We start from the raw sequence: 56,019 nt of genomic DNA on the forward strand, positions 1-56,019 counted from the left end.
GCAGCCTTTCCGTCACCGCCGCCTTGTCGGTTTTCTGGCCTATGCGGGCGTCCGATATGATGGCTACAGGCCGGGGGATAAGCGGCTCCAAGCCAAACTCGCCGCTAAGGCTGTGCATGGTCGGCCCCGCGACGGAATCACGCCCCACCAGTTCGCGGATCACACGTCCTATGGTGCCTTTGCCCGAGCGGGGAGGGCCGACCATGAGCAGGATTTTCTGTTGCGATGTGTCGGACAGAAGGCAGTAGCCGATGAACTCCTGTGTGGCGTTTCTGGCCTCGACATCATCGCCATAAATTGAGTCGAGGAAGGCAAGCCACTTTGTTGGTTCCGCCGCATCCGGGTCGAATGACACATCGGATGCACTGGTGTTGAAGTAGGTAGGAGTCGGACTCCATAGCTCCCCGGTCGGCAGATGCAGCAAGCCGTTTTTAACCGCCATAAACTCGACCGGCGGCGGATGACGGTCTGCATCCGCCAACCAAGCTGGCACCTCTATCTTCGAGCTAAGCTGCGCTCGCGCTCGCAGCGCGTGGATGATGCCCTGAACTTTATCGTTAGTCGGCTTGAAGGGGACTGATCCCATCTTGCCGGGGGCCTTGGCGCGTTCAGTGAAAGCCCAGACGATGGCCTCCATGATTTCTTTTTCGACTATCTCATAACACGCCCCGTTCCAGAGCCAGAACGTCTCGCGCTGCCGGTGCAAAGATCGGATATTGTTCGCGTCGGTGTATTTGGTGTCGAGCAGCTTGACGGCAGACCGCATAGGGTCAGCCGGGTCCAAGATGTCGTGCGGGGACCAAGGAGCTGCCTTGCCAGCCCGAAACCCCGACGCGATTGTTATCATCGCTTCCTTTCGAGGAAGCTCCAGTTCGTCCGCTGCTTCGATCAGTCGTTCCTTGGCAAGGACTTCGGACAACAGGCCTTTTGCGACCATTCCGCTTACCGTGTAGGCCGCCTTGTTAAGCGCGATGTTGCGGTTGCCCTTAGCTGCCTCGTTGAGCCTCGCGATTTCACGCGACAGCACGGCAAGGGCTTCGGCATCATCCCCACTGTTCAACACGGGTGGAAGGTCGCGAGCGTCATCTAGCCTCGGGCCCCGGTAGAAATCGCGTCCGGGATATGGGGCGGCTTCAAGCGTCTCTAGGAGCCGGACAAGGCGCGGCTCGCCTTTGTTATGGAGGAAGCCGGGCAGCCGCATAACCCGGGGCAAGTCCTTGACAGACTTGTCGCTGCCGAACCGCTCGATAAGCGCAAGCTGGGCGTTCTCGAAATCTCCAAGCTCAAGCCCCTCAACCCGCCAATATGCGTGCCAACGCTCCTTTGAGGTTTCGACCACAATGTGCGGTTTGCGCTGGTACTGAAGGACGGGTTCAAGGGCCGCGCCATCCAGATCCACGAATACGGCACGGACCCTGACTATGTCCGCTGTCTTGCGCCCCTTGCCGTTCGTTTCATTGACGGTGACGAAGACGCCGGCGCCCTGTTTGTTCAACCTTTCGAGTTCAGCCTTATGCTGCCTGAATGAGCCGCTAAGCGTCTTCACGAGTGTACGGTCGTCCCGACCCTTGTCCTCGTCAAAGGTCTGAAAGGTGAAGCTTGTTGCTTCTGGATCGAGCTTGCTCAGGAACAGCTCGGCTTCGTGCAGGTCTTCTTGATTTGATGACTCGTGGAGCGTGGCCATACCCGCATCTCCTTGTTTTATCAATGGCTTGCGGGTAATGTTGCTGTGCGAGGGGACCCGATTTTCCCTCGTCTTCTCCATCTGCCCGTCGCGCATGTGCTTGCGCGGCGGGTTGGCGTTTTAGAGGGGAGCTAGGCGGCCAATTCGGCGTCGGCAGTGCGGGCCTTGCGCCATGCAAGTGCGGCGTCATGCGAGATGCTGTAGCGCCCACCGACGCGCATCAACTCGGGCGCAGTGCCGTTGTGGCGCATGCGATAGAATTTTGTCCGGCTGACCTTCTCGAGGTCGCACCATTCATCGATTGTGTAAGATGGGAGAAGCGTTTCCATGACCGTGCTCCGTTGGCTAATGGGCACAGAATGGGACAGCCTGGGACGTTCAACAAACGCGCAAAAGTGTGGAAAGATCAGCCACTTTCGAACGGTTTAACTGGAACTATCGCCAGCGGCGGCGGGCATCGCGAACAGCGGGAAATTTCGCCGGATCAATCCCATGCTTTTTCGCTATCGCGTCGTTCAATTCGCCCATGGACCCGCGTTTGTTGCCAGCTTTGCGAAGCTGATCGGCCTCGAACCAATACGAAAGCGTGGCTTGGTCCTCGGGCTGATCTGAGAAGATGAAGTCCATATACGTTCGCTTCGGCCGGTGGTTTGGCTTCGGAGCGTCGGGGTCGGGCATAAGGAAGACGGACTTGTCAGATTTGCGTGACATTCGAGTTCTCAATGACTCCAAAGCGAGGTGCGCCTGCCCGAATGGCATCAGCCGCAAACGAGGGTGCGAAGTGACTATAGTGCCGCTCGACCATTCTTGTGTCGACGTGCCCGAGGTTCTTGGCAACCACCAGCAGCGGGACGCCGTTCATCACCGCCAGCGAGGCCCAGGTATGGCGCAGCCCATGGAATCCGATCGGAGGGTCAATCTTGGCGCGAGTGCATGCGTCAAGCATGGGGCGGGATTGATGTGACTCAGCCCACGCGTCGCCGTTCGCTTTCAGCAGCATAATCTCACCGCTACCACGCCCAACAGTTAACGATTTGAAGAAGGCTACACCCTCGTCGGTTAGCACAATGTGTCTGGGCTGGCTGGTCTTGCTGATGTGCACTGCCACGGTGCCCGACGCCTCATTGAAATCACCCACTTTGAGGCGGCACAGTTCGCCGTATCGACACCCCGTTTGCAGTGCGGCCTGTACTAGCTTTCGGAAATCGGGCTCGCTGGCGTTGATCAGGCGCTGTGCCTCCGGGATTTTGAGATAATGGATGCGAGCGGAGTCAACGTCTTCGAATGCCTCCACTCGCCGCCAGGCTTTGTCGTCCTTCACCTTCTCTTCTCGAAAGGCGCGATTGAGCGCTGCTTTGAGGACAGTCAGGACTCGGTTGGCAGTGGACTTCCGCCGCCGCTTTGTCTCGTCATCCATCTCGCCGGTTGAGAACTTCTGCTCCTTGCCTTTTTTGGTCCGAAGGCGAGGGGGCGTTGCGGCGAGTTTATTGTGCCATCGCCTTATTTTTTCGGTTGTGAGTTCCGCCACAACCACCTTGTCGAACTCGGGTCGGATAAGCTGCTCGACGGTTATCTCGGTATCGCGATATGCCTTCTGCCGTTCTTTTGCGTGGGCAAGGTAATCGGTCAGTGCATCGCCTACGGTATAGGGCGATGCTGGCCCCTCGCGCTGGGCTCCAAGTATGGCACGGGCCTTATCGACGGCCTGCCACCAGTTCAGCACTTCCACGCCGTCAGCATCTAGCACGTCGTCCGCTATTCCGATCTTCGCCACTTTGTAGTTTTGGTCGCCTATATACGAGCGCATCACCCAGACGGACGCCACCTTCCCCTTGCGGTATCCGACATGCAGCCCTTCCGCGATGCTGCTGTAGTACGGGTCGCCCCTCGCCTTAAGCTTCTCTCGTGCCGCCCTCGAATCGTATTTTGCATCTCTGACGCGCTTTGCCATTTCCAGCCTCCAAACCCTTCTGTGCAACGTTTGTGAAATATAACAGCATGCCACAGGGTAGTACAGGGTGGGACACTTTAGGGCATTAAATGAGCTATATCAGACGCTTAAGCGAAACGGTTTGGGACACGATGGGACAGGTTTTCAGCTCTCTCACGGCGGGAACAGGGGTTCGATTCCCCTTGGGCGTACCAAGTTTTTCGACAAATTTGCAGGATGCCGTCGATTTCGTTTCTGAAGTCGCGGAGCCTCGATACTGTGGCGTCCGGGAAACCCGCTCTGCACAGGTAGCCGCAGCCTTAAAAACTCCCAGTGGCACCAACCAACCCGGCCTTTATTTCATTCGTCTGGCAAATGTTAACGGACGCGAAACCGAGAACCTTAACGTCCCCGCAACTCACGGCGAATATTAGTTTTCGCTTTAGTAGCTGTAGGAGGTTGAAATGCAGAAAATAGCTTGTCGTTTCGCTTGGGACGAGTCTGGCGCGACCGCGATCGAGTATGGCTTGATCGCGGCTCTCATCGCGCTCGCGATCATCACCGGCGCCGGGGCGGTTGGCAATTCGCTCAACGGGATCTTCACGACCGTCGGCACTACGGTCAACAGCAGCGGCTCGTAAGTCGGTACATCAATTCGGTCGGCTATCGGCCGGATTCGCCGATCTCAGCCTCCAAAGCGCAGCGCGTACGTGCTTCCGATGCCTGGCATCGGAAGTGCGGACGGCGCACTTTCCATCGGTCGGCTTTATCCGTTGCGTCACCGCGTTCGTCGCTTCTGGCGCCGCGGAGCTGTTTGCATTAGCATCACATCATGGATCCTGGGGTACGGCTCCAGCGGCGCGCAGAACGCCGCGCTGTCCGTAAGGCCAGTTGATCCATGGGGGAGGAAGGCCAATGCAGAAGCTGCAATCGCAGGGCGTCCATCACATCACGCTGGTCGGCGCCGGGCGCCAGACCTCTATCGATTTCTGGGAAGGCGTGCTCGGCATGCCGTTCATCTTCGAACAGCCCAATCTCGACAAGCCGAGGGAAAGCCACCTCTATTTCGATCCCGGCGACGGCCGGCTGATCACTATCTTCACCGACGAGAGCCGGACGCCGGAGAAGCGGCGCACGCCGACCGATCCGGGCTGTGTTCACCACATCGCCTTTTCGGTGTCGCGCGTCACCTTCCTGCAGGCGGTCTCCCGGCTTGACGAGCGCGGCATCAAGCACAGCGGCGTCAAGGATCGCGGTTTCATGGATTCGATCTATTTCGAGGATCCGCTCGGCCTGCTGATCGAGTTGGCGTCCTACCGCTTCGAACCGCCGGCGGGCTTCACCCATGCGGATGTGCTGATGGAAGCGCACAGGCTGCGGGTCGGGCGCGGCGACTACAACATCGCCGAAGTGCATCTCGCCGATGCGATCCAGACGCTCGTAGAGCGTTCCCGTGCCACCCTGTCGGACGATCGGGCGCCGAAGAACCCATACTGAACAGACCAGAGGGAGGAACAAGATGGCCAAGACAGCGACGAAGACTGCCGGGAAATCCGCGGCCAAAGCTGCCGCCAAGCCGGCGGCGAAAGCTGCGGCAACGCCAAAAGCCAAGACGGCCGCCAAGCCTGCCGTGAAGGCGACGGCAAATGCCGCGCCCAGGGCCAAGGCCAAGCCGGCCAAGAAGCCGGCGCTGAAGCTCAGCATGCTGAAGCCCAGCGTCAACAACATGACCGTGCGGGTGTTTGCGCGCGCGGCGGGTTTCGACCACGCCGAGACCGATGCCTGGGGCCACACCCGTTCGCCGGAGTTCATGGCGCGAAATCCCGCGCATTTGACACCGATGATCGAGGACAAGGGCCTGCCCAGAGGCGTGCTGTGGGAAAGCTGCGCCATCATGCAATATCTCGCCAACAAGCACGGGCTGGAGAAATTCTATCCGAAGGCACCGGCCAAGCGGGCGATGGTCGACAGTGCGATGTTCTACCTGATCGGCACGCTCTACCCCTATGTGGCGCGCGCCACCTATCCGGCGCTCGGCTTCCCGCACTATGCCGGCGAGGTCGGCCACAGCGACGCCCATCCCGACAAGAAGTCCGAAGCCCAGAAGGCGGCGACGGCGGCGATCGCCGAGCCGCTCGAAGTGTTTCACAGCTTCTTCAGGGACGGCAAGCCGTTCATCGGCGGCAAGCATCCGTCGATCGCCGATATCCGGCTGGCGGCGACGCTCGAATTTCTGGCCGTCATCGACTATGCCTTGCCCACATGGGCGAAGGACTATGTGGCGGCGATCGAGAAGAAGCTCGGCAAGGCCTATAGCGAGCCGGCCGGCGACGTGCGCGGTTATATCGCCCATGTGAAGTCCCAGGCCAAGGCCTGAGCTTAAGGGTTCGTTAACCAAAGCCCTGTCTACTGCAGGCAATTCGCTTTCGGCCCGCGACCACGGATGTACTGGCGCAGAACGTCGCAGCGATAGGAAAGGTCGGCGCAATGCCGGCCTTTTGCTTTTCGCACGCTTTGTTCGACGCAATTCCCAAGGGAAAAGCGTTATGCGCCTTTCCGGGAAAACCGTTTCACACTTAACCGGCATTGCTTTATCGCCAGGCGCGATCGAGCAGCGATCAGACCGCGCAAGCCCAGTCAGGTGTCGCTTTTTCGGCGTCAAGTTTGCCGAGAGATATTGCCATTGCCGACGTTGGCCCTACCATCCATTGAGCGTCCCAGATGGACCGTGGTCAGGCGTGAGGGCTGGCGATGAAAAGCGTTGCGAGACGGATTGCGGTTGCGGGCGTGATGCTGGCGGGCGCTGTTCATGCGTCAAGTGCAGCTGAACTCAACACGATGGACGATGTCGGGGCCGCGATCCAGGCTTGCTGGACACCGCCGGCGGGAGCGGGAACCGCCAGCGTCACCTTGAGCTTCAGCTTCAAGCGGGACGGCACGCTGATCGGCCCACCGAGGCCGACAGCCATCAAGGTAGAAGGCGATGCCAAGGCGAAGAAGTCCTTTGTCGACGCCGCAACGACCGCCTTGCAGAATTGTCTGCCCCTGACCTTCTCAGCGAAACTGGCGCAAGGCATCGCAGGCAACGTGTTCACGTTGCAATTCGCCTCTCCCAAGTAGGCATCCGCCGCCGGCTCAATGGTGACTGCGCCTTGCCGCGGCATGCCGGGCAAGATCGGGCGTTTCGAAGACGTAGTCGTTCCAGGCCGATTCCGGAACCTGGCCGGCCAGATAGCATTCCAGCAACAGGCTTTGTTCGGGATTGAGAGGCCTTGGCGCGCGCTGATCCAGCCCCAGCGAGTGAAACAGGTTTCTTGTCAGGTCCGAGACGGTGAAGTGGATCGACATCTGCGTTCTCCCTTTGGTCCTTCAACGCGGAAGACAGGGCAAAGGTTTCGAACGCTTGGCGATAATGGCGGTCCGTTTCGTTGCAGGTCCGCGGCGAGGGTCGGGCTTGCGCTTTCCTTCGAGGTTCGTCTCAATCTTGAAATAAAAATGTAATATCGAATTTACACGAGATGACATAATACAATAGACAAAAGCTTACTCGGGCTGAAGTTCTTGAGATAATTAGAGTTTACTCATATAGCTGAAGCTTGTGTAAGTTATGGACTGTAATTCCGGGTTCTCAGCAAAAAGGACCGAGTTGTCCCGATGATCCGTTTCTGGCCTTCCATGATGGTCGCATTGATTTCGCTGGCGGCGGTTTTGTTCGGGACGCTTTCGTCCTACGCGGACAGCTGCGGCGCGATCAGAAGCCAGTTGCTTTCGGGTGGCCGCAGCAACGGGGCGAACCCGGAGCTTGCTCAACTGCGCCGGCAACTTGCAGCCATCCAGACTATCGAGAGACAGCGCCAGTGCACGGCGAAAAGTTCGCTTGGTGGTCTCTTCAACGCTTGCGCCGATCTCGCCAGGAGCCGCTCGGATGTGCAGCGCCGGATCGCTGCCGCCGGGAATTCAGGCCGCGACACGGCGGGTCTGCAGGCGCGCCTCGTGGCGCTTGGCTGCGCGCCTTCGGCAAAGCAACGGTCTGCGCGCGCCGCGCCCGGCACCCAATCGGCGAGCACCACGTTCGGCGGCAATGCGATGCTGTTTTGCGTGCGTCTGTCGGACGGGTATTTCTTCCCGGCGCCAAAGTCGCAATTCGCCGCCAGCGGTGATCTGAAGGAGACGGCCGATCAATGCCGTTACATCTGCGATGACCCCAGCGTCGACCTCTACACGTTGAGCGATGCCAGCCTCGAAACCGACCAGATGGTCGCGCTCGACACGCGCAAGCCTTATACCGAACTGCCGGCAGCCTTCAGATATCGCGATGATGCGAATTTCAAGGCATGCGACGTCAAGCGATACTACCAGCGGGTCACCGAACTGCGAGCCAGGACTGTGACGCCCGCCAACATGCGCAATGCCATTATTCCGCTGCCGACGGCGAAGCCGGATCTCGGCACGGTTGCGGCCGTCCCTGGAATCGATGCCGAAGCGCCAGGTGCCGCCCAGCACCTTTCGATCGAGGCCGGCAAGCGGTCGGTGCGCGTGGTCGGCCCGGCGTTTTTCCCGGCCGAATGATCGCCGGCTTCCCCAATTGGCGATCACCGGCTGCGGCGTGCCTGCTGCGATGCGGTTGCCTGATCCGGCTGGAACAGAGAGGCGCTCACGGCGTTGTGATCGACATCAGCCGGGAGAAACGCCGTGGCTACGTTCCGGGAAATGCGGGTGCTGGAGATCGTCGAAGATGACTCGCTGACCACCGAACAGAAAATCGCCGAACTGCGCGAGATCGAATCCGAGGCGCGTGGGCTGCAGCGGGCTGCCTCGGAGGGTCCGATGGACGACGATGACGGCTGGCAGGAAGATCTGCGTCAGGTTCGTCTTGCACTCGACAAGCTCGGTGCCAAGGAGCCGAAAAAGGGCGCTGCTTCACTGTGAGGCCGGGTCACCGAAGCTATCCGCGGATCGCGTCTTGATCGCATCCCATCCGAAAACCGGGTCCCGCTTTTAGGGACCCGCTCCGATCTAATCGCAGACCATGCGAGCTCTCTTGCCCGGCTCGCTGACGTTCCTGCAGGTCAGCGGTTTCGCTGGCGCCGATAGGGAAGCGGACGTAGGCAACCTCGTCTGGTGCCGTCTCGGTGCGGCATGGCTGACCTTGCGCTCGGAAAAACGCCGTTCCGGCTGCGGCGCCACAGGAAAAGCGCCGTTCTCGACCTCGGATTGCCCATAGTCGACATTCGGTGGCGGCCGATCCCAGAATCGCCGGACATCAAGCGGTCTCGGGATGACGACCGTGCCGTCATAACTGCGCGAGCAACCGCCGCCGAAAAGCAGCGCCAGCCCCATGAAAAAAGGCACAATCCGTCCAAGCATCAGCAATACCCCTGCCGTTGCTTATATAGCGGGTTCGACCCCGCCGACAACCGGGCGGAATGAAGCAGACCGCGCCGCGCAATCCTGTCCAACCGACCGTTAAGGTTAGCGGATCCTTAATGCTTCTCGGGCAGATTCCGCCGACGAACCGCGGAGGAGGGTTCGGCCTTGGTTTTCGGGGTGGGGACGGCATGGCGGAAGCGGACGAAACAATCGGCGCGCGCGGCAAGCGCGGGCCTCGCAGATCCACAGTGCATGGCGACGATGCCTCATCGTCCGCCTCTTGCATGGATTCGAACGATGCGCTTCGCCAACTCGTCGAAGCCGGTTCGGATTGGGTCTGGGAAACGGACGCCGAACTGCGCTTCTCCTGGCTTTCGCAAAATTACCAGGCCGCCACCGGCATCGATCCGGCAAACGTGCTTGGCCGGTTCCGCTTCGACTTCCTCAACCAGGTCCTGAACGGCGATCGCAGTGGCGCGGCGCATCTGGAGGATCTGCAGGCGCACCGGCCTTTTCGCGACTTCGTCTATGAGCTCAAGGCTGGCAGCGCCGACTGTCGCTGGGTTTTGACATCAGGCTTTCCAAAGTTCGACGACGAAGGAAGATTTGCCGGCTATCGCGGCATCGGCCGCAACGTCACGGCTCTGGCCGGCGCCTTCAAAAATCTGGGGCGGGAACCATTGGGTGACCGCGAGCCCGACCAGCATCTGGCCGACCTCGAGCGGACGATGGACGCCATGCATATGGGCGTCGTGCTTCTCGATGCCAGGCTCGACACGCTGATCGTCAACAAGGCCTATCGCGACCTCTCGAGGATTCCGGACGGCGCTGTTGCCGTCGGCGCTCCGTTCAGCCTGTTGATGGAGCTCAACCGCCGCAGCGGCATCTATGGCGACATCGACGAACAGCAATGGCAGCGCTACCTCGCTACTCGCCTCGACGAGATTCGCGCCGGATCCGTCGCGCCGCGCCAATTTGTCCATGCCAACGGCAGGACGATGATGTTTTCGGTGACGGCGTTGTCCGGGGGCAGGCGGCTGCTGACCTACTATGAGGTCACCGAGATCAAGCAGCGCGATGCGGAGATCAAAAACGCCAATGCCAGGAATGCCGAGACCTTCGCCAGTCTCCGCACAATGGTCGACCAGATGCCGATCGGTGTCCTCGTGCTCGACGCCGATATGCGCGCCGAGATCATCAACCGTGCTTTCTATGATTTCTGGCAGATCGACGCGCGGCGCGCCGAGATCGGCTGCAGCTTCCGCGATCTGATGGACGCCAGCCGCGACATCGATCCGTTTGGCTCCGACGACGCGTCATGGCAGCGGCATATCGCTGAGCGCGAGGCGGAAATCAGGGCCGGTACCGCCGGATCGCGGCAGTTCCCACGCAATGACGGCCGCACGCTGATATCGTCGATGGCGCCGCTGGCCGGCGGGAAGCGGCTGATCTCCTATGTCGACGTCACCGACATGAAGGACCGGGAGGCCGAACTTGCCGACGCGCTGGAGAAAGCGCGGCTGGCGGAAGCGGTGATCAACGCCGTCAAGGATCCGATCTTCGTCAAGGACGACCATCTGCGTTTCGTCTTCGTCAACGAGGCGTTCGCCGCTCTGTTTGGCCAGACGCCGCAAGCCATGCTCGGCAAGCCCGGCGGCGATTTCCTCCCAACGAACGCTGTCGCGCTTTTCGAGCAGAGCGAACGTGAGGTGCTTGCCACCGGGCGGCCGTACGAAGTGGAAGAGAATTTCGAGGTCGACGGCGCCAGCCGCTCGCGCATCGTCAGGAAGAGCCGCGTCGGCATGGCCAGCGGCCGCAACTACGTTGCCGGCTTCCTGTTCGACATTTCCGACATGAAGCGCCGCGAGACGGAGGCGCAGGACGCACGCAAGCATCTCGCCAGCGTGCTGGAATCCTTGCCGGCCGCCGTGATCATCTACGATCGCGATGACAGGTTCGTTTTCGCCAACCGCAAGATCCAGGATACGCTGCCGGCCTTGAAGCCGGCGTGGCAGCCCGGCTGTACATTTCGCGAAGCACTCGTGCTGGGTCATGCGAACGGCTATTTCCGCAGCAGCGGCGATCCGCAAATCGACCAGCTCTACGACAGCGATCATGACCGCTGGCTGGACGCGATCCTCGCCCGGTACCGCTTGCCCAATTCCTCCTACGAGCGTCACAATCCCGATGGCCGCTGGTATCAGGTCTACGACATGCGGACCGACGACGGCACCTTCATCGGTGTTCGCGTCGACATCTCCGAGATCAAGAGCCGCGAGGCGGCATTGCGCGATTCCATGCGCCAGATCGACCTGTTCCGGCATGTGATGGACGAGTTGCCGGTTGCCGCCTTCATCAAGGCGCAGGACCTGAGCATCGAATTCGTCAACAAGGCCTGGTGCGCGATCACCGGCTTGGCCAAGGAGGATGTCATCGGCCGCACCGACCGGCAGTTGTTCGGCGCGCAGGACGCGGATGGCTACAGCCATGACGACACGCAAGTCGCCGTGACGGGCGTCGTCAAGGAGGTCGAGGAACCCGTCACCCATCGCGACGGCACGGTTCGGCAGTTGATGACCCGCAAGAGCCGCCTGGTGGCGCTGGACGGGTCGGTGCATCTGGTCGGTTCGAGCACCGACATCACCGACGTCAAGGCACGCGAGCGTGCGCTGGAAGAAAGCATGCGCGAGAACGAGGTGTTCCGCAGCCTGATCGACAATGTACCGGTATCGATCTACGCCAAGCGCTCCGATCTCAGGCAGTTCTATGTCAACAAGGGTTGGTGCGATCTGACGGGCTTCAGCAAGGAAGAGGCCATCGGCAAGACCGACATCGAGATTTTCGGGCCGGATGGCGAGGCCTTCGTCAATGGCGACCTCGCCGTGCTGCGCACCGGCGAAACTCAGGAGGTCGAAGAGACGGTGACGCTGGCCGACGGCAGCGTCAGGCATCAATTCGCCCGCAAGGGCGCGATGATCGCCTCCGACGGTTCGCTCTACCTAATCGGCTCGACCACCGACATCACCGAGCTGAAGATGCGGGAGGCCGAACTGCGCGAGGCGCGTCAGCGCGCCGTGCTCGCCGACCGCGCCAAGTCGGAATTCCTCGCCAATATGAGCCATGAGATACGTACGCCGATGAACGGTGTGCTCGGCATGGCCGAACTGCTGGCCAAATCGGACCTCGACCCGAAGCAGAAGACGTTTACCGACATCATCGTGAAGTCGGGCAATGCGCTGCTCACCATCATCAACGACATACTGGACTTCTCCAAGATCGATGCCGGTCAGTTGGTGCTCGATCCGGCGCCCTTCAATCTGGCCGAGGCGATCGAGGACGTGGCGACGCTGGTGTCGACGCGCGCCAAGGAGAAGGACCTCGAGCTGATCGTACGTGTCGAGCCTCGGCTCGAGAGCCTATTCATCGGCGATGTCGGCCGCATCAGGCAGATCGTCACCAACCTGCTCGGCAATGCGGTGAAATTCACCGATGAGGGCCATGTGCTGGTCGACGTCACCGGCGAGAGGGTTCCAGCCGGAACGAAGCTCACCATTTCGGTCACCGATACGGGCATCGGTATCCCCGAGGAAAAACTGAAACTGGTCTTCGAGAAATTCAGCCAGGTCGACACTTCATCGACGCGGCGGCACGAGGGGACCGGCCTCGGCCTCGCCATCACCTCGCGGCTCGTCGAGCTGATGGGCGGCGACATCGGGGTCGAAAGCGCCGAAGGCAAGGGTTCGACGTTCTGGTTCTCGGTGACGCTGCCGAGGGCCGGACAGCAAAACGGGCAACGCATCATGCCGATCGACGTGACCGGCGCGCGTGTCCTGATCGTCGACGACAATGCCGTCAACAGGGCGATCCTGACCGAGCAGATGACATCATGGACGTTCGATTCCTGCGCGGCCGAAAGCGGCGCCGAAGGCCTCAAGGTGCTGATCGCCGCTGCCGCCTATGGCGTGCCGGTCGATTGCGTCGTGCTCGACTACCAGATGCCTGAAATGAGCGGCGCCGAAATGGCGCGGATCGTGCGCAACACCGCTGGCCTTGCCGGAACGCCGATCATCATGCTGACCTCGGTCGACCAGTCGCTCGCCAACACCAGCTATCGCGATCTCGGCATCGATGCCCAGCTGATCAAGCCGGCGCGCTCTTCGGTGCTGCTGGAAACGCTGGTCGCCACCATCCAGCGGCATCGCCACAACACTGGCGGCAGCGACGCGCAGCCGCTCGCGGCCGACGTCGCTGCGAGCAATGTGACGCGGCCGCAGCCCTCGGCACCGTCCGAACAGCGGGCGCTGCTGCAGCCGCCTTCGATTCGCCCCCGGCCACCGGTGGCGGCTGGTGGCGACAGGCTGGACATACTGGTGGCCGAGGACAATGAGGTAAACCAGATGGTGTTCACCCAGATCCTCGGCGAGACCGGTTATGGTTTCGAGATCGTCGGCAATGGCCGCAAGGCGCTCGACGCCTTCGGCCGGCTCAACCCGTGCATGATCCTGATGGATGTCTCCATGCCGGAGATGAACGGTCTCGAAGCGACCGCCGCCATTCGCCGGCTGGAGGAAGAAACCGGCACGCATGTGCCGATCGTCGGCGTCACCGCGCATGCGCTGAAGGGCGACCGCGAGCGCTGCCTGGAGGCAGGCATGGACGACTATCTGCCCAAGCCGATCAGTCCCCGGGCGCTGCTCGAGAAGGTCGAGCGCTGGGTCGGCGCCAGCCGGCAGGCTCAGCGCAACGCCGGGTAGGGCCGGTCCTGCCTGTCCGAGTGCCGGAAATACGGCGAAGATTCGCGCCCTGCCAGCGGCCAAGACTATGGTGCGATCGCACCATATCAAAGGTTGTATCCAGTCGAGACAATGGCGGCGTTCGATTCCTCCCTTTCCAGTTACGGGCGGGAGCAGCGACCGCCGGCATGAGACAGCGTCAACCTACCCCAACGGACCTGTTTTCGGCGATGGCCCGGCCATGACACCGTCTGGCTGAGAGCAACGCGCTCCCGTCCGGCTTTTTTTCGTAAAGGCCGGCTAACCCCAAATCGCCGGCCATCTCGGCCCCCAAGCGGAGCAAGTCTCTGATTCCGGGGACAAAGCCGGGCTGCGTGGTCAGTGCCGGCCAGGCGGCGTTTTGCTCATCGCGATGACGCGTTACCGGGGTGACATCAAACTGTCATGCGACTGTTATAATCGAAGGCTATTGGCCTCAGCGGGCGCCGACTGACGAGCGCCGAGAGACCATCTTCCGAACAGGAGCAGGCCACATGAAGAAATTCCTCTATACGGCGTCGGCCGCTGCGCTTGCGCTCGCCGCGTCGTCCGGCTTCGCCGCCGCGCGCGACCAGATCCAGGTCGCCGGATCATCGACCGTGTTACCTTATGCCAAGATCGTTGCCGAGCAGTTCGGCGAAACGTTCACCAACTTCAAGACCCCGGTCGTCGAATCCGGCGGCAGCGGCGCCGGCATCAAGGAATTCTGCAAGGGCGTCGGCGAAGACACGATCGACATCGCCAACTCGTCGCGTCCGATCAAGGCGGACGAACTCAAGTCCTGCGCCGCCGCCGGCGTGAAGGAAGTCCAGGAAGTCCGGATCGGCTATGACGGCATCGTCTTCGCCACCGACATCAAGGGCCCGGACTGGGCGCTGGTTCCCGCCGACATCTACAAGGCGCTCGCGGCCAAGCTGGTCGTCGACGGCAAGCTCGTCGACAATCCGAACACCAAGTGGAGCCAGGTCAATCCGAAGCTGCCCGACTGGGACATCGCCGCCTACATTCCGGGCGAAAAGCACGGCACGCGCGAAGTGTTCGAGACCAAGCTTCTCGATGCCGGCTGTGACAAGGCTGCTCTCAAGGCCGCCGGCGTTGCCGACGACAAGGAAATCGGCAAAACCTGCATTGCCATCCGCAAGGACGGCAAGGCCGTCGACATCGATGGCGACTATACCGAGACGCTCGCCCGCATCGACTCCAACAAGACCGGCGTCGGCGTGTTCGGCCTCGCCTTCTATGAGAACAATGCCGACAAGCTGAAGGTCGCCACCGTGGAAGGTATCGTGCCTTCGACCGAGACGATTGCCAGCGGCAAGTATCCCGTCTCGCGCCCGCTGTTCTTCTACGTCAAGAAGGCGCATCTGGGCGTCGTTCCCGGCCTCAAGGAATATGTCGAGTTCTTCCTCGACGACCAGATGGTTGGCCCGGAAAGCCCGCTCGCCGAATACGGCCTCGTTGCTGCTCCGGATGCCGAGCGTCAGGCCCAGCGTGACGCTTTCGCCGCCGGAAAGTCGATGTAATCAAGCTGCCGAACCGGGGTGCGGGTCAAATCCGCGCCCCGGTTTCACCGCAGGCCGCAATGGCGGCTGCGTTAGAATTTCCCTTGGGGTGGGTCCATGTCGTCCTTGCTCGTACTGGCCATCGTCGTTGCCGTCGGCCTGGTTGCCTTTTTCATCGGCCGGCAGCGTGCCGCGGCCCAGGACAATGGCAAGGTCAAGCCGCATTCGCGTGCCCACTATCACGGCTGGTGGGCCTTCCTGCTCGCCGTCCTGCCTGCTCTTTTGCTGCTTGCCGTCTGGGCCGTCGGTTCTTCGGTCTATCTTGACCGGCACATCCACGCTGCCTTGCCCGAGCGTACCGTCGACAGCAAGGTTGCCAGCGAGGCACTGGATGTCAGCCTGGTAAAGAGCCTCGCCAGGGGCCTGCGCAAACTCGATGCTGGCACACTGGCCGCAATGCCTGCCAGCTTTGCCGAGTTGCAGCCGCTGCTCGCCGCCAAGGGCGTGGCACTGGCGAGCGACACACAGGATTACATGATCCCGATCGCCGTCGAGGCGAACAAGGTCCAGGACCGGCTCAGCCTGTTCGGTGCCATTGTCATTCTCGCTTCCTCGATCGCCGGCGCCTTCTATGCGCTCAGGCAGATCGAGCCGCGCGCCAGGGCGCGCAACAATGTCGAGCGGTTGATGCTGTGGGGGCTGCTTGCCGCCTCCACCATCGCCATCCTGACCACCGTCGGCATCGTGCTTTCGATGCTGTTCCAGACGATCACCTTCTTCGAGAGCGTCTCGCCGATGAGTTTCTTCTTCGGCACGGTCTGGGATCCGCGTTTTGCCGCTGCCGGTTCGGGCGGCAGCCAGGGCCAGTTCGGCCTGATCCCGCTTCTTGCCGGCACGCTCTATATCGCCGCCGTCGCGCTGCTGGTGGCGGTGCCGGTCGGGCTCATGTCGGCTGTCTACATGGCCGAATACGCAACGCCCAGGGTGCGCTCGGTGGTCAAGCCGGCGCTTGAACTGCTGGCCGGCATACCGACCATCGTCTACGGCATCTTCGCCGTCGTCACGCTTGGGCCGTTCCTGCGCGACCTGTCAGCGGCGCTGACCGGCGGCTCGCCGTTCATCCAGGGCCAGAGCATCTTCACCGCCGGCCTGGTCATGGGCGTCATGCTGATCCCGGTCGTCTCCTCTCTCTCAGACGACATCATAACCGCGGTGCCGCGCGCCATGCGCGACGGGTCGCTCGGCCTCGGCGCGACCCGCTCCGAGACGATCAAGCGGGTGATCCTGCCGGCGGCACTGCCCGGCATCGTCGGCGCCATCCTGCTGACTGCCTCGCGCGCCATCGGCGAAACGATGATTGTCGTGCTGGCGGCGGGCGTCGCTGCCAACCTCACCATCAACCCGTTCGAGGCGATGACGACCATCACCGTCAAGATCGTCAACCAGCTCACCGGCGACCTCGAGTTCAATTCGCCGCAGACGCTGGTCGCCTTCGCGCTCGGGCTGACGCTGTTCACGCTGACGCTGGTGATGAACATCGTCGCGCTCTACATCGTGCGCAAATATCGGGAGCAGTACGAATGACCGACATTCCCATGGATACGATGGTCAGGCCGGCGGCCCATCCGCGCCGCGACATCGGCCTGAAGGCCCGTTACGCCGCCGAACGCCGTTTCCGCATCTACGGCGTCGTGGCGATTTCCGTAGGCCTGGCGTTCCTGGCAATCATGCTGATCACCATCGTCTCGAAAGGCTACACCGCCTTCTGGCAGACGACGGTGTCATTGCCGATCACGTTCGACGAGAAGGTGATCGATCCTTCCGGCAAGCGCGCAACCGATCCGAGCGTTCTGATCAAGGCGAATTATCCCAAGCTCGCCGAAAACGCGCTGGTGGCCAAGCTCGGCATCTCTCCTGATGACAAGCCGATGATCCAGAAGCTCAAGGGCTTCCTTTCGGAAGGCGCCCGCGTCCAGTTGCGCGACATCGTTGCCGCCGATCCCTCGGTGATCGGCACGACACGCGACGTCAACATCCTCGCCGCCGCCAATCTCGACTCCGCTTTCAAGGGCCAGATCGACCTCAGTGTCGAGGAAGCGCGACGCAAGGTCTCGGACCAGCAGATCACCTGGATGAACAAGCTCAAGGCCGAGGGCGCGATGGCCGAGCACTTCAACAGCGGTCTGTTCACCTACGGCGCCTCCAGCCGCCCGGAAACCTCGGGCATGGGCGTGGCGATCATCGGCTCGTTTTATATGATGGTGATCGTGCTGCTGCTCGCGCTGCCGATCGGCGTCGCCGCCTCCATCTATCTGGAGGAGTTCGCCAAGAAGAACCGTTTCACCGACCTTATCGAGGTCAACATCAACAATCTGGCCGCAGTGCCGTCAATCGTCTTCGGCTTGCTCGGCCTCGCGGTGTTTATCAATTTCCTGGGCATGCCGCGCTCCGCCGCTTTCGTCGGTGGCCTGGTGCTGACGCTGATGACGCTGCCGACGATCATCATCGCGACGCGCGCCGCGCTTGCCGCGGTGCCGCCGTCGATCCGCTCGGCAGCTCTCGGCCTTGGCGCCTCCAAGATGCAGATGGTGTTCCAGCACATCCTGCCGCTTGCCGCGCCCGGCATCCTCACCGGCACCATCATCGGTCTTGCACGCGCGCTCGGCGAAACTGCGCCTCTGCTGTTGATCGGCATGGTCGCCTTCGTCGCCGATCCACCGACGACGCCTTTCGATCCGGCCACCGCGCTGCCGGTGCAGATCTATATGTGGGCGAACGAGGCCGAACGCGCCTTCGTCGAGCGCATGTCCGGCGCCATCATCATCCTGCTCGTCTTCCTCATGGCCATGAACATCACCGCGATCGTGCTTCGGCGTCGGTTCGAGCGGCGCTGGTAGAAAAAAGGCATTTTGGTATGAACATCATGACCGAACAGTCCCTTGAAAACGCAGTGGGCGACAAGATGAAGTCGAACGAAGTGATCAAAATGCGCGGCGACAAGGTCGGCGTGTTCTACGGCGAGAAGCAGGCGCTGTTCGACGTCGATCTCGACGTCCGCCTGAACCAGGTGACGGCGCTGATCGGCCCCTCCGGCTGCGGCAAGTCCACCTTCCTGCGCTGCCTCAATCGCATGAACGACACCATCGATTCAGCACGGGTAACCGGCAAGATAACGCTCGACGAAGAGGACATCTACGACAAGAACATCGATGTCGTCGAACTCAGGGCGCGCGTCGGCATGGTGTTCCAGAAACCCAATCCGTTCCCAAAGTCGATCTACGAGAACGTCGCCTATGGGCCGCGCATCCACGGATTGGCCAAGCGCAAGGCCGACATGGATCAGATCGTCGAGTCCAGCCTGAAGAAGGCGGCGATCTGGAACGAGGTCAAGGACCGTTTGCAGGAACCTGGCACGGGTCTTTCCGGTGGCCAGCAGCAGCGCCTGTGCATTGCACGCGCCATCGCCGTGTCGCCCGAGGTGATCCTGATGGACGAACCGTGTTCGGCGCTCGACCCGATCGCCACCGCTCGCGTCGAGGAACTTATCGACGAACTGCGTCAGAACTATACGATCGTCATCGTCACCCATTCGATGCAGCAGGCAGCGCGCGTGTCGCAGCGCACCGCGATGTTCCATCTTGGCTATCTGGTCGAGGAGGGCGCCACCGACAAGATGTTCACCACCCCCGACGACAAACGCACCCAGGACTACATCACCGGCCGGTTCGGCTGATCTCTGGCATATGAGGGACGAAGATCATGGGTGAACATACCGTCGCATCTTTCGATGAGGATCTGGAGCAGATCAGCCAGCTGATCCGCGACATGGGCGATCTCGCCCGCTCGATGGTCGGTGGCTCGACCAGGGCTTTGCTCAATTCGGACAATGCGCTGGCGCAGCGGGTGGTTTCCGACGACGCCATCATGGATGCACGCCAGCGCGAGCTGGACGATCGTGCCATCACGCTGATCGCCAAGCGCCAGCCAATGGCCAACGATCTGCGTGCGGTAGTCGGTTCGATCCGCATGGCCGGCGACCTCGAGCGCATCGGCGACCTTGCCAAGAACATCGCCAAGCGCGTCGGCACTGTCGGGCTGAGCGTCACGCCGCACGACCTTTCGCATTCGATCGACGCGATGGCGCAGCTGGTGCTGATCCAGGTGCAGGGGGTCGTCGACGAGTATGCCGCCGCTGACGCGGCAGCGCTTGCCACGCTCCGAAACAATGATGAACGCATCGACGTCAAATACACATCGGTGTTCCGCGAACTTCTGACCTACATGATGGAAGATCCGCGCAACATCACGGCGTGCACGCACCTGTTGTTTTGCGCCAAGAACCTCGAGCGGATCGGCGACCACGTGACCAACATCGCCGAAAATGCCTATTATGTTTTGACCGGCACGCAGTTGCCAGCCAACCGTCCGAAGCAGGACGAGACGGCAATGTCCGCGCCAGCGGCATGACAGGGGTGACCAGCCGATGATCGCGCCACGCATCATGGTGGTGGAGGATGAGGAGCCGCTAGGCGTGCTGCTCCGCTACAATCTCGAATCCGAAGGTTACCAGGTCGAGGTGGTGACGCGCGGCGACGAGGCCGAAATCCGGCTGCAGGAGAACGTTCCAGACCTTCTGGTGCTCGACTGGATGGTGCCTGCGGTTTCCGGTATCGAACTCTGCCGCCGGCTAAGGATGCGTCCCGAGACCGAGCGGCTGCCGATCATCATGCTGACCGCGCGAGGCGAGGAAAGCGACCGCGTGCGCGGCCTCTCGACCGGTGCCGACGACTATCTGGTCAAGCCTTTCTCGACGCCGGAGTTCATGGCCAGGGTCAAGGCGCTGCTGCGCCGGGCCAAGCCGGAAGTGCTGTCCAGCGTGCTCAAGGTCGGCGATATCGTGCTCGATCGCGAATCGCACCGTGTCTATCGCAAGAAGAGCGAGATCCGGCTCGGGCCGACGGAATTCCGCCTGCTTGAATTCATGATGCGCCATCCAGGCCGCGTGTTCTCGCGCAGCCAACTGCTCGACAATGTCTGGGGCGAGACGATCTACATCGACGAACGCACGGTCGATGTGCATGTCGGCCGGCTGCGCAAGGCGGTCAACAACGGCCGTATGCCCGATGTCATCCGCACCATCCGTGGGGCGGGTTACGCCATTCGCGAGGACTGAACTCCCTCGTTTGAACTCACGCCACGTTCTTGCCGCCGAGACCGGATCTCGCCTGCACGCCCGGCGCAAAAATCTCCTGATCGACGAAGATCAGCGCCCGCATGGCGCAGCCTTCGCGGATCAGCGGCAGTTCGTTCGGCTCGGTGTCGAAGGAAATCGACTTGGAATGCTGGCCGCCGGCGGTCTGGGCAATCGCTTGCCGCAATGCCGGCTCGATCAGGTCGAAGGCGGCGGCGCTGACGCCGACCATGGCGACCGGCGCCGGATCGATCAGCGCAAACAGGCTGCCGAGGCCGTAGCCGAGCGCTTCGCCGGCCTTGCGATAGGCTTCCCGTTCGGGCCCGTCCCTTTCGCGGGCGGCAGCAGCCAGGGCGCGCATGTCGGCGTCGCTGACATCGGCGACGGGCTCTGCATCCTCGCCCATCTGCCGCGCGTTGCGCCAGATGGCATAATTGCCGGCATAGGCTTCGACGCAGCCGCGCCGTCCGCAGCGACACAGCGCCCCGTTCGGCCGATGAATCATGTGGCCGAATTCGCCGCCCGAGGAATGGGTGCCGGTGAACAATTCGCCCTTCAGCACCAGCCCCATGCCGATGCCGTGCGACAAAAGGATAGCGATGAAATCGTCGCGGTAACGATCGGGGTCGCGCCAGCGCAGCGCCACCGCCATCATGTTGCAATCGTTCTCCATAATGGCTGGGATGCCGAACTCCTCTTCGAATATGTCGGCGAAGGCGATGTCGGTGTGCGGCGTGATCGGCGACCACAGCATGGCGCGGGCACGGGTGTCGGTGATGCCCTGGACGGCCAGCGCGATACGAGCGATGCTGCGCACGTCCAGGTCGGGATCTTCCAGGCGGCGCCGCACGATTGCCGTGCACTCACCGATCAGCGAGTCGCGCGACATCGTCAGCGTGTCGAGCCGACGCTGTTCCTCGGATATTACCTGGCCGGCATAGTCGATGACGGCGACCGAGAGGAAGTTCAGCGACAGCACCACGGTCATTACCGCGGCCGCTTCCGGATTGAGGCTGAGGCCGACCTGCGGACGGCCGCGTTTGAGCGAGCCGGCCTCGCTCGGCTTGCTTTCGGTCAGGATGCCTTCGACGATCAGGTCGGATGAGATCGCCGAGATCGTCGAATGGCTGAGGCTTGTGGTTGCGGCGATCTCGGTGCGCGACGGCTGTCCGGCGCGGCGCACCGCCGCGATCACCATCGCGCGGTTGCGGCGGCGCAAATCGTCGTGGCGGATTCCGACCGACATGCTCTTTCATATCCTCCCGGTCGCCGCGGTTCTTCCTGCCCTGGAACGCTGTCGGTGACGCGGTCAAATACTGGCAGAAGCCGCGCGCCGTGTCATTTATTTATTCCGAGGCTCGAAAAAAATTCGAAACGACATCAAAATCCATCAGAATCGATGTTGACAGCGTTCGGGCGTTGGCCCAGTATTTTTTCGAGGCTCGAAAAAATAGGGCCTCTGTGCCGGCCCTCGGGCCAGTTTGGTCGCGCCATACGCGGCGCAGGGAGGATAATATGAAAAGATTCACAGCCGCCATCCTGGCGGGTGCCGCCATGTCGCTGACGCTCGCGTCTGTCGCGCAGGCGAAGGACAAGGTCGTCGGCGTTTCGTGGTCCAATTTCCAGGAGGAACGCTGGAAGACCGACGAGGCCGCCATGAAGACGGCGATCGAGGCCGCCGGCGACAAGTACATCTCCGCCGATGCGCAGTCCAATCCCGGCAAGCAGCTTACCGACGTCGAAAGCCTGATCTCGCAGGGCGCCAATTCCCTGATCATCCTGGCGCAGGATGCTTCGGCCATCGGCCCGGCCGTGCAGAAAGCCCTGGACGAAGGCATTCCGGTCGTCGGCTATGACCGGTTGATCGAGAACAAGGATGTTTTCTATCTGACCTTCGACAACAAGGAAGTCGGCCGCATGCAGGCCCGCGAAGTGTTCAAGGTCAAGCCGGAAGGCAACTACGTCTTCATCAAGGGCTCCGGTGCCGATCCCAATGCCGACTTCCTGTTCTCGGGCTCGATGGAAGTGCTCAAGGAAGCCATTGACAGCGGCAAGATCAAGAATGTCGGCGAAGCCTACACGGATGGCTGGCTGCCCGCCAACGCCCAGAAGAACATGGAACAGTTCCTGACCGCCAACGACAACAAGGTCGACGCGGTGGTCGCGGCCAATGACGGCACTGCCGGTGGCGTCGTCGCGGCGCTGACGGCTCAAGGCTTGGCCGGCACCGTGCCGGTCTCGGGTCAGGACGGCGACCACGCCGCGCTGAACCGCATCGCCCTGGGCACGCAAACCGTGTCGGTGTGGAAGGACGCGCGCGAGCTCGGCAAGAATGCCGCCGAGATCGCCTCGCAACTGGCCGACGGCAAGAAGACGAGCGACATCGCCGGCGCCAAGGACTTCACGACGCCGGGCGGCAACACCGTCAAGTCGCTGTTCCTGACTCCGGTTGCCATCACCAAGGACAATCTCAACGTCGTCATCGACGCTGGCTGGATCAAGAAGGACGAAGTCTGCGCGGGTGTCGCTGCCGGCACCGTCGCGGCCTGTAACTGATCTGGACCACTTCGAAATATCTGAACGCCGCGGCCCAAAAGCCGCGGCGTTTTCTCAAAGAATTGTGTTTCCGCATCATGCGGATAGCTTCTAGGCTGGGCTCCGGCATGCGCGTCAGACGGCCAGCCGGTGGGAGGAAATCATGACCGACACGACGTCCAACCCGCAGGCCGATACGGCGCGCGCGTCGGAACTCGGCGCCGTCGCCCGGTTCCTGAAGGCGACCGAGATCGACACCCGGATGCTCGGCATGATCGGCGCGCTGCTGGTCATCTGGATTGGGCTGCATGTCATTTCCAGCCTGCGCCTCGGCGTCAACCCGCTCGATTTCGACAGCCGCACCTTTCTCACGCCGCGCAATCTGTGGAACCTGTCGGTGCAGACATCCGCGGTCGCCATCATGGCCTGCGGCATGGTGCTGGTCATCGTCATGCGCAACATCGACCTGTCGGTCGGTTCCGCCGAGGGCCTGATCGGCATGGTGATGGGATTTGCCCAGGTGCATTTCTTGGTGCGTTTTGTCGGGCTCGAACTCGGCAATCCGTGGATCTGGGTCCTGGCGCTGGTCATCGGCCTGGCGCTCGGCCTGTTGATCGGCGCCTTTCAAGGCTTCGTCATCGCCTATCTCGAAGTGCCCGCCTTTATCGTGACGCTGGGCGGCCTGCTGGTCTGGCGCGGTGCTGCCTGGTGGGTCACATCAGGCCAGACCGTGGCGCCGCTTAACGCCACCTTTCAGCTGATGGGCGGCGGGCCGGCGGGATCGATCGGCGCAACCTGGAGCTGGGTTGTCGGGATCGTCGCCTGCCTCGCCGTGGTGTTTGGGCTGTTCAACGGGCGGGTGCAGCGCAAGCGTTTCCGTTTTCCGCTACGTCCGATCTGGGCCGAGGCGCTGCTCGGTGTCGTCACCTGCGGCGCCATCATGGGTGCGGTCTGGCTCGCCAACTCCTACCCCTGGCCGATCGGCATCGTGAACAGATATGCGGCCGCCAACAACATCACCGTTCCCGAAGGCGGCCTGTTCATCGCCCACGGTATCGCCATACCGGTGCTGATGGCGGTCGCCGTCGGGCTGGTCATGACCTTCATCACCAACCGCACCCGTTTCGGCCGCTATGTCTTCGCCATCGGCGGCAATCCCGAGGCGGCCAATCTCGCCGGCATCAACACGCGCTGGATCACCATGAAGGTGTTCATGATCATGGGCGTGCTGGCCACGATTGCCGCGGCGATCTCCTCGGCCCGGCAGAATTCGGCCACCAACGTGCTTGGAACGCTCGACGAGCTGCTCGTCATTGCAGCCGCCGTGATCGGTGGCACATCGCTAGCCGGCGGGTCGGGAACGATCATCGGCGCCCTGCTCGGCGCCCTGCTGATGCAGTCGCTGCAGTCCGGCATGGTGCTGCTTGGTGTCGACTCGCCGCTGCAGAGCATCGTCGTCGGCGCCGTACTGGTGATCGCCGTGTGGCTCGACACCGTCTATCGCAAGCGCGTCTAGGAGGGCATGCCATGACTGACAAGACTGCTCCTGCAGCCACCGCGCTGATCGACATGAGGAACATCTCGATCGCGTTTGGCGGCATCCGCGCCGTCGACGACGCCTCGATCGATCTTTTCCCCGGCGAGGTCGTGGCGCTGCTTGGCCATAATGGCGCCGGCAAGTCGACATTGATCAAGATCCTGTCCGGCGCCTACAAGCGCGATTCGGGCCAGATCTTCGTCAACGGCGAGGAGGCATCGATCTCCAACCCGCGCGACGCCAAGAAATACGGCATCGAGACGATCTACCAGACGCTGGCGTTGGCCGACAATGTCGACGCCGCCGCCAATCTGTTCCTCGGCCGCGAGTTGATGACCGCCTGGGGCACGCTCGACGACGTTGCCATGGAGGCCGAGGCGCGCAAGGTGATGGGTCGGCTCAATCCCCGGTTCCAGCGTTTCAAGGAGCCGGTGATCAAGCTGTCGGGCGGCCAGCGGCAATCGGTGGCGATTGCGCGTGCGATCCTGTTCAACGCCCGCATCCTGATCATGGACGAGCCGACGGCCGCACTTGGTCCGCAGGAAACGGCGCAGGTCGGCGAACTGGTCAAGCAGCTCAAGTCCGACGGCATCGGCATCTTCCTGATCAGCCACGACATCCACGATGTGTTCGAGCTTGCCGACCGGGTCTGCGTCATGAAGAACGGCCAGGTGGTCGGCACCGCCCGCACCACTGATGTCACCCAGGACGAGGTGCTGGGCATGATCATTCTGGGCAAATGCCCGCCAGGCGCCATTCCCGGACCGGGCGCGCTGAAGATCGCGGCCTGAGATCAAGCCAGATCGCGGTTGCCGGACACGTGATATGCCAGCCGTAGGGATGGCTTGGCCTTGGCATTGTGTTGGCAGGGCGACTTGCGCATAAAGGTCCGACATTGCTCAGGGACCGCACGATCCGTTGAAGAAGCTTTTCCCGATCATCGCCTTTATCGCCGTCGCGCTGATCAGCATGGTGATGGCAGGTTTTGCCTATTTCGCCACGCAGGAAGCCGCGCGCATCAAGTTCGAGGCGACTGCCGACGATGCGCTCAACCGGATCGAGAGCCGCATCGACCTGCATCTGTCGCTGCTGCGCTCGACGCAGGCCCTGTTCGACGCCCGCAATGGCGGTATTTCTCGCAGTGAGTTCAAGGCGTTCTTCACTGCGCTCGATGTCGACAAGAATTTCGCCGGCTTGCGCGGCATCGGCTTTCTCAGGCTGGCAAAGACGGGCGACGAGGCGACGGTCGAACGCGACATGCTGCACGACTATGGCGTCAGTCATCCAATCTACCCGGACACCACGCAACCCTGGCGCACCCCTATCGTGCTGTTCGAACCGCTGGATCCATCCAATCAGGCCGGCATCGGCTACGACATGTTCAGCGAACCGGTGAGGCGTGTGGCGATCGAAAAGGCGATGTCCGACGACCAGCAGCACGCCAGCGGGCTGGTGCAGCTGGGCCAGGACACGGGCGCCGCGCAGACGTTCACCGGCTTCTTCGTTTTCGTGCGGCTCAATGTCGAAACCGCTCCCGACGTCATCAATGCTTCGAGATCCTCGACATCAGGTTTTCTCTATGCGGCCTTTCGGGCTCGCGATCTGTTCCAGACCGCGCTCAGCCGGTCGCCGCTTTTGCCGGTCAACACCGAAATCTATGATGGCGATGGTGCCGTGAACGGCGACAATCTGTTGTTCCGGTCGGAGACGCCGCCGGCTTCCACTTTCGGGAACAGGCTGCTGGTCACGCGAAAGATCATCGTCGCCGGACAGCCATGGACTGTCCTGTTCCGGCCGACAAGCGCCTTCTCGCAGCCGTCGTCGCGCGCCATTCCGGTGATGCTGGGGCTGTTCGGCCTGCTGTTGGCGGGCGCAATCGCGCTTGTGGCGCGCTATCAGGAGCGGGCCTATGAGGCAGCGTCGCGATTGCACGAAACGACGGAAAAGAGCCTGATCGAAAAAGACCTGATGCTGCAGGAGATGAAGCATCGCATCAAGAATTCGATCACCAGGGTGCTGGCGATCGCGCGTCAGACGGCATCGCGGGCGACCGACGTCAACGAGTTTTCAGCGTCCTTCTCGGCCAGGCTGCAGGCGATGGCGGCCTCCCAGGACATGCTGACGCGCTCACGCTGGCAGAAGGCCGATCTTGGCGATCTCCTGCGCATCGAGCTGGGTCAGGTGTTCGGCAAGGAGCTGCCCGATGAGCTGTTGTCGGGACCACAGGTGCTGCTCGACGAAACCACGACGCAAGCGCTCGGCCTGACCTTCCACGAACTGGCGACGAATGCGCTGAAATACGGCGAGGCCGGCAATTCCGTTGGGGCGCTGAAGGTGGACTGGTCGCTCGAAGGCCGAGGGCGCGACAGGGTGCTGGCTCTCAACTGGCGCGAAAACGGGCAGAAGAAACTTGAAGCGCCCGCCGAGACCGGATTCGGCACCAAGCTGATCGACCTCAACGTGACGCGCGAATTGCGCGGTACGATCAAACGGGATTACCAAGCCAATGGGCTGAACGTGGAAATCAAAATTCCACTCGCCAATTGAGCGCGACCGTTGCCGACAAGGGGGAAGCATCCAGACATCAAAAACCCGGAAGCCGGCGGACCGGCCTCCGGATCGACGTTTCGATTATCGCCGAATTAGTTGCAGCGAGCCGTGTAGATCCGGCCGCGATGATCGCGATATTGGCAATAGCCGTTGCGCAGGTTGCGCACCAGCAGGCCGGAACCGGCACCCACGGCCGCGCCGATCAGCGCGCCCTTACCGCCGCCGACCAAGCCGCCGACACCGGCGCCGATCAAGCCGCCGCCAACCACGTCCTTCTCAGTCGAGGTGCAGCCGCTGACCGCGACCACCGCAACCAGGGCAATAATCATCTTCCGCATAGAGTCACTCCTCACTTTGTGTCCTCACTTTAGTAAGCTCCAGCCGCCATTTAGCATGAAATGACGGCCTTTGCTGCTGCAATCTATTGTTGGTGAAGATAGTCTTTTTCTGGGCGTATCGTGTTCGATGCCATTACCAGGCTGGAAATTGCCAAAGACGCGTCAAGCGTACCATCGGCGCGCACATTCCAGACGATCTGATCATAGTCGTCCTCAAGCGCCGGATCGACCGCAAGGCATTTGGCGACGATGTGGTCAGCCTGCCCTTGCACGTCGCCCAAGACGAATGGGCGTTCGGCCACGCATTGCTCGGCCGTCGCGAAAACGCTTACGGGCACCTGGAGTTCACGGCAGTCGGCCATCGTGTTCGAGCAACCGATGACCAGCAACAATGCAGCGATATGTTCCATGGCGAGAAGTCCTCTCGCCATAGTAACGGTCTATATTCGCCAAAGTTCCTGGCTGGCTTGATCGGCCGGGGAAATAAGATGGCGCTACAGCCGATTCGGCCACCGGCCGAAACGAGGTGGCCTAGTAGACCAGTTGGTGCAGGGCGACCGCCATGATCACCGCCACCAAGGCCAGCGCAACAAGGCGCAAAGCTCCGTTGGGAACAGGAGCCAGCGGTGGCGCGGAAGCCTCGGAGTCCTCAAACTCGCCCATGGAAATCCGGGCGGCCTGCTCCAGTCTGTTCATGTCGGCAACCGTCAAGGCATTCCTCCCACCATACTGCAAATCCTGCTGCGGAAATGTTCGGTGATGCAACAAGTTCCAGCGGTATCTGGGAAAAACAGCATCTGCTTTTATGGTGAACGGCGGGTTAAGGAAGGTCGCTCAATCCGTCTCGAAATTGCCGTGCGGAACGACAAGGCGGTATTCAAGGCGGCCAGCCGCGATTTCGAGCGTCGCCGTTCCGTTCAGTGACGCCGGCACGACCCGTTCGAGTGCGACGCTTCCGAAGCGCTTCTCGCTACGCCTGACATCACTGGCGCCGATTGCCTCCGCCCATGTCAGGGACAGGGAGGTTCCCGTGTCGTCGGCGGTCAGGTTGGCTGTAACATTGACGTACCCGCCGGGCCGCGACAGGGCGCCGTAGCTCACCGAATTGACGGCGAGTTCATGCATCGCAAGGCCGATATGCAAGGCAGCGTTGGGATTGAGATAGGGGTTTGCCCCCTGAAACCTCAGGCTCCGAACCGGATCGCCGCCATAGCGGCCAACCTGGCCCGACACGAGCTCGCGAAGTGCTGCACCCCGCCAGTTGGAAGAGGTCACGAGATCCTGGGACGAGGCCAGCGATTGCAGCCGGCCGCGAAAGCGTGTCAGGAAATCGCCGATGCTGTCGGAGTAGCGGCCGGTCTGGGTGGCTATGCTCTGGATGATCGCCAGCAGGTTTTTGGAGCGATGGCTCACCTCTCGCAACAGCGTCGTCAGGGTCTGCTCGCGGCGCTTCTGCTCCGTCGTCTCGACCATCGTGGTGACGACGCCTTGCACGGTGCCACCATCGCCGTGATCGGCATCGATCCACACCTCGAACCAGCGGCTGCCATCCTCGACGGGAACGCTGATCTCGAGACGTTGGGGGTTGCCGGATGCAATGACGTCGCGCTTGGCCGCGCCGATGCGGTCGGCCTGCGCCTCCGGCAGGATGCCGATGCTGTCGGCGGTGTCCGAAACCCAAGGCGCACGCATGTTGCGCGCCCATACGGTTTTCATCTCGCGATCCTGGTAGAGAACGGAAATGCCGGCATTGTGCAACGCGTGAAGAAGAGCACGGCCGAGCTGCATGCCGCTGTCGGCGGGATGGAGGGCGATGACTTCATCGCTTTGCACGGCGTCTTTCCTGTTTCCGGTCCTGGAACCCATCGGCCAATCTGTCCACCCAATTCAGGCTGAACGGCTCATCGTTGAATGGGTTCCAAACAGGTTTCCGGAAAACCCGCCGCCAAAAACGGTCCGCCGGACGGCGTCCTTTGAGGGACACCGCCCGGCGGTGGCTGGAAACCGTTTGAGGGGTGCGGCTTCCAGTGTTCGGCCGTCCGCCCTTACGAAGCCCGTTTGAACAGGCCCGCAAGAAGCGAAATGACCAGGAAGGCGAGGAAGATGAAAAACAATATCTGCGCTATGCCGGCGGAGGTACCGGCGATGCCGCCGAAACCAAGCGCGCCGGCGATGATGGCAACGACGAGAAATACGAGCGCCCAGTAAAGCATGATCCATCTCCTTCGAATGGTGCGATGAAAACGTGGGTGGTTGCGGTTTGTTCCCACCCTTTGCCGAAAAAGACCGTGCTTGCAAATCGTTCGAGCGGAACCGCAGGAATTCACCGTCGCCGCCCGGGTGCATCAGGCGGCACGAAGTGACGAATTGATCATCTGGAGAGATTCGGGAGCGAGGCTATCGCCTTGGGTTCGTCAATTTCTCACTCCCAATTCCCGACTATGCGGCGGCTTTCGCCTGCCGGTCAAAGAACAGTGCCTGGCTGATCAGCGCCTTGACCATGTCGGGATTGAACGGCTTGGTGACCAGGAAGGCCGGTTCCGGTCGTTCACCAGTCAACAGGCGCTCGGGGAAGGCGGTGATGAAGATGACCGGCACCGACGTCGATGACAGGATTTCGTTCACGGCCTCGATGCCGGAACTGCCGTCGGCAAGCTGGATGTCGGCCAGCACCATCTTCGGCCGCGTCTTGCCGAACATCATCACTGCCTCGGCATGGGTGCGCGCCGTTCCAACGACGCGGTGCCCGAGGCTCTCGACCATTTCTTCGATATCCATGGCGATCAGCGGTTCATCCTCGATGATCAGAACGTCGGTTGCCACCTGACGGGATATCTCGTTGCTCGCCTGGGCAAGCAACTCTGAAAACTCCTGGTCACCGACGTCAAGGATCTCAGCCGCTTCCTCCTCGCTGAAGCCTTCGACCGCCACGAGCAGGAAGGCCTGACGGGGCCGTGGTGCAATCGCATTCAGATTGGCGGCGGTGCGCTGTTCCCACGCCGATTGCGCCTGTTCCTGTGGAACGCGGATGGCGACCGATGTGAAAAGCTTGGCGAAAACCTTGTACAACGCGATGCGGTCGCTCGATGCTTCGGGAAATATCTCGATATCGGCGATGATGGCTTCAAGCATCGCAGCGACCAGCGCGTCACCACTCTCTTGCGACCCGGAAACAGCCCGCGAGAAACGGCGCAGGAAGGGCAGATGTGGTGCGATGGTGGCGGATAAGCTCATGGTAAGACGTCTCCCTCAGAATGACGCGATTGCGTAGCAGGTCAAGCTGACTGCAAGCCCTGATAACGCGGATTTTTTGAAAAAGTTCCACCTCGACGGAACAAAAGCCGGGGAGTGGCGTTTGTGGTGGGGATGGGCAACCAGACGAGGGCGCCGCTTGCGTTGTGTTGAGTACGGTAAGAGCGGCTTGAGCGCTGGGAATACAAGGGCAAAATGAAGGATATGACGAAAGATATTCTGACTGGCGCCGAGAGCAGGCGCCGGAACGGTTCTGGTGACGCTCTTGGGCCGAATTCCGAAATCGGACGCAAACTCAAACAATATTACGACGCGCTGGTCTCCGACGATGTGCCGGATCGCTTTTCGCAGTTGCTTAGCCAACTGGAACAGGCTGAACCCGCACAGAAGAAGGACTGAGGCATGGCCGCGGTCTCACAAGGCTTCAAGACTGATCTGCTTGGGGCAATCCCAAGTCTGCGCGCGTTTGCCGTGTCGCTGACGCAAAATGCCGATAAAGCCGACGACCTCGTCCAGGAAACACTCGTCAAGGCTTGGGACAAGCATGAGAGCTTCCAGCCCGGCACCAATCTCAAGGCCTGGCTTTTCACCATCCTGCGCAACGAGTTCTATTCGCAAATGCGCAAGCGCGGGCGCGAAGTGCAGGACAGCGACGGTATCATGACGGCCAGGCTTGCCGTTCATCCGGCCCAGCACGGCCAACTCGACCTTAAGGACTTTCGCGGGGCGCTGGAGCAATTGCCGGAGGACCAACGCGAAGCCATCATCCTCATCGGCGCATCTGGTTTCTCCTACGAGGAGGCCGCGGAGATCTGCGGCTGCGCGGTGGGGACGATCAAGAGCCGCGTCAGCCGAGCCCGTACCCGCTTGCAGGAGATCCTGAAAATATCAGGTGAGGACGAGTATGGTCCGGACGCGATTTCGGCCCAGGTAACGAGTTCGCCGGCGAGCTGATCGCGATCGTGTCTCAAGCGCGTCCGCAGGCCGCCGCGACCGCTTGCACCAGGTCTTCGCCTGAATAGGGTTTGCCAACCAGCCTGACGCCCGGAAACGATGCCTTGATTTCATCGGCATCCGAATAGCCGGACGCAAACACGAAAGGTATGCCTGCCGCGCGCAGCCCGGAAGCGAAATCGATCGTCGAGGCGCCGCCCAGCATCAAGTCGACAATGGCTGCATCGAATCGCGTGGCGACTTCCCGGCCATCGACCTCGGTCAGGTCACGGGCGATCACCACCTCATCGGCGCCATGATCGCGGCAAAGTTGCTCGACATCCATGGCGATGAGAAATTCGTCCTCCAAAACGAGAATCCGCAATCCGTCAAGCAATGTGGGCACAGGCAAAGACTCCTTGAAACGCCGGAGTCATGATCGCTAATTGGCTTGCTGTCATTTAAAAAAGACATGTGGCCAGCGGGCGGAACCTCAATCCTTGCAACGCGTTGAAACGCGGCTCTCCAAGAGCGGCTTTCGAAGGGGGTCGAGCGGGCTTTCGAAGGGGGCGAAATGTCAGTCCAGAACAATAACGCTTTCTCCAGCCGCCAATATCCCTGCGAGAACTGCCCATTGCGGCCGTTGCCGGTTTTCCGCGACTTCGAAAAACAGGAGCTGGCCTTCATCAGCAAATTCAAGAAGGGTGAACTCGCGGTCGACAAGGGCGACACGGTGCTGGTGGAGGGAAGCCATAGCGCCCATCTCTACACCGTGCTCTCCGGCTGGGCGTTTCGCTACAAGCTGCTGCGGGATGGCCGTCGCCAGATCCTCAATTATCTCATGCCCGGCGATCTGATCGGCCTGCAAGGCAGTGTGATGGGCGAGATGCAGCATTCCGTCGAGGCACTCTCACCGATGCTGCTGTGTGTTTTCGAGCGCGAATATCTGCACGAGCTGTACCGCAATCATCCCGGGCTGGCCTACGACATCACCTGGATCGCATCGCGCGAGGAGCGGATGCTGGACGAGAATCTGCTCAGCCTCGGGCGCCGCAGTGCGATCGAGCGCGCCGCCTATCTCATCGCCTTCATCGGTAGCCGGGCCAAGGTCGTCGGACTGAATGGCAGCCAATCCGTCCAGATACCGATCACGCAGCAGCACATTGCCGATACGCTCGGCCTGTCGCTGGTTCACACCAACAAGACGATCCGCAAGCTGATGGATCGCAAGCTGATCGTCTGGCGCGACGGCGGCTGCGCGGTCTCCGACAATGAAGGGCTCAAGCGGCTCGCCGGCTGGGAAGGGCTGGGCGAGGCGCGCCGGCCACTAATCTGAGGAAGCGTCTTTTTGCGAAGCCGGCGGATCGGGTGCGCGCCGATGCGTTTTCGGCTACTTTGTCCGCAGTGCCGGAACCATGAGGCGCGCAGCGCGTTTGAAACCGAGCAATCACAAGGAGTTAAGCCATGGCCACTGCCGCAGGAAAGACCGCAACCGACGCCCGTGCAAATGCGGACCTGGAAGCCGACATCAGGCAGTTGAAGGCCGACATCGACAAGCTCACCAAACAACTGGCCAAGACCGGCGAGCATGGCTATGGCACCGCGCGCCGTGCAGCGACAGAAGGGGTCGAGCAGTTGCGCGCGCAGGGCGAAGCAGCCTTTGACAGCTTGCGCAGCAATGCCAAGGACATCGAAGCGCAGATGATGGCAAGCGTGCGTGAAAAGCCGGTGACGTCACTGGCAATCGCCGCTGGCGTCGGCTTCCTTTTCGCGCTCATCGCGCGTCGCTAGTCGCGCTACAGATGGGAATGTTGGCAACCCTGATCTCGGGCCTCGCCTCGGGGGAAACCGTGGCCGCCGTTCATCGGGCGCGCACGGCGGCAATCGTCTATGTGATCGCCATGGCCGCTGCGCTTTGCGGTCTCGGCTTTCTGGTCGGGGCCGCCTATATCTGGACGGCGATGCGCTACGGGTCGCTTGCCGCCGCGCTGGGGTTTGGCGCCGGTTTCCTGGTGCTCGGCGGACTTATCCTGCTGATCTACCGGATATCCGCAGGTTCGCGCGCCCGGCGCCGGGCGCAGCGCCACAATGCCGACATGAAGGCGATCGGCGTCACCGCCGCACTCGCCGTGCTGCCGAGCCTGCTCAAGGGAAAAGGCGGTCTCGGCGCCATTCTGGGGCCGGCCGTGGCGCTCGCGGCCTACGCCATCTACCGCGAGAATGTGAAATCCGACGATCCGGATGAGAGCGAGCGGACGTAGAGCTGTTGGGAGATCACTTCGACAGCTCTTCCAGGGGCATCGATATTTCGGCAAACACGCCTTCCGGCCGGAATTCATGGGTCACTTCGCTGGAAATAACCTTGGCCAGGCTGCGGCGAATGAGGATAGAGCCGAAGCCTTGCCGATCCGGCGGAGCGACTTGCGGCCCGCCGCTTTCGCGCCAGGTCAGCACAAGACGCCGGGCATCCTTCCTGCCTTGCGTCCTCCAGCCGAGGTCGACCCTGCCTGACGGCACCGACAGCGAGCCATATTTCAGCGCGTTGCTGGCGAGTTCATGCAGGATCAGGCCAAGCCCGACGGCCTGGTCGGGCGACAGCAGCAGGTCGTCGCCGGAGATCGTCATGCGCGGCTGCTCGGCCGTTTCGAAAGGTCTGACCTCGATCTGGACGAGTTCACTGATGCCGATGCCACGCCACTCGCGGTCCGACAACAGATTGTGGGCGATGCCCAAGGCCTGAAGCCTGGCGCCGAAGGCCTCGAGGAACTGGCTTGGCTGGCGGGCATGGCGCACGGTCTGGGTTGCCAGCGCCTGGACGGTCGCCAGAGTGTTCTTGACGCGATGGTTGAGTTCACGCAGCAGCAGCCGTTGCCGTTCGTCGCCGAGCTTGCGCTCGGAGATGTCGTAATTGACGCCGAAGATCAATGTCGGCTTGCCGTCGCCGTCACGCTCGATCACACGGCCGCGCGTGGCGAGCCAGCGCGGCGGGTGAAAGCCCTTCACCCGGTATTCGCCGAAATAGTCGTCGCTGCCGGTCAAGGCGTCGCGAAAGCGGGTTTCGGTCTGGTAGACGTCGCGCGGATCGATGGCGGTGAGGATGTCGCGTGCGCGCAGCCGGTTGGAGCGCGGCAGGTTGAACAGCTCCGACATCAATGTGTCGCATTCGATGACATCGGTGCGGATATCCCATGCCCAGCTGGCGAGCGAGGCCGCATCGAGTGCGATGGCGCGTCGTTTTTCCTCGCGCGCAAGTGCGGCCTCGGCGATCGCGCCGCTGCGGGTTGCGTCCTTTAGGGTGAACAGGCTGGCGGCGAGGCCGGCGAGCGCCTTCAACTGGTCGAGCTCGGCTCGGGATGGAAAACCATGCGGCTCGCGGTCGAGCACGCACAGCGTGCCGATGCGGGCACCTGCCACGATCATCGGCGCGCCGGCATAGAAGCGGACATGGTGCTTTCCGGTGACCAGCGGGTTGGTCTTGAAACGGGGGTCCGCCGTTGCATCCACGACCACCATCGGCTCGTCGCCTGCGGCAATCGCATGGGCGCAGAAGGAGACGTTGGTCGCGGTTTCGGTCTCGTCCAGGCCGAAGCAGGATTTGAACCAATGTCGTTCAAGGTCGACGAGTGTGACCAGGGCCATCGGCACCTGCATCACCGTTGCGGCAAGGCTGCTGACGCGGTCGAAATCGGGGTCGGCCGCCGTATCCAGCATCTCCAATCCGTGTAGCACGGCCAGCCGGTCGACATCCATGACTGCTAGCGCAACTTCGGCCGGCAGATCGGGTGCTGTTTGCGTCTTGCCAATCACCCCAATTGCCTCGTCCCGGTCTTCGTCGCCGCATGCTTGCGCTGGTGCAAGGCCAGCACGCTTTTCCGGAACCATCCTAGCGAGGAACCGTTACCCGACCATGATTCGCCGGGCGCGCCAGTTGGTGCAGAATGAGACAGGGATCGAGCATGGCCAAGATCATTCCAGAAAACAAGGCGCGGCAGGGGCGATGGGGCTGGCATGGATTTCGGATCCTGATCGCCGCACTGCTTCTGGTGTTTGCTGCATGGGGCATTGCCGAGATCTATGGTGTGTTGATCAAGGCGCCTAACAGCGATGAACAGCATGTCCCCACACCGCCCAACACCACCGAGCAGGCTCCTGCCGGGTAAAGCCGGTCTGTCCGTTGCGTCGCACCTCATCAGGCGGCTCTCGACTGGGCCACGCTCGCCGGAACCAATACATTCAGTGCGCCAGGCTGGATCTCGATTACCGTTTCACGGTCAAGCCTGACCAGTTCGCCGTCCATGACGGCGCGAAATTTGCGGCTGCCCGAATGGATTTTCAGCACCGTTCTGTTTGTCTGGTGGATTTCGACATGTTCGTTGTCGCGCCATTTGCCGCGCGCCATGTTGAAGAAGAACTTGACCAGTTCGGCGCGCTGCTTCGCCACCGTGACATAGACACCGAGCACGCCGCCCGCAGGATTGTCGGCATAAGGCAGATGGCCTTCGCCGAATAAGTTGTTGGTGATGCCGATGCCGGTGATGCGTGCCGCCATTTCGGCATCGCCGATGCTGAGCGTCACATTCATCGCAGGTGGATTGTTGATCGTTGCCCAAGCCGCCTTGGCCGAGGCGCGGATCTTTCCCAACCGCGAACCGAACTCCATCTTCTGGCGCAGTTGCACCATCTTCGCGTGCATGCCGATCGAGAACTGGTGCACGAAAGGTTGGCCATTGGCCGTCGCCACATCGACAGCAATGATTTCGCCGTCGGCGAAGGATTTCAGCGCCCCGTCGAGCGACTGCGGAATGCCCAACCCGCGTGCGAACAGGTTCATGGTGCCGGCTGGCAATATGGCAAGCGCCTTCTTCGTGCCCATCAGTCGGGCGGCCGCGGCGGAAATGGTCCCGTCGCCGCCACCCGCCAGCACGATGTCGACCGAGCGACGCGAAGCTGCGTTGTCCAGCGTCTCCACCACATCCTTGCCGGCGACAATTTCGATGCTGAGCGAGTGGCCTGCCGTTTCCAACGTCTGATGCATCCTGTCGGAGAAAGCGGCGAGGTCGGTGGTGCGCAAAGTGCCGCCGTCCCGGTTCAGCACCGCTGCAAATCTCATGCCCCGCTCCACCAGGTCAGCCAAAAGGCGGCCGGGATATACCCAGCCAACGGCTGAAACGCGGCGTCGACAGAAAGGTTCCTCTTGCCACGGGGTGACTACCCCAGCGGCTCAATAATTTCCGTGGTTTCGTTCCCGGACCGCAGCGCTTTGTCGGAACAACTGACCCGGTCACGACGTTGTGAACCTGTAGATGCCGCGTTCCCCAAGGAAGACGCGGCGCATGAGATCAGGCACGAGGAGAGACTACCATGATCCGCAATCTTTTAGCCACGACGGCGCTCGCAACCCTTGTCGCGACCGGCGCCTATGCGCAGAACGCAACAAATACGGCGCCTGCCACGCCCGCCGTCCAGGAGCCCGCCGCCGCTCCTGTGGCACGCGCAGAGGGCAGCATCGTCACCAACATCATCGGTGAGTCCGTCTACAACGGCACCGGCGACGATGCCGAAAACATCGGCAAGGTCAGCGACGTCGTGTTCGACAAGGATGGGCAGGCGAAATCCGTTGTCATCGACGTCGGCGGTTTTCTGGGTGTCGGCGCCAAAAGCGTTGCTTTCGACTACGGCAAGCTGCAGTGGGCCGAAAAGAATGGCGACCGCTGGTTGGTGGCCCAGACGACCAAGGACGAACTGACGGCGCAGGCAGAATTCGATAAAAAGCCTTACAGCCCGACCCCAGCACCTGCGGCATCGACCGACGCAACAGCGCCGGCAGCACCCGCGACGACGGACACAGCGCAAAAGCCTGTCGACATGAACGCCGCTTCGGCAGAACCAGTCAAGCGCGCCGACGGCAATCTCGCCACCAACATCATCGGGGAAAACGTCTACAACGGCACCGGCGATGACGCCCAGAACATCGGCGACGTCAACGACATTGTGCTGACCAAGGATGGCAAGGCGCAGTACTTGGTCATCGGCGTCGGCGGTTTCCTAGGCCTTGGCGCCAAGAACGTCACCTATGACTTCTCGAAGGCGCAGTGGGCCGAGAAGAATGGCGACCGCTGGCTGGTCGCCCAGACCACCAAGGAAGAATTGCAGGCGCAGCCGGATTTCAACCGCAAGGCCTATGACCCGGCGCCGGCAACGACGGCTTCGAATGCGCCGGCAGCAGTCGCGCCCGCCGCAGCCCCTGCCGTCGCTCCGTCCGACAAGACGGCACAGGCTCCGGCGCCCACGACCCCCGATGCCTCGGCTCCGGACCAGACAAAGACCGCAGCCATCGACAAGTCGACGCTGACCGAGATGCCGGTTGGTGAGATTCGCGCCGATGACCTCAAGGGCACGACTGTCTATGGCGCCAACGACGCCAAGGTCGGCGAGATCGGCGATGTCGTGCTTGCGCCCGACAAGAAGGCCGATGCGGTGATCGTCGATGTCGGTGGCTTCCTCGGCCTTGGCGAGAAGGAAGTCGCGGTCGGCATGGATAATCTCAAATTCATGACCGACAAGGCGGGCAACAAATACCTGTACACGACCTTCACCAAGGAACAGCTCGAGGCACAAACCGCCTATGACAAGGGCAGCTATGCCGAGAAGCGCGATCAGCAGCGCATGATCGTCAGGTAGTTTCCACCCAGTCGGATACAGGCCCGCGCCGGCAACGATGCGGGCCTGTGTTCATGTGTGGCGTGGAGGCAGGCCAGCGGCGTGGCCGACGAGGCCGTTCTCGGTCAATTCGGCCAGTGCCAGCGATTGATCGAGATGTTCGGCCCGCCAGGCGAGCAGTCGTTCGGCGAATTCCAGCCGCACGGCGAGATGGCTGGGGTCGGCCGCGAGGTTGTCCAATTCGTCCGGATCGTTTTCCAGATCGAACAGCAGCGGCGGCAGGTTGCCGCCGAAATGCACATATTTGAAACGCTCCGTGCGGATAACGGCGAGATTACATTGGCGTGAGGCGATGCCGAAATGGCGTTCGGCCTCGCCCGCGGCAACCGAGCGGAAATCGAACTCCCAATGCGCGGCATCGCGCCACGCCGCAGGGGTTTCCCCGCTCAGGAACGGCTTCAGCGACCTGCCGTCGAGATGCGGCGCGGGCTCTTCGCCGAGCAGGTCGAGAAACGTCGGCAAAATGTCGACCGCTTCCGTGAAGCTGTCGACCTTGCCGCCGGCCGCCTTGCCGTGGCGCGGATCGTGGATGATCAGCGGAATGTGGTAGCTGCCGTCGAAATAGCCGCCCTTGCCCAGCATGAAATGGTCGCCCATCATCTCGGCATGGTCCGAGGTCAGCACGATGATGGTGTCGTCCCACGCGCCGGCCGCCTTGACCGCTTGCCAGATGCGGCCGAGCTGGGCGTCGACCTCGGAAATCATGCCGTAATAGATCGCGCGGAGGACGCGAAAATCGTCTTCGCTCCAGTCGTGCACCTTGCCTCTGGCTTCGGGGCGAAATTTCATCTGTTTCTGCCGGCCGAGATCATAGGCTAGATAGGGATGGTTTTCCGCCTCCTCCTGCCAGCTTGCCGCGCGCCGGAAGGCCGGGCCGTCAGCCGGATCGTACATTGTGTTGTAGGGCTCCGGCACTATGAAGGGCGGGTGCGGGCTGATGAAGGAAACATGCGCGAACCACGGCGCGGCGTGCTCCTGTTCGCCAAGCCAACGCGCGAATTCGCCGGTCAGGAAGGCCGCCGGGGTTTGCTGCCCGGAGTAGACGGGCGGCGCGTTGCCGACAGTGGTCCCGACCGCGCCGTCGGCCACCGGGCGATGGATGTCGGGAGATCCGGCGCTGGCGTCGACACCTTGCAGCTCCAGCCAGGATAGCCATTGCTTCTGATGCTCGGGCAGCAACTGGCGCACCGTAAAGCCCGGCAGCACGCCTTCATAGCTTTGCAGCCGCGGATCGCCCGGCGCCAGCAGGCGCGGATCGAGCGACACATCGGTGTAGCCGAACAGCGTCGGATCATAGCCCAGGGCGCGAGCCGAAAGCGCAATGTTGCCGTGGCGAGCGTCGAGCGGCGTGCCATTGCGGCAGACGCGGTTGTTCATCTGGTAGAGGCCGGTATAGAGGCAGGCGCGGGCGGGCGAGCAGGGCGCCGCGCCGCCATAATGCCGCTTGAACAGCACGCCCTCCGCGGCCAAAGCGTCGGCATTCGGCGTTCGCACGACCGGATGACCGGCGGCGGACAGACAATCGCCGCGCCACTGGTCGCATGTGATCAGGAGAATGTTAGGCCGCCTGGCTTTTCCAGTCACTCACGATACCTTTGTCCCAGGATGTCGAACGCCGTTTATGGAACCGAATTCTGGCCATGGCGCAAGTCTGACCTGCGAGCCAATTGGTGAACGAACCTTGTTTCATCGTTCACTTTTATGACACAGTCCATTCTGTGTTTGCCGCCTTTGCGGAAACTGCCCTGGTCCTCATATTGGCGTGGACAGCGGCGAGGGCCGCACATGTACCAAGGGAAGGAGCAAGACAATGCTCGACCAGATCAAGGGCCTGCATCACGTCACGTCGATGGCCAGGGATGCCCGCCAGAACAACGATTTCTTCACCAGGAAACTCGGTCAGCGCCGGGTCAAGAAGACCGTCAATTTCGACGCGCCCGATGTTTACCACCTTTATTACGGTGACGAGGCCGGTACGCCGGGTTCGGTGATGACCTATTTCCCCTTCCCCGACATCGGCAAGGGCCGGCATGGGGTCGGGGAAGTCGGAACCACCGTCTACTCGGTGCCGGAAGGCACGCTTGGCTATTGGGAAAAACGCTTTGCCGATGAGGGCGTCACCGGCCTCTCGCGCGAAGAAACCTTCGGTGAGAAGCGCCTGGCTTTTGCCGGACCGGATGGTGACGGCTTCGCGCTGGTCGAGTGCAAGAGCGACAGCAGAGCACCCTGGTCGAAAGGCGGCGTTCCCACGGATGAGGCGATCCGAGGCTTTCATTCCGTGTCGCTCAGGCTGAAAGATGGCGGCGCCACGGAAGAGCTGCTGAAGTTCATGGGCTATGAGGAAGTCGACAAGTCCGGCAATCTCAGGCGGCTGGCGGTGAAGAACGGCAATGGCGCCGATGTCATCGACATCGAATCGCTGCCGAGCACTGCCTTCGCCGATCTCGGCGCCGGCTCCGTCCATCACGTCGCCTTCGCGGTCGAGAACCGCGCCAGGCAGCTGGAAGTACGCAAGGCGTTGATGGACACCGGCTATGGGGTGACGCCGGTGATCGACCGCGACTACTTCTGGGCGATCTATTTCCGCACACCGGGTGGCGTGCTGTTCGAAGTCGCCACCAACGAGCCGGGTTTCGATCGCGACGAGGATACCGCTCATCTGGGCGAGGCGCTGAAGCTGCCGACGCAGCACCAGCACCTGCGGCCCTATCTCGAACAGCATCTGCAGAAGTTGGAAGGCTGAGGCCATGAGCAAGGACGCTTACATCCACAAGGTGCTGCCCGGTTCGCCGGGCGGTCCATTGCTGTTCGTCTTCCATGGCACGGGAGGCGATGAGAATCAGCTTTTGTCGCTGGGGCGCGATCTCGCGCCCCAGGCAACCATCGTCTCGCCGCGCGGTGATGTGTCGGAACAAGGTGCCGCGCGCTTCTTTCGCCGCGCCGCCGAGGGCATCTACGATATGGACGACCTGGCGCGGGCGACGACCAAGATGGCGGGCTTCGTCAAGGCCCATGTTGAAGCAGCGAAGCCATCGGCCGTGCTGGGTCTCGGCTATTCCAACGGCGCCAATGTCCTGGCCTCGGTGGTGTTCGTGGTTCCAGCGCTGTTCGACGCGTCGGTGCTGATGCATCCGCTGATCCCGTTCGAACCCGAGGTCAAGGGCAGCCTCGCCGGCCGCCATATCCTGGTGACCGCCGGCAAGCGCGATCCGATCTGCCCGCCGAACCTGACCACGCGGCTCGAGGCCTATTTGCGTGCCGACGGCGCCGATGTCACAGTGGAATGGCACGATGGCGGGCACGAGGTGCGGCCAAACGAGATCGAGGCGGCACGGCGGTTCTTTGCCGATACTGCCCAAGGAGCATAGCAATGCCTGACCAACTGCCTGAGATCGAACTTGAGGATCGCGGTTCCAAGGGCCGCTACGTCCTGCGTGGACCCGATGGCGCCGAGGCCGAGATGACTTTCACCAAGATCGGTGAGCACCAGATCATCATCGACCACACCGAAGTGCCGGACGTCTTTCGCGGCCAGGGTGCCGGGCTTCGGCTCGTCACCCGCGCCGTCGAGGATGCGCGTGCGGCGGGCAAGAAGATCATCCCGCTCTGCCCGTTCGCCAACGCCCAGTTCCGCCGCCATCAGGAATGGGCCGACGTGCTGAAGCGGTAGGGATTCGTTGCTTGGAAACGGCGCGGCAAGCGGCTGCCATCCCACCGGGGCGGCTTTGGCATTTGCGCGGGTGGCGCATCCTGCCTAAGTAGATAGGATATATCTTAGCCGCGCCGACAAACGAACCGAATGATCCCCCAAATGACCGAAACCGATCTCGTTCCCGTCTTCGACGGCCACAACGATACGTTGCTCAGGCTCCATCAGTCGAAAGACACGGACGTCGAAAAACTGTTCATCGAGGGGAAATCGGGCGGCCATATCGACCTGCCACGCGCGAAAGCCGGCGGCTTCGCCGGGGGCATGTTCGCCATCTTTCCGCCGCCTGTCGAGAAATCCAGGCGCGGCGCCGTGCCCCTGGCGCCGGGCGCCGCAGAACCGCTGCCGCCCGAGGTTCCCCGCGATGAGGCGCTGACCTCGACCATCGCGATGGCCTCGATCCTGTTCAGGCTGGAACGGGCCGGAGCGCTCACCGTCTGCCGCAGCGCCGGCGATGTGCGCAACGCCATGGCGCAAGGGTCGATCGCGGCGGTGTTCCACATCGAAGGGGTCGAGGCGATCGATCCCGAGCTCACCATGCTCGACGTGCTGCATGAAGCCGGCCTGCGCTCGCTCGGCATCGTCTGGAGCCGTCCGAACGCCTTTGGCCACGGCGTGCCGTTCCGCTTCCCGTCTTCGCCCGACACCGGCCCTGGCCTGACCGATGCCGGCAAGGCGCTGGTCAAGGCCTGCAACCAGTTGAAGATCATGATCGACCTGTCGCATCTCAACGAGAAGGGCTTTCGCGATGTAGCCGCGCTCAGCGATGCGCCGCTGGTGGCGACCCATTCCAACGTGCACGCGATCTGCGGCCATTCGCGTAACTTGACCGACTGGCAGCTCGGCGCGATCCGCGAAACCGGCGGCATGGTCGGGCTGAACTTCGCAACCGGCTTCCTGCGCGAGGACGGTCGCATGAATGCCGACACCAGCCTCGATATCATGGTGCGCCATATCGATTCGCTGCTGCAGGCGCTGGGTGAGGACGGCGTTGGTCTTGGCTCCGATTTCGACGGCGCCATGATCCCGGCCGTCATCGGCGATGTCGCCGGCCTGCCGAAGCTGATCGATGCATTGGCGGCACGCGGTTTCGGCCGCGCGCTGATCGAAAAAATCGCCTATCGCAACTGGCTCAATATGCTCGAGAAAACGATAGGTTAGAGACAGCCTGCGGCATGGTGTGTTCGGCCCGCCGGCATATGTCGACAAGGACATAGTTCGTCGGTGGAAGCCGGATACGATTGGGTGATAGCCGGCAATGCTGAAGACCTTCACGGATGAGGGCGGCGAATTCGAGCGAACCGATGTCGTCATCGTCGGTGCGGGTTTCACCGGCCTGTCGGCGGCGCTTGAGATGAAGAAGGCCGGCATCGATTTCATCCTGCTCGAAGCACGCGACCGCGTCGGCGGACGCGTCGAGTCCCGACTGAACGGACTTGGCGAACGCATCGATAGTGGCGGCCAGTTCCTGTGCGAGGACATGCCGGAATTGATGGCCATGGTCGAGGCGCGCGGCAAGACGCTGGTTGAAACCTATGTCGATGGCGACTTCATCACCCAGCCGACGATGTCCACACAACGAGCAGAGCGGACCTATCATGCCGCGATGGCGATCCGCGAGCGCATGAACGGGATCGATCCGGACGATGCCTCGATTGCCGGACTGACCGTCGCCGACTGGCTTGCCTGCCAGCACGATTCGGCAGATGCAAGGATGGCTTTCCGTTCGATGATCGAAGGTCTCTGGTGCATGGCGCTGGACCAGATTCCTCTCTGGTATTTGATCGACAATGACCGGCGGGTCACCAACGAGGTGACGGAACTGCAATATTTCGTGCGCGAAACCATGCATTCGCTGGCCGACGATCTGGCCCGCGACCTTGGCGATCAGTTGCGGCTAAGCGAGCCGGTCACGCGCATCGAGCACAGTTCGCAAGGTGTTCTTGTCGTTTCGGCCGGGGGTGCCGTCGAGGCGCGCACGGTTCTGGTGGCCGTCCCGCCGGCGACGGTGACGGAGCTCGCCATTGCCCCCGCTTTGCCGGCCGGACTGGGGCGGGCGCTCGGCGCCTGGGAAAGCGGCGCGGCTATCAAGATCCTGGTGCGCTATGCCAAACCGTTTTGGCGGCCGCGGGATTTGAGCGGCATGGTGATGTGGCTCGAGCCGCCGGGGCTGTTTGCCTGCGACGCCGGCAAGGATGCGGAGCATGCGGCGCTCGTCGTGTTCGCCGGCGGCTCGCTCGCGCTGCGTTGGCGCGACCTCGGCGAGGCGGAACTGCGTGCGGAGGTGACCGGCCGGCTGGAGGCAGCCCTTGGTCCGGATGCCGGTGACGTCATCGATTTCAGTTTGCGTGACTGGACAGGAGATCGCTGGAGCGGCGGCGCGTACAGCGATCTTATTGTCGATGTTACAGCGACAGACGCCGAGCGAACGATCCTTGCCGGCGCACCGCCGGTGTATCTCGCCTCTTCAGAACTCTCGCCATCGTTTCCGGGGTATGTCGAGGGCGCCATCATTGCCGGGCGCATCGCCGCGCACAAGATCATTGCCGAGCTTCAAGCTCCGGGCTGAGCCTGATCTTTTCGAAAGACTGTTCGGTAAGATCGGTCAAGTTGCGCCTCGAGCCCTCGGCGCCGTCAAAGCCATGCCCGATTTTGCCCGACTTCGCCCGAAATGCTGTTTCGAATTCGTTACAGTGCCAACCCTTCGCCACCCCATCACCGTTACAAAGCGCGGATAAGTTCATTTCACCGCCAAAAGAAACTCAGCGAAGGGGAAGGTAATGCATGCGAAAATCCAGACGATCCGCGGCGAGAGCCGCCTTCAGGCTCCAGAGCGCAATGACCGCCGTCCGAAACTGGCGCTGCGCCAGCGGGCCAGCGACCACCCCATGGCGATGTTCATGGTGCTGGCTGCTTGCGCCTTCGTCGGCATGGCGTTCACGCCGACAATCGGGCCGGCCTTCGCTTCGTTGAATCCGCCGGCCAATCTCATCGACGGCGCGCAGACGACGACCAGGACCGCGCGTCTGCCGGTGCCGGTGACCGACTTCGCCTGCAAGGGCCAGGCCTGGGGTGCCGAGAGCATGGATTGCCTGCGCGCCATCGCCGAACAGTCCGGAACACACAAAAGCCGCGCGATCCGCATGATCGCCAATGCCGCGCCGTTGACCGGCACGCCGAATATTTTCTGATTTCCGTCGAAGCATGGTCCCGAAAACCGTTCCCGTTTTGTGGATCATGCTCTGACCTCCCCGAGCGCCCTCCAGTGCGCTCCTTTTGGCTCCCGCCCCCGGGAGCCTCTTTTTTATCCTTTCAAGGCCGCCTGTTCGGCGATGGCGGAGAGCACGCTGCGCACATCCAGCGTGCTGAACGGCTTTTCCAGAATCTGCGGTCGCTGCTGCGCCGGCAAGGCTTCGATTTCGGCTTTGGCACCGATCAGGTCTCCGGTGACCAGCACGAAACGCCGCGCCAAATCGGGCTTTTCGGCGAGCAGCTCACGATAGATCGATATGCCGCTGACGCCGGGCATGCGCAGGTCCGAAAAAACGATGTCCGGCGGCATATGGCCGCTCAAGGTGGCGGCGGCCGATTCCCAGACCGGCACGATCCGCGACTTGATGCCCATCAGTTCGAGGATGTCGGAGAGTGACCCGGCGACATCCGGCTCGTCGTCGACGATCAAGGCATGGCGCAGGCCGCTCGATCGCGGCTGGTTGTCGCCGGCGGTGGCGAGGCCGGCCACGATGGCCGGCAGCTGGACGACGAAACGCGCGCCTCTCGGGAGCACTTCCTCGAACCAGACATTGCCATTGTGCCGCTCGATGATCGATTTCGAGATCGACAGGCCGATGCCGGTGCCGACGCCGACCGGCTTGGTGGTGAAATAGGATTCGAAGATGCGGCCGCGGATCGCTTCCGGCACGCCGGGCCCATTGTCCTCGACCGAGAAGCAGGGATGATCCCGGTCGCTGCGGAACGTCCGCACCTTGATCAGCCGGTCGCCGGCAATGCCAGCCAAAGCGTGCTGGCTGTTGATGAGGAAATTGGCCGCCACCTGCGTCACATGGTCGGCGTCGGCCATGGCCAGCAGCGGGCCTGCGGCGAAATCGGTGTCGATGATGATGCCGCTTGAGCGCGCGCCATAGGCGGTCACTTCAAGTGCCGCCCGGATCACCTGGTTGAGGTCGGTCTCGGCTTGTGCCGCGGGATGGAGGCGGACCATCGACAGGAAGCTCTTGACGATGCGGCCGCAGCGCTCGGCGGCCGCGCGGACCTTTTCGGCGCGCACCTTGGTTTGCGGATCGGAGGCGAATTCGTGCAGCAGCGTCGATTGCGCCACAACCACGGCCAGCGGGTTGTTGAGCTCGTGCGACACACCGGCCAGCAACGAACCCATCGCCGCCATCTTCTCGTTCTGGTGCAGCTTCTCGCGTTGCCGGCCGATTTCCTCCTCGGCGCGCAATTTGTCGCGCAGGTCGCGGATGGAGCCGAAGATCAGGCGGCGGTCGGCAACCCGCATCTCGGTGGCCGTCAGCTCGATCGGGAACACTTCGCCGGCGGCATTCTGGGTCACCGTCTCGAGCCGCTGGCCGACCATCGGCGCGCCGCGGCCGGACATGTATTCGGCTCCTGAGGCATAGCCCTTGCGGTAGTAGATCGGCACGATCGTATCGAGCAGGTCCTTGCCGAGGATGTCGCTGCGCTGGAAGCCGAACATCTTCTCGGCGGCCGGATTGAATTCGATGATCGAGCCGGTCTCGTCGATGACGACAATGGCGTCGAGCGAGGCCTGCAGCATGGTGCGGCGAATGACCTCGCTGGCGTGGGCGTCGGAGGGCGAGCGCTCTATGGCGTCGCCGATGGCCAGCGCGATGATGTGCAGCGTCGCCTCTTCCTCGTCGGTCCATGCACGCTCGTTGATGCAGTCATTGACCGCCAGCGTGCCCCAGAGATGGCCGTGCGCGAAGACCGAGACCGAGAGGAACGATTTGATGTTCTGCTTCTCGAAATCGGTCCTCAGGAAGCCTTCGAGGTCGCGCGTATGACCGGCGAAGATCTTGCCTTGCCTCTCGTCCTCGGCAAGCCGCTCCAGCAGCGGGTCGGAATTGACGATCGATTGCATGATGACGGTCGGTGATGCCAGTTCGCCGCCGAAAAGAGGGTCGATCCAGTAGGCGGCGACGGATTGGGCGAAGCCCTGGCCGGGCAGTTCGCGCAAGCGAAACAGGATGCCGCGCTGGCAATCCATGGCCCGGCAGAGCGTTTCCAGTATGCCGTCCATCTCGCGCTGCCAGTCGCCGGCCTCGCGCAGCCGGCGAACGACGCGCACGGCCGCCATCGCCGCGCCCTGCCGGAACCCTTGCATATCGGTGCTTGCTGCTTCAGCGATCATCTTGTGCTGTCATTCCGGAGTCGCGCCAATTCGGCCGGCGAGCAACCACATCCTTCTGGCCCGGTGCTCAGTTGCCGTCGCCGGCCGGCAGCGAGAAGATATAGCCCTCGCCGCGCACCGTGCGCAGGAATTTCGGATTGGCGGGATCGGCCTCGATCTTTTTGCGCAGCCGCATGATGCGAATGTCGACCGCGCGTGACGATTCCGGATCTTCGGTGAAACCGATCGCCTCGGAGATAGCGGCGCGGGTCAGCAGCCGGTTGGCGCGGGTGAGGAAAATCTCCAGCACGTCGAACTCGCTCTTGGCCATGTCGATCACCACGCCATTGGCGCCGGTGACCAGCCTGCCGTCGAGATCGGCCTGGAAGGGGCCGAAGGCAACGGAACGGCGATCCGCCCCGGCCCTCTTGTCCTGCAGCTCTTTGGGCTGGGGAACCCGGCGCAACACGCTGCGCACCCTGGCCAGCACCTCGCGCAATTCGTAAGGCTTGACGATGTAGTCGTCGGCACCGAGTTCCAGCCCGACAATGCGGTCGAGCGCGGTGCCGGCCGCGGTCGCATAGATGATGCCGATCGGCAGTTTCGAACGCAGCCAGCGGCCAAGCGAGAGGCCGTCCTCGCCGGGCATGGCGATGTCGAGAATGGCAAGATGAAACGACTGCGTTTCAACGAGGCTGCGCGCGGCGGCCGCACTTTCAGCGGTGGCCACGTCATATCCGGCGGCGCCAAGGTATTCGGCGACAGCGTCCCTCAGGTCGGGCTCATCCTCGACGATGACAATTCTTGCCCGCACGATGCTTTCGCTCCCACTTTCAGTGGAAAGTAGATTGGGTATAAACATCATGTCCAGCACTCATATCGGGGTTGCCAGGGAACGGTTGGAAAACATGGCCGCACGATCCGTCATTGCGCTCGTTTCGGTAGCCGAAGTGGTCGCGACCGAACTCGCCGACCATCTTGAACGGCGCGGCCATGACGTGCATCAGGCACGCCAGCCCTGGGAGGCCGAATCGCTGCTGTCGGGAAAGGGCATCGACGTCGTCGTCGTCGGCGACAGCCTCAGCCAGGCGGAGGGGCGAGACCTGCTCAGACGTTATGGCGGCCAAGGAGGAGGCGGTGAGGGCGGACCGGATTTCATTCTGATCTGCCGCCCGGCCGATCTTGTCGACAAGGTGCTGGCGCTGGAGCTTGGTGCGGCCGACGTCGTCGAGAGCCCGCTCAATGTCCGTGAACTGGCCGCCCGTGTCGGCGGCCTGCTTTCGCGCCGCGGCAGGGGCACCCAGGAACTGATCGTGCTGGAGAACGCGACCGTCGATCTGAGATCGGCGATGGTCATGCATCGCTCCGGCACGGAGGAACAGCTTTCGCCCGGTCAGGTGGCGCTGCTCAGGCTGTTCCTGGCCAGTCCGCGCAAGGTTTTGACGCGCGACGACATCATCGCCGCGGCGCCTGCCGAAAACGCCGATGCCTTCGATCGCTCGATCGATTCGCGCATCGTGCGGCTGCGCCGCAAACTCGACACCGAAACCATCACCACCATACGCGGCGCCGGCTACCGGTTCGATCCGCCGCGGCAATTCGCGGACTGATTGCCGGGCACTGACGCAGTCTCTGGTTTCGGGCATCGGATTTTCCATCTCCGGCCCCGACGCTCTTGGCGCTCAGCGTACCAGCAGAAGCGATGGACCCACCGGCATGTCACTGCCCATGGTCAGCTCGCCAGCGTGGGCGCGGTCCCTGAGCAGCACGGTGGCAAGGCCGGCAAAGCCGAGCAGGCCCTGGGCGTAAAGCAGTGCGGAAAGCACCGAAGCGGCAAATTTCGTTTTCATCGTACCAATTCCCCAAAATGGTTTGTTGCGGGTCGCTTCAGGATACCCCCGAAGCGCCCGCGCCGCCCACGGAACCCCCCGTCTCGGCGCGGGCCTTCGGTCCTCTCGGCAGCAAGTTGCCGGAGGCGCCGCGCAAACCCGTCAGCCTAAGGCCGACCCGCCAGAGGGCCTTTAGCCGGGCGATGCGCAGGCTGGAAACAATCCAGACCGTGGCGAAAAACAGTGCGGCGTGCAGGGTCGAAATCTCGCCTGAAGTCATCGCGCCGAGGCTTGTCAGCGGGGTGCCGGCAACCGTGCCGACGCCGCCGATGACCGCTGCCGCGATGCTGATCCTGAAAAGCCAGGACAGCGCGTTCGATTTCGTTCCCATGTTCGTTACCGGCTGTTTTCGTTGCGTCAACTTTGCTTGCGGCCCGTATCCGGATCATGCCGCTTGAAACCTCGCTTTGTTGCAGTTCGGTTTCGAGATCTGCGGCGGTCCTTTCGAATACTGCTAATTCGCACTTTCGTTTAGCGACGGATACCCATGTTCCTGACCTTGGTCTTGCTAGGGTCTCGCTGGCGGGCCACCGACGGCTCTAATGGGGTTGGCGTTTGTTAACCAGTGGAAACAGATTCGAAACACAAATGAGCATTTTGCGAAATCTCTCCGAAACATGACGTTGGGATAAGCAGCCATCGAATTGGAGCCGGCTGGACCGGCAGAGAGAGGGGATTTTCTTCATGCATACCGCCATTTCCGCCAAGCTCATCAACATCGCCGCCGCCGCGCTGACCGGTGCCGCACTGCTGTTCGGCTCGGGCGCCGCGCATGCCGCCAACAAGATCGTGGCGCGCGTTTCGCTTTCGCAGCAGATCATGGAAGTCACCGTCGACGGCCGGCCGACCTTCGCCTGGAAAGTCTCCACCGGCGACCGGGCCCATGTGACGCCGACCGGCTCGTTCAAGCCGACCCGCATGCATGAAATGTGGTATTCGAAGAAATACGACAACGCCCCGATGCCGCACTCGGTCTTCTTCAGCGGCGGCTATGCGGTGCACGCGACCTATGCGATCAAGCGCCTCGGCCAGCCGGCTTCGCATGGCTGCGTGCGGCTGCACCCCGACAACGCCGCCGATTTCTACCAGCTCGTCGAAACCTTCGGGGCGACCAACACCAGCATCGTCATCGTCAAGTAGCAGGCTGGAAACGGTGGCGTGGCAGCATGCTGCCGCGCCTCAAAGCTCCCTCCGGAAACGCTGCGGTATTGCGTACAGTTCAAACCGGCGGTATCGAGCCCAGCCAAAAAGAAAAGAGGCCGGGAATTTCCCGGCCTCTTTTCTTTTGTTTCCATCGATTTGCCCCGCGCATTTCTGGGCGGGACTCCCTCGACCGTCCTAGCTCGGCAGTGCCGGCATCAGCTTGGGGTCCGGCTTCTCCGCCAGATGAGGCAGGTCCTTGCTGGCGATGAAGGTGTAGAACATGGGCACGACGAAGAGCGTGAACATGGTGCCGACCAGGATGCCGGTGAAGATGACCAGGCCCATCGAATAGCGGGCCGCGGCACCAGCGCCGCTGGACGTGATCAGCGGCACAACGCCGAGCGCCATCGCCGCCGTCGTCATCAGGATCGGCCGCAGGCGCACCTTGGCCGAGGCGATGATGGCATCGCGCCGCCGCATGCCATGCTTTTCACGCTGCTGGTTGGCGAACTCGACCAGCAGGATGCCGTGCTTGGTTATCAGACCGATCAGTGTGATCAGGCCGACCTGCGTGTAGATGTTGAGCGTGCCGAGGCCCAGATTGAGCGGCACGATCGCGCCGAAGATCGACAACGGCACCGCCATCATGATGATCAGCGGGTCACGGAAACTTTCAAACTGCGCCGCCAGCACCAGATAGATGACAACAACTGCGGCCGCGAAAGCGATCAGGATGGTGTTGCCCTGTTCCTTTTCCTGTCGCGATTGACCGGAATAATCGATGAAGAACGTGTCGGGCAGGCTCTCCTTGGCGATGTCCTCCAGCGCCTTCAGCCCGTCGCCGGTGGTGACGCCGGGCAGCGGAAGCGCCGAAATCGTCGACGAATTCAGCTGGTTGAACTGCTCGATTGCCGCCGGCGCCGCATTGGTCGAAATCTTGACCACCGCCGATAGCGGCACCATCTCGCCGGTCACGCTGCGCACGAAGTATTCGCCGAGCTTGTCGGGGTCGTCGCGGAACTCCTGCGGCACCTGCGGGATGATGTCGTAGCTGTTGGAATCGCGGTCGAACTGCGCCACTTCGGCGCCGCCGACCAGCAAGGTCAGCGTGCGGCCGATATCGGCGATCGGCAGGTTCAGCGCGGCGGCGCGGTCGCGGTCGATGGTCACCGTCACCTCCGGTGCGTCATAGGCCATCGAATTCTGCACGACGATGAAGCGGCCGGAGGCCTGCGCCTTGTTCTTGATCTGCTCGGCCACCTCGTACACTTCCGAGGAAGCGCCGGTTGATCGCACCACCATGGAAATGGGCAGGCCGCCGCCGGAGCCCGGCAGCGTCGGCGGTGCGAAGACGAAGGCCTCGACACCGGCCACTTTGGCGATACGGGCCGTAATGTCAGCCTGCAGTTCCTTCGAATTGCGCTTGCGTTCCGCCCAGTCCTTGAAGGCATAGCCGACGAAGGCGCTGTTTGTCGTGCCGCCGAAGGCGACGGCCGAGAACTGCGCCCGTGTTTCGGGAATATCCTTCACCAGGCCGAGGATCTGGTTGACGTATGTCTCGGTGTAATCGGACGTCGCATAACGCGGCGCCGTCACAATCGAGAGCAGAAAGCCCTGGTCCTCTTCCGGCGCAAGTTCGCTCGAGGTCTTGGTGAACATGAAGCCGGTGACGCCGACAAGCGCAAGCACGATGATCAACGTCAACGGGCGATAGTTCAGCGATCCGGTGACGGCGCGTTCATAGACATGCTCGACGCGCGCGAAGGTGCCGTCGACAATGCGCTGGAAACGGCCCGGCGTGCCGGACTTCAAGAGGCGTGCCGACATCATCGGGGTGATGGTGATGGCGATGACACCCGACAGCACCACCGAGCCGGCGAGCGTGACCGCGAATTCACGGAACAGCGCGCCGGTCAGGCCGCCGGTAAATGCCAGCGGTGCGAACACGGCGGCCAGCGTCATGGTCATGGCAACGATGGCTGATGCGATTTCGCGCATACCGCTGAACGCAGCCTGCATCGGCGACATGTGATCTTCTTCCATGTGACGGTGGATGTTCTCCACCACCACGATGGCGTCGTCGACGACCAGGCCGATCGCCAGCACCATGGCCAGCAGCGACAGAAGGTTGATCGAGTAGCCAACCGCGAACAAAAGGAAGCAGACGCCGATCAGCGACAACGGGATGGTGATGATCGGCATCATCACCGACCGGAAGGAGCCAAGGAACAGAAGGATGACGACGACGACGATGGCAACCGCCTCGCCGATGGTCTTGAACACCTCTTCAATCGAGGCGCTGATCTGCCCGGTCGCGTCGTAGACGACCTCGATCGTCATGCCTTTCGGCAGTGTCTCCTGAATCTGCGGCACCAGCTTGGTGAGCGCAGCCGCCGTGGTCAGCGGATTGGCCGCCGGCGTCGGGAAGATGGCGAGGAAGGTGCCTGGCTTACCGTTGAACGAGACCCTGGTGTCGGTGTTCTCGGCGGCGAGTTCGACGCGAGCCACGTCGCGCAACCGCACTACATTGCCGTCGGTCGAGCGCAGCGGCAGCTCGGCGAATGCCTCCGGCGTCTGCAATGTCGAGCGCACGGTGATCGAGGAGACGACATACTCGTTCTGGGTGTTGCCGGGCGCCGACAGGAAGTTGGAATTGTTGATCGCCGTCAGCAGTTCGGAGGCGGTCACGCCGCGCGCCGCAAGTTTGACCGGATCGATCCAGACGCGCATCGAGTATTCCTGGGCGCCGAAGATCTGCACGTCGGCGACGCCTTCGACCGTCGACATGCGCGGTCTGATGACGCGCTCGATATACTCCGTCAGCTGCTCCTTCGTCATGTTCGGATTCTGCATCGAGATGTACATCATCGCGAACTGCTGGCCGGTGCCCTTGACAATGACAGGGTCCTTCGACGCGTCCGGCAAAGTGCCGCGCACGCCCTGGACCTTGGACAGAACTTCGGTCAGCGCGACGTCGGGGTTCGAGCCGAGCTTCATCTGCACCGTCACGGTGCTGGAGGACGGGCGGCTGGACGAGGTGACGTAGTCGATGTTTTCGGTCGACGCGACGGCGCGGGCGATCGGGGCGGAAATGAAGCCCTGGATCAGATCGGCGCTGGCGCCTGGATAGGCCGTGGTGATCGTGATGGCCGTTTCATCGACCTTCGGATACTGCCGGATCGACAGATTGAAGATGCCCTGGAAACCCAGGAGCAGGATCATGCAAGCAAGGACCGTCGAAAGAACAGGCCGGCGAATGAAGAGATCTGAAAAGCTCATTGCTGGTCGGCCTGCTTGTTCGCCGATTTGGTCGGGTCGATGGTGTTGTCCACAACGACGGACATGCCGTTGAAGAGGCGGTTCTGACCGGCGGTGACGACCTCGTCGCCGGCCTTCAGCCCCTCGACGATCTCGACCATGCCTTGATTGCGGCGGCCGGGCTTGACGAACACCTGCGACAGCACGAGCGCGGGCTTGTCACCTTCCGCCGCCGGCTTGGTGTCCCCAGGCTTGGCGTCAGCCGATTTGTCGGCTGCCGGCGCAGCGGGTTTTTCCTCCGGCTTGGCAGTTGGCGCTGTCTCGGCGGGCCTGGCTGGCTGCACCACGAAGATGTAGTCGCCATAGAGACTTGTCGTCAGCGCCGTCTGCGGCAGGGTCAGCACGTTCTGCTCTTCGGGCAGTTCGACACGCACCTGCACGAACTGGCCGGGGGTCAGCTTGCCATCGGGATTGGCGACTTCCGCCCGGATGTTCACCAGCCGGCTGGACGAGTCGATCTTCGGGTCTATGCCACGAATGGCGCCTGCGAATGGCCTGTCCTCGCCGCCAAAGCCCAATCGAATCGTCTGGCCGATCTTGAGCAAGGCGAGTTGCTGTTCGGGAACCGTGAAATCGACCCGCATCGTGTCGAGGTCCTGCAATGTCACCACGGCGGTGCCGGGCGCCAGATACTGGCCGACATCGATCTTCGGGATACCCACCGTGCCGCCGAAAGGCGCCGTCAGCTGCTTCTGGTCGAGCACGGCCTGCAGCTTGGTGACTTGGGATGCCGAGGCCGAGGCCGCCGCACGCGCCGTGTCCAGCGTCGAGTCGGAGCCAACGCCACGCCTGGTCAGTTCGATGGCGCGGGCAAGTGAGGTCTGGTCTAGCGCGGCCTGCGCCTTCTGTGCGTCGAGGTCGGCGCGCTCGACGGCGTCATCGAGTTGCAGCAGAACCGCATTGTCCGCCACCTTCTGGTTGGCATGGAAAAGGATGTCCTTGACGATACCGGTAGTCTCGACCGTCAGGTCGACACCGCGCACCGCCTTGACCGTGCCGATCGCCTCGACGCCTGGCGTCCAGGCCGAAGGCTTGGCGATGGTCGTCGAAACGGTTGCCGCCGGCGGCTTCATCGATGCGAAGTACTGCTTGATGCCGTTGTCGCGCAGGAAGTTGAAGCCGACGATGCCGCCGACCACGACGACGAGCAGGGCCAGAACCAGAACAATGATAAAGATACGGAGTATGCGCTTGAACAAGGAAGTCCCCTCAGTCGAAATCCGGCGCGAAGCGCGGATATCGGGACACATACCGACTGCGGGTCCCGATTTCAAATAATGGCGGTCTTCCTGTACCGTCTGGACGGTCTTGTCAATTGGGCCTAAGCTTGCGATGGGAGGCACCATGAGAGCCCAAAGACCGAATTCGCGCGAGAAGATTCTCGCCGCGGCGGCTGATGTTGCCCGGGAATCCGGACCAGGCAGCCTGTCGCTGGATGCCGTCGCCAGCCGTGCCGGCGTGTCGAAGGGAGGGCTCCTCTACAATTTCCCGACCAAGGCCAAATTGATGCAAGGTTTGGTCGAAGGCTATCTGCGCGAGTTCGAGCACGCGCTGGAAGCCGCCAGCACAAATGACAAGGACGAAAATCCCCTGGCCGTCTACATCAGGCTGTCGGCCAATGATTGCGAGGAAAAGCAGCCGTCGGCGTCCTGGATCTTCTCGGCCATCGCCGAGGATCCCGATTTCATGATGCCGATAAAGACCTTCAAGCGGCAGCTTTTCGAGCGGCTGAAGGGCGAGACGCCGGATCTCAAATCGCTGTTGATCTGCTATCTCGCCATCGAGGGATTGCGCAGCATGAACCTCTTCGATTCGGATGTCCTGTCGAAAGACGAGCGCCAGTTGTTGGTATCGTCGCTGCTCGAGATTGCCAAATAGGCGCCGCCCACCCGCTTTTCGGCAGGCCTGTTCGTGAACGCGGCGTTCGCCGGCGTCACACAGGGTTCATCGTGCGGACATAGCGTCTTCCCAGTTCTTTGCTGCAATGCATCTGGAGTGGGACATGGTGGACATAGTTTCTAGCGAGGCGGGCATTCCGAGACCGGATCATCCGCTGGATCAATCGGGCAGCGCGAAGTGGTTCCTGCCGGCCTTCGGCGTGCTGGTGCTCGTCGGCATCGCCTATGTCGGCTACGCGCTCAGCCAGGATCTTGCGGTGGCCAAGACCGTGCCGTGGATCCTGCTTGGCATCGCCTTGCTGATCGCGCTCGGCTTCGAGTTCGTCAACGGCTTCCATGACACCGCCAATGCGGTGGCGACGGTCATCTACACGCGC

At 62.2% G+C, this 56,019-nt stretch carries 57 protein-coding genes (2 of these 57 cut by a window edge); 35 read left to right on the forward strand and 22 right to left on the reverse strand.

The genetic code is table 11. The features are described 5' to 3' along the window. The 4 genes from LB519_RS11860 to LB519_RS11875 form a co-directional block, all read right to left on the reverse strand. Window positions 1-1,684, reverse strand: the 5' portion of a protein-coding gene (locus LB519_RS11860) for a phage/plasmid primase, P4 family (RefSeq protein ID WP_224620119.1). Its footprint begins 641 nt before the window's first position; 1,684 of the gene's 2,325 nt are visible here — the first part of the coding sequence; its start codon is at window positions 1,682-1,684; its stop codon lies beyond the left edge, outside the window. Between the two features lie 131 nt (window positions 1,685-1,815). After that, a complete protein-coding gene (locus LB519_RS11865) occupies window positions 1,816-2,013 on the reverse strand; it encodes a transcriptional regulator (protein ID WP_224620120.1) in 198 nt (65 codons plus the stop codon). A 106-nt stretch (window positions 2,014-2,119) separates the two neighbouring features. After that, window positions 2,120-2,311: a hypothetical protein gene (locus LB519_RS11870; protein WP_224620121.1), complete on the reverse strand. Its 192-nt coding sequence runs from the start codon at window positions 2,309-2,311 to the stop codon at window positions 2,120-2,122. Between the two features lie 67 nt (window positions 2,312-2,378). Then, window positions 2,379-3,635 carry a tyrosine-type recombinase/integrase gene (locus tag LB519_RS11875; protein WP_224620122.1) on the reverse strand — a complete coding sequence of 419 codons (1,257 nt, stop codon included), beginning with the start codon at window positions 3,633-3,635 and terminating at the stop codon, window positions 2,379-2,381. A gap of 89 nt (window positions 3,636-3,724) precedes the next feature. On the opposite strand from LB519_RS11875, the gene LB519_RS11880 reads away from it, so the two are divergent. The 5 genes from LB519_RS11880 to LB519_RS11900 all read left to right on the forward strand — a co-directional run bounded on the left by LB519_RS11880 (window position 3,725) and on the right by LB519_RS11900 (window position 6,734). Further along, window positions 3,725-4,048 carry a hypothetical protein gene (locus LB519_RS11880; RefSeq protein WP_224620123.1) on the forward strand — a complete coding sequence of 108 codons (324 nt, stop codon included), beginning with the start codon at window positions 3,725-3,727 and terminating at the stop codon, window positions 4,046-4,048. 30 nt (window positions 4,049-4,078) lie between these two features. Next, entirely contained in the window at window positions 4,079-4,255 is a 177-nt protein-coding gene (locus LB519_RS11885) for a Flp family type IVb pilin (RefSeq protein WP_013529259.1), read from the forward strand. Window positions 4,256-4,529: 274 nt separating this feature from the next. After that, complete coding sequence (locus tag LB519_RS11890) at window positions 4,530-5,111, forward strand: VOC family protein (RefSeq protein ID WP_013529260.1); 582 nt, start codon at window positions 4,530-4,532, stop codon at window positions 5,109-5,111. A gap of 22 nt (window positions 5,112-5,133) precedes the next feature. Next, window positions 5,134-5,991, forward strand: coding sequence for a glutathione S-transferase family protein (locus LB519_RS11895; RefSeq protein WP_224620124.1), 858 nt, complete (start codon window positions 5,134-5,136; stop codon window positions 5,989-5,991). Window positions 5,992-6,365: 374 nt separating this feature from the next. Then, the gene (locus LB519_RS11900) at window positions 6,366-6,734 is read left to right on the forward strand and encodes a hypothetical protein (RefSeq protein WP_013529262.1); all 369 of its coding nucleotides are present in this window, start codon (window positions 6,366-6,368) and stop codon (window positions 6,732-6,734) included. A gap of 15 nt (window positions 6,735-6,749) precedes the next feature. Here the strand turns inward: LB519_RS11900 and LB519_RS11905 are convergent, their stop codons facing one another. Then, window positions 6,750-6,962 (reverse strand): hypothetical protein, encoded by a 213-nt coding sequence (locus LB519_RS11905; protein WP_013529263.1) that lies wholly within the window; start codon window positions 6,960-6,962, stop codon window positions 6,750-6,752. Window positions 6,963-7,268: 306 nt separating this feature from the next. On the opposite strand from LB519_RS11905, the gene LB519_RS11910 reads away from it, so the two are divergent. From LB519_RS11910 to phoB, 9 genes are all read left to right on the forward strand, one after another. Then, window positions 7,269-8,183: a DUF2865 domain-containing protein gene (locus tag LB519_RS11910; RefSeq protein WP_024503001.1), complete on the forward strand. Its 915-nt coding sequence runs from the start codon at window positions 7,269-7,271 to the stop codon at window positions 8,181-8,183. Between the two features lie 123 nt (window positions 8,184-8,306). Next, the gene (locus tag LB519_RS11915) at window positions 8,307-8,543 is read left to right on the forward strand and encodes a hypothetical protein (RefSeq protein WP_013529265.1); all 237 of its coding nucleotides are present in this window, start codon (window positions 8,307-8,309) and stop codon (window positions 8,541-8,543) included. A 629-nt stretch (window positions 8,544-9,172) separates the two neighbouring features. Next, the gene (locus LB519_RS11920; protein ID WP_224620125.1) at window positions 9,173-13,738 is read left to right on the forward strand and encodes a PAS domain-containing protein; all 4,566 of its coding nucleotides are present in this window, start codon (window positions 9,173-9,175) and stop codon (window positions 13,736-13,738) included. 512 nt (window positions 13,739-14,250) lie between these two features. Continuing rightward, window positions 14,251-15,279, forward strand: coding sequence for a PstS family phosphate ABC transporter substrate-binding protein (locus LB519_RS11925; RefSeq protein ID WP_013529268.1), 1,029 nt, complete (start codon window positions 14,251-14,253; stop codon window positions 15,277-15,279). A gap of 96 nt (window positions 15,280-15,375) precedes the next feature. Continuing rightward, window positions 15,376-16,842 carry a phosphate ABC transporter permease subunit PstC gene (pstC, locus tag LB519_RS11930; protein WP_013529269.1) on the forward strand — a complete coding sequence of 489 codons (1,467 nt, stop codon included), beginning with the start codon at window positions 15,376-15,378 and terminating at the stop codon, window positions 16,840-16,842. Next, window positions 16,839-18,155, forward strand: a complete 1,317-nt coding sequence (gene pstA, locus LB519_RS11935) for a phosphate ABC transporter permease PstA (RefSeq protein WP_013529270.1) — start codon at window positions 16,839-16,841, stop codon at window positions 18,153-18,155. Before pstC ends, pstA begins: the two co-directional genes overlap by 4 nt. Window positions 18,156-18,172: 17 nt before the next feature. Then, window positions 18,173-18,991, forward strand: a complete 819-nt coding sequence (gene pstB / locus LB519_RS11940; protein ID WP_013529271.1) for a phosphate ABC transporter ATP-binding protein PstB — start codon at window positions 18,173-18,175, stop codon at window positions 18,989-18,991. A gap of 26 nt (window positions 18,992-19,017) precedes the next feature. Beyond that, window positions 19,018-19,725 carry a phosphate signaling complex protein PhoU gene (gene phoU / locus LB519_RS11945; RefSeq protein WP_013529272.1) on the forward strand — a complete coding sequence of 236 codons (708 nt, stop codon included), beginning with the start codon at window positions 19,018-19,020 and terminating at the stop codon, window positions 19,723-19,725. Window positions 19,726-19,741: 16 nt separating this feature from the next. Beyond that, the gene (phoB, locus tag LB519_RS11950; protein WP_010911896.1) at window positions 19,742-20,431 is read left to right on the forward strand and encodes a phosphate regulon transcriptional regulator PhoB; all 690 of its coding nucleotides are present in this window, start codon (window positions 19,742-19,744) and stop codon (window positions 20,429-20,431) included. Window positions 20,432-20,447: 16 nt separating this feature from the next. On the opposite strand, the gene LB519_RS11955 is transcribed toward phoB, so the two are convergent. Further along, window positions 20,448-21,695: an ROK family protein gene (locus tag LB519_RS11955; protein WP_024503006.1), complete on the reverse strand. Its 1,248-nt coding sequence runs from the start codon at window positions 21,693-21,695 to the stop codon at window positions 20,448-20,450. A gap of 269 nt (window positions 21,696-21,964) precedes the next feature. Here LB519_RS11955 and xylF point away from each other — a divergent pair, with 269 nt between their 5' ends. From xylF to LB519_RS11975, 4 genes are all read left to right on the forward strand, one after another. After that, window positions 21,965-23,005, forward strand: coding sequence for a D-xylose ABC transporter substrate-binding protein (gene xylF, locus LB519_RS11960; RefSeq protein ID WP_013529274.1), 1,041 nt, complete (start codon window positions 21,965-21,967; stop codon window positions 23,003-23,005). Between the two features lie 142 nt (window positions 23,006-23,147). Further along, on the forward strand, window positions 23,148-24,500 hold the full coding sequence (locus LB519_RS11965; protein WP_224620126.1) for a sugar ABC transporter permease: 1,353 nt from the start codon (window positions 23,148-23,150) through the stop codon (window positions 24,498-24,500). 11 nt (window positions 24,501-24,511) lie between these two features. Continuing rightward, window positions 24,512-25,312, forward strand: coding sequence for an ATP-binding cassette domain-containing protein (locus LB519_RS11970; RefSeq protein ID WP_013529276.1), 801 nt, complete (start codon window positions 24,512-24,514; stop codon window positions 25,310-25,312). 127 nt (window positions 25,313-25,439) lie between these two features. Continuing rightward, window positions 25,440-27,068 carry a CHASE domain-containing protein gene (locus tag LB519_RS11975; protein ID WP_224620127.1) on the forward strand — a complete coding sequence of 543 codons (1,629 nt, stop codon included), beginning with the start codon at window positions 25,440-25,442 and terminating at the stop codon, window positions 27,066-27,068. Window positions 27,069-27,163: 95 nt separating this feature from the next. On the opposite strand, the gene LB519_RS11980 is transcribed toward LB519_RS11975, so the two are convergent. The 6 genes from LB519_RS11980 to LB519_RS12005 form a co-directional block, all read right to left on the reverse strand. Next, on the reverse strand, window positions 27,164-27,409 hold the full coding sequence (locus tag LB519_RS11980) for a YMGG-like glycine zipper-containing protein (protein WP_013529278.1): 246 nt from the start codon (window positions 27,407-27,409) through the stop codon (window positions 27,164-27,166). A gap of 83 nt (window positions 27,410-27,492) precedes the next feature. Beyond that, a complete protein-coding gene (locus LB519_RS11985) occupies window positions 27,493-27,819 on the reverse strand; it encodes a hypothetical protein (RefSeq protein WP_013529279.1) in 327 nt (108 codons plus the stop codon). Window positions 27,820-27,940: 121 nt separating this feature from the next. Continuing rightward, window positions 27,941-28,120 carry a hypothetical protein gene (locus LB519_RS11990; protein ID WP_013529280.1) on the reverse strand — a complete coding sequence of 60 codons (180 nt, stop codon included), beginning with the start codon at window positions 28,118-28,120 and terminating at the stop codon, window positions 27,941-27,943. 123 nt (window positions 28,121-28,243) lie between these two features. Then, window positions 28,244-29,275, reverse strand: a complete 1,032-nt coding sequence (locus LB519_RS11995) for a sensor histidine kinase (protein ID WP_063169141.1) — start codon at window positions 29,273-29,275, stop codon at window positions 28,244-28,246. A 179-nt stretch (window positions 29,276-29,454) separates the two neighbouring features. Beyond that, complete coding sequence (locus LB519_RS12000) at window positions 29,455-29,622, reverse strand: DUF1328 domain-containing protein (RefSeq protein ID WP_013529282.1); 168 nt, start codon at window positions 29,620-29,622, stop codon at window positions 29,455-29,457. Window positions 29,623-29,848: 226 nt separating this feature from the next. Continuing rightward, the gene (locus LB519_RS12005; RefSeq protein WP_013529283.1) at window positions 29,849-30,643 is read right to left on the reverse strand and encodes a response regulator; all 795 of its coding nucleotides are present in this window, start codon (window positions 30,641-30,643) and stop codon (window positions 29,849-29,851) included. 213 nt (window positions 30,644-30,856) lie between these two features. Here LB519_RS12005 and LB519_RS12010 point away from each other — a divergent pair, with 213 nt between their 5' ends. Together LB519_RS12010 and LB519_RS12015 are read left to right on the forward strand one after the other, a co-directional pair. After that, entirely contained in the window at window positions 30,857-31,060 is a 204-nt protein-coding gene (locus tag LB519_RS12010) for a NepR family anti-sigma factor (RefSeq protein WP_032809255.1), read from the forward strand. Window positions 31,061-31,063: 3 nt separating this feature from the next. Beyond that, entirely contained in the window at window positions 31,064-31,615 is a 552-nt protein-coding gene (locus tag LB519_RS12015; RefSeq protein WP_013529285.1) for an RNA polymerase sigma factor, read from the forward strand. A 13-nt stretch (window positions 31,616-31,628) separates the two neighbouring features. Here the strand turns inward: LB519_RS12015 and LB519_RS12020 are convergent, their stop codons facing one another. After that, on the reverse strand, window positions 31,629-31,940 hold the full coding sequence (locus LB519_RS12020; protein WP_050580453.1) for a response regulator: 312 nt from the start codon (window positions 31,938-31,940) through the stop codon (window positions 31,629-31,631). A 228-nt stretch (window positions 31,941-32,168) separates the two neighbouring features. Here LB519_RS12020 and LB519_RS12025 point away from each other — a divergent pair, with 228 nt between their 5' ends. The 3 genes from LB519_RS12025 (at window position 32,169) to LB519_RS12035 (ending at window position 33,855) form a co-directional block, all read left to right on the forward strand. Continuing rightward, on the forward strand, window positions 32,169-32,930 hold the full coding sequence (locus LB519_RS12025) for a Crp/Fnr family transcriptional regulator (RefSeq protein WP_063173193.1): 762 nt from the start codon (window positions 32,169-32,171) through the stop codon (window positions 32,928-32,930). Window positions 32,931-33,058: 128 nt separating this feature from the next. Further along, a complete protein-coding gene (locus LB519_RS12030) occupies window positions 33,059-33,385 on the forward strand; it encodes a YqjD family protein (protein WP_013529287.1) in 327 nt (108 codons plus the stop codon). Between the two features lie 11 nt (window positions 33,386-33,396). Continuing rightward, on the forward strand, window positions 33,397-33,855 hold the full coding sequence (locus LB519_RS12035; protein ID WP_224620128.1) for a hypothetical protein: 459 nt from the start codon (window positions 33,397-33,399) through the stop codon (window positions 33,853-33,855). A 13-nt stretch (window positions 33,856-33,868) separates the two neighbouring features. On the opposite strand, the gene LB519_RS12040 is transcribed toward LB519_RS12035, so the two are convergent. Further along, entirely contained in the window at window positions 33,869-35,344 is a 1,476-nt protein-coding gene (locus LB519_RS12040; protein WP_224620217.1) for a sensor histidine kinase, read from the reverse strand. Between the two features lie 206 nt (window positions 35,345-35,550). Between LB519_RS12040 and LB519_RS12045 the strand changes: the two genes are divergently transcribed. Continuing rightward, window positions 35,551-35,754 (forward strand): hypothetical protein, encoded by a 204-nt coding sequence (locus tag LB519_RS12045; RefSeq protein ID WP_013529290.1) that lies wholly within the window; start codon window positions 35,551-35,553, stop codon window positions 35,752-35,754. 29 nt (window positions 35,755-35,783) lie between these two features. Here the strand turns inward: LB519_RS12045 and LB519_RS12050 are convergent, their stop codons facing one another. Next, entirely contained in the window at window positions 35,784-36,704 is a 921-nt protein-coding gene (locus tag LB519_RS12050; RefSeq protein WP_224620129.1) for a diacylglycerol/lipid kinase family protein, read from the reverse strand. A gap of 251 nt (window positions 36,705-36,955) precedes the next feature. Here LB519_RS12050 and LB519_RS12055 point away from each other — a divergent pair, with 251 nt between their 5' ends. After that, a complete protein-coding gene (locus LB519_RS12055; RefSeq protein ID WP_224620130.1) occupies window positions 36,956-38,275 on the forward strand; it encodes a PRC-barrel domain-containing protein in 1,320 nt (439 codons plus the stop codon). A gap of 51 nt (window positions 38,276-38,326) precedes the next feature. Here the strand turns inward: LB519_RS12055 and LB519_RS12060 are convergent, their stop codons facing one another. Continuing rightward, the gene (locus LB519_RS12060; RefSeq protein ID WP_224620131.1) at window positions 38,327-39,898 is read right to left on the reverse strand and encodes an alkaline phosphatase family protein; all 1,572 of its coding nucleotides are present in this window, start codon (window positions 39,896-39,898) and stop codon (window positions 38,327-38,329) included. 226 nt (window positions 39,899-40,124) lie between these two features. On the opposite strand from LB519_RS12060, the gene LB519_RS12065 reads away from it, so the two are divergent. From LB519_RS12065 to LB519_RS12090, 6 genes are all read left to right on the forward strand, one after another. Further along, complete coding sequence (locus LB519_RS12065) at window positions 40,125-41,057, forward strand: VOC family protein (RefSeq protein WP_063173190.1); 933 nt, start codon at window positions 40,125-40,127, stop codon at window positions 41,055-41,057. Window positions 41,058-41,061: 4 nt separating this feature from the next. Further along, window positions 41,062-41,682, forward strand: coding sequence for an alpha/beta hydrolase (locus LB519_RS12070; protein WP_013529295.1), 621 nt, complete (start codon window positions 41,062-41,064; stop codon window positions 41,680-41,682). 2 nt (window positions 41,683-41,684) lie between these two features. Further along, window positions 41,685-41,984: a GNAT family N-acetyltransferase gene (locus LB519_RS12075; RefSeq protein ID WP_013529296.1), complete on the forward strand. Its 300-nt coding sequence runs from the start codon at window positions 41,685-41,687 to the stop codon at window positions 41,982-41,984. A gap of 141 nt (window positions 41,985-42,125) precedes the next feature. After that, window positions 42,126-43,184 (forward strand): dipeptidase, encoded by a 1,059-nt coding sequence (locus LB519_RS12080; RefSeq protein WP_224620132.1) that lies wholly within the window; start codon window positions 42,126-42,128, stop codon window positions 43,182-43,184. Between the two features lie 97 nt (window positions 43,185-43,281). Continuing rightward, a complete protein-coding gene (locus LB519_RS12085; RefSeq protein ID WP_224620133.1) occupies window positions 43,282-44,592 on the forward strand; it encodes a flavin monoamine oxidase family protein in 1,311 nt (436 codons plus the stop codon). A 211-nt stretch (window positions 44,593-44,803) separates the two neighbouring features. Further along, complete coding sequence (locus tag LB519_RS12090) at window positions 44,804-45,214, forward strand: hypothetical protein (protein ID WP_024503021.1); 411 nt, start codon at window positions 44,804-44,806, stop codon at window positions 45,212-45,214. A gap of 113 nt (window positions 45,215-45,327) precedes the next feature. On the opposite strand, the gene LB519_RS12095 is transcribed toward LB519_RS12090, so the two are convergent. Both LB519_RS12095 and LB519_RS12100 read right to left on the reverse strand, forming a co-directional pair. Continuing rightward, the gene (locus tag LB519_RS12095) at window positions 45,328-47,415 is read right to left on the reverse strand and encodes an ATP-binding protein (RefSeq protein ID WP_224620134.1); all 2,088 of its coding nucleotides are present in this window, start codon (window positions 47,413-47,415) and stop codon (window positions 45,328-45,330) included. Between the two features lie 67 nt (window positions 47,416-47,482). Beyond that, window positions 47,483-48,256, reverse strand: a complete 774-nt coding sequence (locus tag LB519_RS12100) for a response regulator transcription factor (RefSeq protein ID WP_174299078.1) — start codon at window positions 48,254-48,256, stop codon at window positions 47,483-47,485. 46 nt (window positions 48,257-48,302) lie between these two features. On the opposite strand from LB519_RS12100, the gene LB519_RS12105 reads away from it, so the two are divergent. Further along, window positions 48,303-49,004, forward strand: a complete 702-nt coding sequence (locus LB519_RS12105; protein ID WP_013529302.1) for a response regulator transcription factor — start codon at window positions 48,303-48,305, stop codon at window positions 49,002-49,004. Between the two features lie 72 nt (window positions 49,005-49,076). Here the strand turns inward: LB519_RS12105 and LB519_RS12110 are convergent, their stop codons facing one another. Next, window positions 49,077-49,244 carry a hypothetical protein gene (locus LB519_RS12110; protein ID WP_013529303.1) on the reverse strand — a complete coding sequence of 56 codons (168 nt, stop codon included), beginning with the start codon at window positions 49,242-49,244 and terminating at the stop codon, window positions 49,077-49,079. Window positions 49,245-49,281: 37 nt separating this feature from the next. Further along, a complete protein-coding gene (locus LB519_RS12115; protein WP_024503024.1) occupies window positions 49,282-49,614 on the reverse strand; it encodes a hypothetical protein in 333 nt (110 codons plus the stop codon). Between the two features lie 353 nt (window positions 49,615-49,967). Between LB519_RS12115 and LB519_RS12120 the strand changes: the two genes are divergently transcribed. Continuing rightward, window positions 49,968-50,423 carry a L,D-transpeptidase gene (locus tag LB519_RS12120; protein ID WP_224620135.1) on the forward strand — a complete coding sequence of 152 codons (456 nt, stop codon included), beginning with the start codon at window positions 49,968-49,970 and terminating at the stop codon, window positions 50,421-50,423. Window positions 50,424-50,621: 198 nt separating this feature from the next. Here the strand turns inward: LB519_RS12120 and LB519_RS12125 are convergent, their stop codons facing one another. Together LB519_RS12125 and LB519_RS12130 are read right to left on the reverse strand one after the other, a co-directional pair. Further along, window positions 50,622-53,705 carry an efflux RND transporter permease subunit gene (locus tag LB519_RS12125; protein ID WP_013529306.1) on the reverse strand — a complete coding sequence of 1,028 codons (3,084 nt, stop codon included), beginning with the start codon at window positions 53,703-53,705 and terminating at the stop codon, window positions 50,622-50,624. Continuing rightward, complete coding sequence (locus tag LB519_RS12130) at window positions 53,702-54,943, reverse strand: efflux RND transporter periplasmic adaptor subunit (protein WP_224620136.1); 1,242 nt, start codon at window positions 54,941-54,943, stop codon at window positions 53,702-53,704. The genes LB519_RS12125 and LB519_RS12130 overlap by 4 nt, the downstream gene beginning before the upstream one ends. 145 nt (window positions 54,944-55,088) lie before the next feature. Between LB519_RS12130 and LB519_RS12135 the strand changes: the two genes are divergently transcribed. Further along, the gene (locus tag LB519_RS12135; protein ID WP_024503025.1) at window positions 55,089-55,622 is read left to right on the forward strand and encodes a TetR/AcrR family transcriptional regulator; all 534 of its coding nucleotides are present in this window, start codon (window positions 55,089-55,091) and stop codon (window positions 55,620-55,622) included. A 124-nt stretch (window positions 55,623-55,746) separates the two neighbouring features. Beyond that, window positions 55,747-56,019 carry the beginning of an inorganic phosphate transporter gene (locus LB519_RS12140; RefSeq protein ID WP_024503026.1) on the forward strand. 1,329 nt of this gene lie beyond the right edge of the window, so only the first 273 of its 1,602 coding nucleotides appear in the window; the start codon lies at window positions 55,747-55,749; the stop codon falls past the right edge of the window.

Origin of the sequence: Mesorhizobium sp. AD1-1 (genome assembly GCF_020164655.1) — a bacterium.
Taxonomy (GTDB): domain Bacteria; phylum Pseudomonadota; class Alphaproteobacteria; order Rhizobiales; family Rhizobiaceae; genus Mesorhizobium; species Mesorhizobium ciceri.

Bases quoted from the DNA above. Each gene is read 5' to 3' on its own strand.
- LB519_RS11865 (WP_224620120.1), bottom strand. From the start codon at position 2,013: ATGGAAACGCTTCTCCCATCTTACACAATCGATGAATGGTGCGACCTC.
- LB519_RS11870 (WP_224620121.1), bottom strand. From the start codon at position 2,311: ATGGACTTCATCTTCTCAGATCAGCCCGAGGACCAAGCCACGCTTTCG.
- LB519_RS11875 (WP_224620122.1), bottom strand. From the start codon at position 3,635: ATGGCAAAGCGCGTCAGAGATGCAAAATACGATTCGAGGGCGGCACGA.
- LB519_RS11880 (WP_224620123.1), top strand. From the start codon at position 3,725: ATGAGCTATATCAGACGCTTAAGCGAAACGGTTTGGGACACGATGGGA.
- LB519_RS11885 (WP_013529259.1), top strand. From the start codon at position 4,079: ATGCAGAAAATAGCTTGTCGTTTCGCTTGGGACGAGTCTGGCGCGACC.
- LB519_RS11890 (WP_013529260.1), top strand. From the start codon at position 4,530: ATGCAGAAGCTGCAATCGCAGGGCGTCCATCACATCACGCTGGTCGGC.
- LB519_RS11895 (WP_224620124.1), top strand. From the start codon at position 5,134: ATGGCCAAGACAGCGACGAAGACTGCCGGGAAATCCGCGGCCAAAGCT.
- LB519_RS11900 (WP_013529262.1), top strand. From the start codon at position 6,366: ATGAAAAGCGTTGCGAGACGGATTGCGGTTGCGGGCGTGATGCTGGCG.
- LB519_RS11905 (WP_013529263.1), bottom strand. From the start codon at position 6,962: ATGTCGATCCACTTCACCGTCTCGGACCTGACAAGAAACCTGTTTCAC.
- LB519_RS11910 (WP_024503001.1), top strand. From the start codon at position 7,269: ATGATCCGTTTCTGGCCTTCCATGATGGTCGCATTGATTTCGCTGGCG.
- LB519_RS11920 (WP_224620125.1), top strand. From the start codon at position 9,173: ATGGCGGAAGCGGACGAAACAATCGGCGCGCGCGGCAAGCGCGGGCCT.
- LB519_RS11925 (WP_013529268.1), top strand. From the start codon at position 14,251: ATGAAGAAATTCCTCTATACGGCGTCGGCCGCTGCGCTTGCGCTCGCC.
- pstC (WP_013529269.1), top strand. From the start codon at position 15,376: ATGTCGTCCTTGCTCGTACTGGCCATCGTCGTTGCCGTCGGCCTGGTT.
- pstA (WP_013529270.1), top strand. From the start codon at position 16,839: ATGACCGACATTCCCATGGATACGATGGTCAGGCCGGCGGCCCATCCG.
- pstB (WP_013529271.1), top strand. From the start codon at position 18,173: ATGAACATCATGACCGAACAGTCCCTTGAAAACGCAGTGGGCGACAAG.
- phoU (WP_013529272.1), top strand. From the start codon at position 19,018: ATGGGTGAACATACCGTCGCATCTTTCGATGAGGATCTGGAGCAGATC.
- phoB (WP_010911896.1), top strand. From the start codon at position 19,742: ATGATCGCGCCACGCATCATGGTGGTGGAGGATGAGGAGCCGCTAGGC.
- LB519_RS11955 (WP_024503006.1), bottom strand. From the start codon at position 21,695: ATGTCGGTCGGAATCCGCCACGACGATTTGCGCCGCCGCAACCGCGCG.
- xylF (WP_013529274.1), top strand. From the start codon at position 21,965: ATGAAAAGATTCACAGCCGCCATCCTGGCGGGTGCCGCCATGTCGCTG.
- LB519_RS11965 (WP_224620126.1), top strand. From the start codon at position 23,148: ATGACCGACACGACGTCCAACCCGCAGGCCGATACGGCGCGCGCGTCG.
- LB519_RS11970 (WP_013529276.1), top strand. From the start codon at position 24,512: ATGACTGACAAGACTGCTCCTGCAGCCACCGCGCTGATCGACATGAGG.
- LB519_RS11980 (WP_013529278.1), bottom strand. From the start codon at position 27,409: ATGCGGAAGATGATTATTGCCCTGGTTGCGGTGGTCGCGGTCAGCGGC.
- LB519_RS11985 (WP_013529279.1), bottom strand. From the start codon at position 27,819: ATGGAACATATCGCTGCATTGTTGCTGGTCATCGGTTGCTCGAACACG.
- LB519_RS11995 (WP_063169141.1), bottom strand. From the start codon at position 29,275: ATGGGTTCCAGGACCGGAAACAGGAAAGACGCCGTGCAAAGCGATGAA.
- LB519_RS12000 (WP_013529282.1), bottom strand. From the start codon at position 29,622: ATGCTTTACTGGGCGCTCGTATTTCTCGTCGTTGCCATCATCGCCGGC.
- LB519_RS12005 (WP_013529283.1), bottom strand. From the start codon at position 30,643: ATGAGCTTATCCGCCACCATCGCACCACATCTGCCCTTCCTGCGCCGT.
- LB519_RS12010 (WP_032809255.1), top strand. From the start codon at position 30,857: ATGAAGGATATGACGAAAGATATTCTGACTGGCGCCGAGAGCAGGCGC.
- LB519_RS12015 (WP_013529285.1), top strand. From the start codon at position 31,064: ATGGCCGCGGTCTCACAAGGCTTCAAGACTGATCTGCTTGGGGCAATC.
- LB519_RS12020 (WP_050580453.1), bottom strand. From the start codon at position 31,940: ATGGATGTCGAGCAACTTTGCCGCGATCATGGCGCCGATGAGGTGGTG.
- LB519_RS12025 (WP_063173193.1), top strand. From the start codon at position 32,169: ATGTCAGTCCAGAACAATAACGCTTTCTCCAGCCGCCAATATCCCTGC.
- LB519_RS12030 (WP_013529287.1), top strand. From the start codon at position 33,059: ATGGCCACTGCCGCAGGAAAGACCGCAACCGACGCCCGTGCAAATGCG.
- LB519_RS12035 (WP_224620128.1), top strand. From the start codon at position 33,397: ATGGGAATGTTGGCAACCCTGATCTCGGGCCTCGCCTCGGGGGAAACC.
- LB519_RS12040 (WP_224620217.1), bottom strand. From the start codon at position 35,344: ATGGATGTCGACCGGCTGGCCGTGCTACACGGATTGGAGATGCTGGAT.
- LB519_RS12045 (WP_013529290.1), top strand. From the start codon at position 35,551: ATGGCCAAGATCATTCCAGAAAACAAGGCGCGGCAGGGGCGATGGGGC.
- LB519_RS12050 (WP_224620129.1), bottom strand. From the start codon at position 36,704: ATGAGATTTGCAGCGGTGCTGAACCGGGACGGCGGCACTTTGCGCACC.
- LB519_RS12055 (WP_224620130.1), top strand. From the start codon at position 36,956: ATGATCCGCAATCTTTTAGCCACGACGGCGCTCGCAACCCTTGTCGCG.
- LB519_RS12065 (WP_063173190.1), top strand. From the start codon at position 40,125: ATGCTCGACCAGATCAAGGGCCTGCATCACGTCACGTCGATGGCCAGG.
- LB519_RS12070 (WP_013529295.1), top strand. From the start codon at position 41,062: ATGAGCAAGGACGCTTACATCCACAAGGTGCTGCCCGGTTCGCCGGGC.
- LB519_RS12075 (WP_013529296.1), top strand. From the start codon at position 41,685: ATGCCTGACCAACTGCCTGAGATCGAACTTGAGGATCGCGGTTCCAAG.
- LB519_RS12080 (WP_224620132.1), top strand. From the start codon at position 42,126: ATGACCGAAACCGATCTCGTTCCCGTCTTCGACGGCCACAACGATACG.
- LB519_RS12085 (WP_224620133.1), top strand. From the start codon at position 43,282: ATGCTGAAGACCTTCACGGATGAGGGCGGCGAATTCGAGCGAACCGAT.
- LB519_RS12090 (WP_024503021.1), top strand. From the start codon at position 44,804: ATGCATGCGAAAATCCAGACGATCCGCGGCGAGAGCCGCCTTCAGGCT.
- LB519_RS12095 (WP_224620134.1), bottom strand. From the start codon at position 47,415: ATGATCGCTGAAGCAGCAAGCACCGATATGCAAGGGTTCCGGCAGGGC.
- LB519_RS12100 (WP_174299078.1), bottom strand. From the start codon at position 48,256: ATGTTTATACCCAATCTACTTTCCACTGAAAGTGGGAGCGAAAGCATC.
- LB519_RS12105 (WP_013529302.1), top strand. From the start codon at position 48,303: ATGGCCGCACGATCCGTCATTGCGCTCGTTTCGGTAGCCGAAGTGGTC.
- LB519_RS12110 (WP_013529303.1), bottom strand. From the start codon at position 49,244: ATGAAAACGAAATTTGCCGCTTCGGTGCTTTCCGCACTGCTTTACGCC.
- LB519_RS12115 (WP_024503024.1), bottom strand. From the start codon at position 49,614: ATGGGAACGAAATCGAACGCGCTGTCCTGGCTTTTCAGGATCAGCATC.
- LB519_RS12120 (WP_224620135.1), top strand. From the start codon at position 49,968: ATGCATACCGCCATTTCCGCCAAGCTCATCAACATCGCCGCCGCCGCG.
- LB519_RS12125 (WP_013529306.1), bottom strand. From the start codon at position 53,705: ATGAGCTTTTCAGATCTCTTCATTCGCCGGCCTGTTCTTTCGACGGTC.
- LB519_RS12135 (WP_024503025.1), top strand. From the start codon at position 55,089: ATGAGAGCCCAAAGACCGAATTCGCGCGAGAAGATTCTCGCCGCGGCG.